The sequence below is a fragment of the Allobosea sp. OAE752 genome, from assembly GCF_050433265.1.
In the GTDB taxonomy this organism is placed as follows: Bacteria; Pseudomonadota; Alphaproteobacteria; order Rhizobiales; family Beijerinckiaceae; genus Allobosea; species Allobosea spartocytisi.
The window spans coordinates 57,672-115,011 of the sequence record NZ_JBNPXO010000008.1; the positions used below are offsets into that span (position 1 = coordinate 57,672).

45 protein-coding genes, 4 tRNA genes, 1 pseudogene and 1 riboswitch (2 of these 51 only partly in view) are annotated in these 57,340 nt (G+C 67.3%); of the genes and pseudogenes, 16 read left to right on the top strand and 34 right to left on the bottom strand.

Going from position 1 to position 57,340, the window contains the following annotated elements; all coding sequences use genetic code 11:
- The 8 genes from GGC47_RS19790 to GGC47_RS19825 all read right to left on the bottom strand — a co-directional run.
- A protein-coding gene (locus GGC47_RS19790; RefSeq protein WP_112761780.1) for an E22 family MetX-like putative esterase crosses the window boundary here: on the bottom strand, window positions 1-1,172 show its 5' portion. 7 nt of this gene lie to the left of the window's left edge; the window shows 1,172 of its 1,179 coding nt (coding positions 1-1,172); it begins with the start codon at window positions 1,170-1,172; the stop codon falls past the left edge of the window.
- 157 nt (window positions 1,173-1,329) lie between these two features.
- The gene (locus GGC47_RS19795) at window positions 1,330-3,093 is read right to left on the bottom strand and encodes an AsmA family protein (RefSeq protein WP_142020582.1); all 1,764 of its coding nucleotides are present in this window, start codon (window positions 3,091-3,093) and stop codon (window positions 1,330-1,332) included.
- Between the two features lie 95 nt (window positions 3,094-3,188).
- Window positions 3,189-4,874 carry an ABC transporter permease gene (locus GGC47_RS19800; protein WP_370954084.1) on the bottom strand — a complete coding sequence of 562 codons (1,686 nt, stop codon included), beginning with the start codon at window positions 4,872-4,874 and terminating at the stop codon, window positions 3,189-3,191.
- On the bottom strand, window positions 4,871-5,881 hold the full coding sequence (locus GGC47_RS19805) for an extracellular solute-binding protein (protein ID WP_038368487.1): 1,011 nt from the start codon (window positions 5,879-5,881) through the stop codon (window positions 4,871-4,873). The genes GGC47_RS19800 and GGC47_RS19805 overlap by 4 nt, the downstream gene beginning before the upstream one ends.
- A 222-nt stretch (window positions 5,882-6,103) precedes the next feature.
- The gene (locus tag GGC47_RS19810; protein WP_429068637.1) at window positions 6,104-7,189 is read right to left on the bottom strand and encodes a DUF2865 domain-containing protein; all 1,086 of its coding nucleotides are present in this window, start codon (window positions 7,187-7,189) and stop codon (window positions 6,104-6,106) included.
- Between the two features lie 153 nt (window positions 7,190-7,342).
- Window positions 7,343-7,753: an MAPEG family protein gene (locus tag GGC47_RS19815; protein WP_142020584.1), complete on the bottom strand. Its 411-nt coding sequence runs from the start codon at window positions 7,751-7,753 to the stop codon at window positions 7,343-7,345.
- 70 nt (window positions 7,754-7,823) lie between these two features.
- A complete protein-coding gene (gene guaB, locus GGC47_RS19820; RefSeq protein ID WP_113255041.1) occupies window positions 7,824-9,317 on the bottom strand; it encodes an IMP dehydrogenase in 1,494 nt (497 codons plus the stop codon).
- Window positions 9,318-9,502: 185 nt separating this feature from the next.
- Complete coding sequence (locus tag GGC47_RS19825) at window positions 9,503-9,829, bottom strand: hypothetical protein (protein ID WP_038368481.1); 327 nt, start codon at window positions 9,827-9,829, stop codon at window positions 9,503-9,505.
- Between the two features lie 273 nt (window positions 9,830-10,102).
- Here GGC47_RS19825 and GGC47_RS19830 point away from each other — a divergent pair, with 273 nt between their 5' ends.
- Window positions 10,103-11,542, top strand: a complete 1,440-nt coding sequence (locus GGC47_RS19830; protein WP_112761785.1) for a DHA2 family efflux MFS transporter permease subunit — start codon at window positions 10,103-10,105, stop codon at window positions 11,540-11,542.
- Between the two features lie 84 nt (window positions 11,543-11,626).
- Here GGC47_RS19830 and GGC47_RS19835 read toward each other — a convergent pair whose 3' ends face one another.
- From GGC47_RS19835 to GGC47_RS19850, 4 genes are all read right to left on the bottom strand, one after another.
- Entirely contained in the window at window positions 11,627-12,304 is a 678-nt protein-coding gene (locus tag GGC47_RS19835; protein WP_142020585.1) for a hypothetical protein, read from the bottom strand.
- Between the two features lie 65 nt (window positions 12,305-12,369).
- Window positions 12,370-13,107, bottom strand: a complete 738-nt coding sequence (locus GGC47_RS19840; protein WP_038368472.1) for an RlmE family RNA methyltransferase — start codon at window positions 13,105-13,107, stop codon at window positions 12,370-12,372.
- 12 nt (window positions 13,108-13,119) lie between these two features.
- Window positions 13,120-14,238: a Ppx/GppA phosphatase family protein gene (locus GGC47_RS19845; protein ID WP_113255043.1), complete on the bottom strand. Its 1,119-nt coding sequence runs from the start codon at window positions 14,236-14,238 to the stop codon at window positions 13,120-13,122.
- An 86-nt stretch (window positions 14,239-14,324) separates the two neighbouring features.
- A complete protein-coding gene (locus tag GGC47_RS19850) occupies window positions 14,325-14,561 on the bottom strand; it encodes a hypothetical protein (protein ID WP_142020586.1) in 237 nt (78 codons plus the stop codon).
- Between GGC47_RS19850 and glpK the strand changes: the two genes are divergently transcribed.
- Window positions 14,560-16,062 carry a glycerol kinase GlpK gene (glpK, locus tag GGC47_RS19855; protein WP_142020587.1) on the top strand — a complete coding sequence of 501 codons (1,503 nt, stop codon included), beginning with the start codon at window positions 14,560-14,562 and terminating at the stop codon, window positions 16,060-16,062. The two genes, GGC47_RS19850 and glpK, sit on opposite strands and share 2 nt — an antisense overlap.
- Before the next feature lie 197 nt (window positions 16,063-16,259).
- Here the strand turns inward: glpK and GGC47_RS19860 are convergent, their stop codons facing one another.
- A complete protein-coding gene (locus tag GGC47_RS19860) occupies window positions 16,260-16,715 on the bottom strand; it encodes a MarR family winged helix-turn-helix transcriptional regulator (protein WP_142020588.1) in 456 nt (151 codons plus the stop codon).
- Between the two features lie 158 nt (window positions 16,716-16,873).
- On the opposite strand from GGC47_RS19860, the gene hmgA reads away from it, so the two are divergent.
- Window positions 16,874-18,247 carry a homogentisate 1,2-dioxygenase gene (hmgA, locus tag GGC47_RS19865; protein ID WP_142020589.1) on the top strand — a complete coding sequence of 458 codons (1,374 nt, stop codon included), beginning with the start codon at window positions 16,874-16,876 and terminating at the stop codon, window positions 18,245-18,247.
- A gap of 246 nt (window positions 18,248-18,493) precedes the next feature.
- Window positions 18,494-18,567 (top strand) — tRNA-Gln (locus GGC47_RS19870).
- 244 nt (window positions 18,568-18,811) lie between these two features.
- Here GGC47_RS19870 and GGC47_RS19875 read toward each other — a convergent pair.
- The 3 genes from GGC47_RS19875 to GGC47_RS19885 form a co-directional block, all read right to left on the bottom strand.
- Window positions 18,812-18,887, bottom strand: a tRNA-Phe gene (locus GGC47_RS19875).
- A gap of 304 nt (window positions 18,888-19,191) precedes the next feature.
- Entirely contained in the window at window positions 19,192-19,509 is a 318-nt protein-coding gene (locus GGC47_RS19880) for a hypothetical protein (RefSeq protein ID WP_429068638.1), read from the bottom strand.
- Between the two features lie 143 nt (window positions 19,510-19,652).
- Window positions 19,653-19,913: a hypothetical protein gene (locus GGC47_RS19885; RefSeq protein WP_429068639.1), complete on the bottom strand. Its 261-nt coding sequence runs from the start codon at window positions 19,911-19,913 to the stop codon at window positions 19,653-19,655.
- 89 nt (window positions 19,914-20,002) lie between these two features.
- Between GGC47_RS19885 and GGC47_RS19890 the strand changes: the two genes are divergently transcribed.
- The 3 genes from GGC47_RS19890 to selD are packed head-to-tail and all read left to right on the top strand — an operon-like array spanning window position 20,003 to window position 22,874.
- Entirely contained in the window at window positions 20,003-20,653 is a 651-nt protein-coding gene (locus GGC47_RS19890) for a TlpA disulfide reductase family protein (RefSeq protein ID WP_429068640.1), read from the top strand.
- Window positions 20,650-21,747: a transglutaminase-like domain-containing protein gene (locus GGC47_RS19895; protein WP_429068641.1), complete on the top strand. Its 1,098-nt coding sequence runs from the start codon at window positions 20,650-20,652 to the stop codon at window positions 21,745-21,747. Before GGC47_RS19890 ends, GGC47_RS19895 begins: the two co-directional genes overlap by 4 nt.
- A 50-nt stretch (window positions 21,748-21,797) precedes the next feature.
- Entirely contained in the window at window positions 21,798-22,874 is a 1,077-nt protein-coding gene (selD, locus tag GGC47_RS19900) for a selenide, water dikinase SelD (protein ID WP_429068642.1), read from the top strand.
- Window positions 22,875-22,880: 6 nt separating this feature from the next.
- Here selD and GGC47_RS19905 read toward each other — a convergent pair whose 3' ends face one another.
- The 11 genes and pseudogenes from GGC47_RS19905 to GGC47_RS19955 all read right to left on the bottom strand — a co-directional run bounded on the left by GGC47_RS19905 (window position 22,881) and on the right by GGC47_RS19955 (window position 34,797).
- Window positions 22,881-23,261: a hypothetical protein gene (locus tag GGC47_RS19905; protein WP_429068643.1), complete on the bottom strand. Its 381-nt coding sequence runs from the start codon at window positions 23,259-23,261 to the stop codon at window positions 22,881-22,883.
- Complete coding sequence (locus tag GGC47_RS19910) at window positions 23,248-23,715, bottom strand: hypothetical protein (protein ID WP_142020646.1); 468 nt, start codon at window positions 23,713-23,715, stop codon at window positions 23,248-23,250. Before GGC47_RS19910 ends, GGC47_RS19905 begins: the two co-directional genes overlap by 14 nt.
- Before the next feature lie 113 nt (window positions 23,716-23,828).
- A tRNA-Sec gene (locus GGC47_RS19915) sits at window positions 23,829-23,924 on the bottom strand.
- Between the two features lie 108 nt (window positions 23,925-24,032).
- Window positions 24,033-25,847, bottom strand: a pseudogene (gene selB / locus GGC47_RS19920) (selenocysteine-specific translation elongation factor); the annotation flags it as partial.
- Window positions 25,844-26,590, bottom strand: a complete 747-nt coding sequence (locus GGC47_RS19925; RefSeq protein ID WP_142020648.1) for a tetratricopeptide repeat protein — start codon at window positions 26,588-26,590, stop codon at window positions 25,844-25,846. The pseudogene selB and the gene GGC47_RS19925, both read right to left, overlap by 4 nt.
- On the bottom strand, window positions 26,577-27,983 hold the full coding sequence (selA, locus tag GGC47_RS19930; RefSeq protein ID WP_142020649.1) for an L-seryl-tRNA(Sec) selenium transferase: 1,407 nt from the start codon (window positions 27,981-27,983) through the stop codon (window positions 26,577-26,579). The genes GGC47_RS19925 and selA overlap by 14 nt, the downstream gene beginning before the upstream one ends.
- Window positions 27,984-28,011: 28 nt before the next feature.
- On the bottom strand, window positions 28,012-28,932 hold the full coding sequence (gene fdhE, locus GGC47_RS19935) for a formate dehydrogenase accessory protein FdhE (RefSeq protein ID WP_142020650.1): 921 nt from the start codon (window positions 28,930-28,932) through the stop codon (window positions 28,012-28,014).
- Window positions 28,933-29,002: 70 nt separating this feature from the next.
- Window positions 29,003-29,698 (bottom strand): formate dehydrogenase subunit gamma, encoded by a 696-nt coding sequence (locus GGC47_RS19940; RefSeq protein ID WP_113255058.1) that lies wholly within the window; start codon window positions 29,696-29,698, stop codon window positions 29,003-29,005.
- On the bottom strand, window positions 29,682-30,599 hold the full coding sequence (gene fdxH, locus GGC47_RS19945; RefSeq protein ID WP_038368440.1) for a formate dehydrogenase subunit beta: 918 nt from the start codon (window positions 30,597-30,599) through the stop codon (window positions 29,682-29,684). The genes GGC47_RS19940 and fdxH overlap by 17 nt, the downstream gene beginning before the upstream one ends.
- A gap of 13 nt (window positions 30,600-30,612) precedes the next feature.
- Entirely contained in the window at window positions 30,613-33,696 is a 3,084-nt protein-coding gene (fdnG, locus tag GGC47_RS19950) for a formate dehydrogenase-N subunit alpha (protein WP_142020651.1), read from the bottom strand.
- Window positions 33,697-33,876: 180 nt separating this feature from the next.
- A complete protein-coding gene (locus tag GGC47_RS19955) occupies window positions 33,877-34,797 on the bottom strand; it encodes a helix-turn-helix domain-containing protein (protein ID WP_142020652.1) in 921 nt (306 codons plus the stop codon).
- Between the two features lie 219 nt (window positions 34,798-35,016).
- Here GGC47_RS19955 and GGC47_RS19960 point away from each other — a divergent pair, with 219 nt between their 5' ends.
- The 5 genes from GGC47_RS19960 to GGC47_RS19980 all read left to right on the top strand — a co-directional run bounded on the left by GGC47_RS19960 (window position 35,017) and on the right by GGC47_RS19980 (window position 42,319).
- A complete protein-coding gene (locus GGC47_RS19960) occupies window positions 35,017-37,242 on the top strand; it encodes a TonB-dependent siderophore receptor (protein ID WP_429068644.1) in 2,226 nt (741 codons plus the stop codon).
- Window positions 37,243-37,448: 206 nt separating this feature from the next.
- Window positions 37,449-38,309, top strand: a complete 861-nt coding sequence (locus GGC47_RS19965; RefSeq protein WP_429068645.1) for an ABC transporter substrate-binding protein — start codon at window positions 37,449-37,451, stop codon at window positions 38,307-38,309.
- Window positions 38,302-40,287, top strand: coding sequence for a Fe(3+)-hydroxamate ABC transporter permease FhuB (fhuB, locus tag GGC47_RS19970; protein ID WP_142020654.1), 1,986 nt, complete (start codon window positions 38,302-38,304; stop codon window positions 40,285-40,287). The genes GGC47_RS19965 and fhuB overlap by 8 nt, the downstream gene beginning before the upstream one ends.
- Window positions 40,280-41,359 carry a DUF2218 domain-containing protein gene (locus GGC47_RS19975; protein ID WP_142020655.1) on the top strand — a complete coding sequence of 360 codons (1,080 nt, stop codon included), beginning with the start codon at window positions 40,280-40,282 and terminating at the stop codon, window positions 41,357-41,359. The genes fhuB and GGC47_RS19975 overlap by 8 nt, the downstream gene beginning before the upstream one ends.
- Window positions 41,360-41,497: 138 nt before the next feature.
- A complete protein-coding gene (locus GGC47_RS19980; RefSeq protein ID WP_142020656.1) occupies window positions 41,498-42,319 on the top strand; it encodes an ATP-binding cassette domain-containing protein in 822 nt (273 codons plus the stop codon).
- Window positions 42,320-42,509: 190 nt separating this feature from the next.
- On the opposite strand, the gene GGC47_RS19985 is transcribed toward GGC47_RS19980, so the two are convergent.
- A complete protein-coding gene (locus GGC47_RS19985; protein ID WP_142020657.1) occupies window positions 42,510-45,647 on the bottom strand; it encodes an efflux RND transporter permease subunit in 3,138 nt (1,045 codons plus the stop codon).
- A 2-nt stretch (window positions 45,648-45,649) separates the two neighbouring features.
- Window positions 45,650-46,867: an efflux RND transporter periplasmic adaptor subunit gene (locus tag GGC47_RS19990; protein ID WP_142020658.1), complete on the bottom strand. Its 1,218-nt coding sequence runs from the start codon at window positions 46,865-46,867 to the stop codon at window positions 45,650-45,652.
- Between the two features lie 284 nt (window positions 46,868-47,151).
- Between GGC47_RS19990 and ku (GGC47_RS19995) the strand changes: the two genes are divergently transcribed.
- A complete protein-coding gene (ku, locus tag GGC47_RS19995; protein WP_142020659.1) occupies window positions 47,152-47,997 on the top strand; it encodes a non-homologous end joining protein Ku in 846 nt (281 codons plus the stop codon).
- Here ku (GGC47_RS19995) and ku (GGC47_RS20000) read toward each other — a convergent pair whose 3' ends face one another.
- Genes ku (GGC47_RS20000) through GGC47_RS20015 form a run of 4 tightly spaced genes read right to left on the bottom strand, consistent with a single transcriptional unit; the run spans window position 47,998 to window position 52,588 of the window.
- The gene (gene ku / locus GGC47_RS20000; RefSeq protein ID WP_142020660.1) at window positions 47,998-48,783 is read right to left on the bottom strand and encodes a non-homologous end joining protein Ku; all 786 of its coding nucleotides are present in this window, start codon (window positions 48,781-48,783) and stop codon (window positions 47,998-48,000) included.
- A 58-nt stretch (window positions 48,784-48,841) separates the two neighbouring features.
- Complete coding sequence (ligD, locus tag GGC47_RS20005; protein ID WP_142020661.1) at window positions 48,842-51,463, bottom strand: DNA ligase D; 2,622 nt, start codon at window positions 51,461-51,463, stop codon at window positions 48,842-48,844.
- Window positions 51,464-51,491: 28 nt separating this feature from the next.
- Window positions 51,492-52,349: an SDR family oxidoreductase gene (locus GGC47_RS20010; protein WP_142020662.1), complete on the bottom strand. Its 858-nt coding sequence runs from the start codon at window positions 52,347-52,349 to the stop codon at window positions 51,492-51,494.
- 50 nt (window positions 52,350-52,399) lie between these two features.
- The gene (locus GGC47_RS20015) at window positions 52,400-52,588 is read right to left on the bottom strand and encodes a DUF3008 family protein (protein ID WP_038368869.1); all 189 of its coding nucleotides are present in this window, start codon (window positions 52,586-52,588) and stop codon (window positions 52,400-52,402) included.
- A gap of 795 nt (window positions 52,589-53,383) precedes the next feature.
- Between GGC47_RS20015 and GGC47_RS20020 the strand changes: the two genes are divergently transcribed.
- Window positions 53,384-54,826: a hypothetical protein gene (locus GGC47_RS20020; RefSeq protein WP_429068646.1), complete on the top strand. Its 1,443-nt coding sequence runs from the start codon at window positions 53,384-53,386 to the stop codon at window positions 54,824-54,826.
- 67 nt (window positions 54,827-54,893) lie between these two features.
- Complete coding sequence (locus GGC47_RS20025) at window positions 54,894-55,664, top strand: DUF6065 family protein (protein WP_142021046.1); 771 nt, start codon at window positions 54,894-54,896, stop codon at window positions 55,662-55,664.
- Between the two features lie 588 nt (window positions 55,665-56,252).
- Here the strand turns inward: GGC47_RS20025 and GGC47_RS20030 are convergent.
- Window positions 56,253-56,343: transfer RNA gene (locus tag GGC47_RS20030), tRNA-Ser, on the bottom strand.
- A 244-nt stretch (window positions 56,344-56,587) separates the two neighbouring features.
- Window positions 56,588-56,689, top strand: a riboswitch (TPP riboswitch).
- A gap of 52 nt (window positions 56,690-56,741) precedes the next feature.
- Between GGC47_RS20030 and thiO the strand changes: the two genes are divergently transcribed.
- Window positions 56,742-57,340, top strand: the 5' portion of a protein-coding gene (gene thiO / locus GGC47_RS20035) for a glycine oxidase ThiO (RefSeq protein WP_370954103.1). Its footprint extends 427 nt past the window's final position; 599 of the gene's 1,026 nt are visible here — the first part of the coding sequence; the start codon lies at window positions 56,742-56,744; its stop codon lies beyond the right edge, outside the window.

Consider the following 57,340-nt stretch of genomic DNA (forward strand, 5'->3'; position numbering starts at 1 on the left):
TCCAGGAAGGCCCGGATCGCGCCTTCCGCCTGCTTCATCGAGATGACGCCGTCGAGATGGCCGCGAACGCCGTCGATGGTGACATGGGTGATGTCGCGCCCGGCATCCTTCGCGGCCTTCAGCGTGCGCTCCACCGCATCCGGCGTGAAGACGAGGTCCTTCGGCTGGGTGATGTAGAGCATCGGCGCCCTGATCTTGGCCATGCCGTCGGCCAGCGAGATGCCGCCGGTGGTGAAGAGCTGGTTCGCCTTGACCAGATAGAGGAAGTGGTTGGCGTCGGAGAGCTTGGCGCGGGCCATGCCGGCATTGTCGAGCACGCTCTGGACCTGGAACTTGTCGGCGAGCGTCTTGCCCGGATTCTCGCCTTCCTTGGCCGGGCGGCGGCCGAAGGTGGCGTTGGCCCAGTCCTGATGGTTGGCATGGAGCGTCACCGCCGTCAGCGCCTTGGCGAGCCCGGCGAGCGGCGGGGCCTTGCCGTAATAGTCGCCATTGTTCCAGTTGGAGTCGGCCAGGATCGGCGCCGCCCAGACGTCGAGCCAGCCGATCAGCATCGCGTCGGCCTCGGCCGCGCCGATCACCGGCATCGCCTTGGCGACCATCTCGGGATGGCTCGCCGCCCATTCGAAGGTCTGGAGCGAACCCATCGAGGGGCCGGCGACGAGGGCGAGCTTCTTGATGCCGAGGCTCTCGACCAGCGCCTTCTGGACCTCGACGAAGTCGCGGACGCCGACGATCGGGAAATCGAGGCCGTAAGGCTTGCCGGTATCCGGGTCGATGGAGGCCGGGCCGGTGGTCGTCGTCTTCGGGTCGCCGGTGTTGAGGTTGACCAGCGTGTCGGAAGCGATGACGAAATATGTGTTGGTGTCGATGGCCTTGCCGGGGCCGATGATCGCGTCCCAATAGCCCGGCGCGGCGTCCGCGGCGTCGTATTTGCCGGCGGCGTGCGAGTTGCCGGAGAAGAAGTGGCAGATCAGCACGGCGTTGGATTTGTCGGCATTGAGCGTGCCGTAGCTCTCCCAGCCGACGCGGACCTGCTTCAGCGTGCGTCCCGATTGGGTCGTGAAGCTCGGCAGCTCGAAGACCTTCTTCTCGACGATCGTCTCCTGAGCCCCGGCCATTCCCGTCACCATCATCGCTGCGAGCGCAAGCGCGCCCGTGATCCCTATCCGCATGTCGTTCCCTCCACCTCCCGCGGCCTTCGTGAGGCCACGCGGCATCAGACCGGATTTTCGCGGGAGGGGAAAGCGAGAGCCTTTTCGGGCGAAGCGGATACCGGTTCGCGTGAAGACGATGCGACGCGAGGCGGAATGGCGCGAGGCCCCGAAACGATCAGCGCCCGAGCAAGGCCGGAACCGCCGCGGTGCCGGTGCTGCCGGTCGGGCTGAGGAAGGCCTCGCTCTCCAGATCGAGATCGGGGGCGTCGACGGGGCCGGTGAGGAGGAGCGGCAGCCTGAGCGAGCCGTTGAGCGAGGCGAGCGTGGCGCGCATGTCGAGCAGGCGCGAGCGCAGCGAGGCATTGCCGGAGAGATTGAGCCGATAATTCGATCCGCTCACTTGCGCATCGGTCAGCACGAGCAGCCCGTTGGCGATGCCGGCATTGGCGGCCAGCGTGTCGAAAGGCGTCTTGCCCTGGCGCCAGTCGCGCAGGAGAAGCGACGGGTTTCGCTCCGCCCGGCGCAGGAGCTCGGAGAGGGCGACGCCGCCGATCTCGCCCTGCTTCAGGTTGATGCCGGCGCGCCCGGTCATCGAGCCGAGCAACTCGTCGAAGGTCCGGCCTGCGCCGTCCAGAGCAAGCTGGAAGCCGCCGGTGCCGGTGAGCCGCGCCAGCCGGGGCACATCCGCCGCGGCGCGGCCGAAATCGACCTTGTCGACCCCCGCCTGGACCTTCACATCCACGCCGGTCGGTGCGCTCACCGCGAGGAGGCGGCCTTTGACCGTGCCGCCATAGGCCGAGGCGCGCAGGAGGCCGGTCTCGAAGCGGCCCTTCTTGACCAGGACATAGGTCGCGACATCGGCAAGGCGGGCGCCGTTCAGCCGGGCGGCATCGACCGAGATCCGCAGGTCGATGTCGCGTCCCGTCCAGCCGTCGAGATTGAACGGGCTGGTGTCGCGGGCATCGATCGCAGGCAGCGGCAGCCGGTCGATCAGGCGCCCCAGGTCGAGGCTGGCGCCGGCCAGCGTGCCCGACAGCGCGAAGCGGCCGTCGACATCCGTCAGCTTCACGACGCCGTCGAGGCGGTCGCCGTCGAGGCTTGCCACGGCATTGTTGAACGAGGCCTCCCGCGGTTTCAATTGAAGGTCGGCATTGAGCGTCAGGGCGCCGAGCGCGGCCGACAGCCGCGACTTCTCGCCGAACCAGTCGAGCAGGCCGGGGACGGAAGGCGTGGAGAGGGCGAGCATGCCCGTCACGACCGGCTCGCCGGGGCCGGAGCGCGTGCCCTCGAAGCGCAGCTTCAGCAGGGGCGAGGCGGCGGAGAGGGCGGCCTTGGCGCTGCCGCCGACGACCGGCCAGAGAAGGCTGACATCGGTCGGCACCCCCCGCCATTTGAACGAGCCGGCGAGGCTGAAGGGCTCGTTCTGCTCGCGCTCGTCGATGACCAGGTTGACGTCGCGCACGATGCTCTGGATCGCGGTGCCGCTGCGCAGGAACACGGAGCCGGAGCGGATGACGATGCGGCCCTGGCTCCGCAGCTTCTCCAGCTCGGCCAAAGGCGGGGCCAGCCAGTCGGTCAGCCCGTCGCTCTCGGCCGCCACGGCGACGTCGATCTGCGGCGCGAGGAGATCGACGCGGTCGAAGCTGAGCCGGCCCGTGAGCAGCGGCAGCAGGCGCAAATAGCCCCTGACCCGGAGGGCCTCGCCGGCGACGGTGCCGTCACGCTGTGAGAAGACCACTTTGGACAGGCTGATGCGCGGCAGCGGCAGGAAGGCGATCTCGGCACGCTCGAGCGATCTGACGACGAAGCCGGTTCGCTCCTCGATCGCCACGATGGCGCGCCGCTCGACCCGGCCGAGCGCGAGGTTCCAGGACTGCACTCCGAGCAGGCCGATCGCGACAACGAGGCTGAAGGCGAGAAACGCGGCGCGTCTGGTCATGGACTTCCGAATCGGTACGGGCCGAAAGTCAGCCAGCCCCCTGGCGGCACAGGGTTTAGGCCGATCGATGCCGCTTGTCGAGCCGGCAGAGCCGGCTATCCCCTTTGATTTGCACCGGTTCTCGCCAGAATCATGGCGGGATAGAGGCCGGCGAGGATGATGAGCAAAGCCGCGAGCGCGCCTTCCTCGAAGACGCCGCGGGAGGCGTGCCCATAGACGACCGTCGCCAGCGTGTCGAGGTTGAGCGGCCGCAGCAGCAGCGTCGCGGGGAGTTCCTTGAGCCCGTCGACGAAGACGAGCAGGGCGGCCGCGGCAATGGCGGGGCGGGCGAGGGGCCAGTGCAGGCGCTGCAGGATTTCCGCACCGCCGGCACCGAGTCCGCGCGCCGCATCGTCGATGCGCGGCGAGACGCGGGCGAGCCCGCTCTCCACGCCGGAGATGCCGATGGCGAGGAAGCGCACGACATAGGCGATGACGAGCGCCGCGCCCGAGCCGATCAGGATCAGCCCGGGATTCAGCCCGAGAAACTGCCGCGACGCGTTGGCGATGGCATTGTCGAAGCCGGCGAGCGGCACCAGCAGGCCGAGCGCCAGCACCGTGCCCGGCACCGCATAGCCCAGGGCGGCAAGGCGCGCGAGCGGCTTCAGCCAGGCTTCGCGGCCACGCCGCCCGGCCGTGACGATCCCGATCCCGAGCCCGACGACCAGCAGCGCCGCGGTGCCCGCAAGCAGCAGCGCGTTGCCGAGCAGGCGCAGGAGGCCGGTGTCGAGCTGGCTCGACAGGTCACGCTGCAGCACCTCGACCAGCAGATATCCGATCGGCAGCGCCGCGCCGAACAGCACCGGCAGCGCGCAGGCCAGCACGGCCAATAGGGCGTCGCGGCCATGCAGCCGCTTGCGGGCAAGCGCGCGCGGCTGGCGCGCGGAGAGGGCGAAGCGACGCTGGCCGCGCAGCTTCGCCTCGACGGCGATCAGGGCGAAGACGACGAGCAGCATGACGCAGGCGATCTGGGCGGCGCCCGCCAGCGAGCCGCGATTGAGCCAGGTCGTGTAGATCGAGAGCGTCAGCGAGCGGACGCCGAGATATTCGGTCGCGCCGATGTCGTTCAGCGTCTCGAGCAGGACGAGGGTGAGCCCGGCCGCCAGCGCCGGCCGCGCAAGCGGCAGGCCGATGCGCCAGAACAGCCTCGCCCGGCCGGCGCCGAGCGTGCGGGCGGCCTCGACGATGGAGGCGCCCTGGATGCCGAAGAGCGCGCGGGTGCTCAGATAGACATAAGGGTAGAGCACGAGCGCCATGATGACGACCGCGCCGGCCAGGTTGCGCGGGTCCGGAAACCAGTAGTCGCGCAGCGAGCGCCAGCCCGTCAGGGCGCGCAGCGCGGCTTGCAGCGGGCCGTTGAAGCCGAGGAATTCGACGTAGATATAGGCGGTGATGTAGGTCGGCAGCGCCAGCGGCAAGGCGAGCAGCCATTCGAGCGAGCGCCGGCCGGGGAACTCGTACTGGGTCACCAGCCAGGCGGTGCCCGTGCCGATCACGGCGCACAGGATCCCGACGCCGGCGAGCAGCAGCGCGGTCTGGCCGAGCGCGGCCGGCAGCACATTGGCGGCAAGATGCGGCCAGATCTCCGCCGCCTCGCGCGAGGACAGGGCGGTCGCGACCAGCGCCGCCAGCGGCATCAGCACGAGCGCCGCGCCGAGAAGCGAGACGAAGGCAAAACGCGTCGACGGCCGCCAAGCGAATGGCGGCCGCCGCGAAAGCGCGAGCGTCGTGCCCGGGCTCAACTGTCGAAACCGACCTTGTCGACGAGATCGGCCGCGGATTTGCGCTGCTTGGCGACCTCCGAGAGCGGCAGCTTGTCCGGCGTGACCGGGCCGAGCAGCTTCACGGCGGCGCTGTCGGTGACGGCGGCGTTGACCGGGAACTCGAAATTGCCGTTGGCATAGAGGGCCTGGGCCTTCTCGCCGAGCATGTAGTCGACGAGCTTCACGGCGTTGTCCTTGTTCGGCGCGTTCTTCGCCAGAGCGACGGCCGAGACGTTCACATGCGTGCCGCCATTGGCGAAGGTGGTCTTGAGCGGCTTGATCGCGTCGAACCAGCCCTTCTGCTCGTTCTTCGCCTGGCTCATCAGGCCGATATAGTAGGTGTTGATGATGGCGACGTCGCAGAGGCCGGACTGGATGTCGCGGGCGACGTCGCGGTCGCCGCCGCCGGGCTTGCGGGCCGCGTTGGCGCGCAGGGCCTTCAGATAGCCCTCGGCCTTGTCCGGGCCGTTATGGGCGACATAGGCGGCGAAGAAGGCGTTGTTGTAGGGGTGCTGGCCGGCGCGGATGCAGAACTTGCCCTTCCACTTCGGATCCGCCAGCTCCTCATAGGTGATGGCGTCCTGCGCCACGCGCTCCTTCGAGGCGACGACGATGCGCGCGCGCTTGGTCAGCGTGACCCAGTTGTCGTCGGGGCGAAGCTGCGCCGGCACGACCTTCTCGATGGTCGTCGATTTGAGCGGCTGGGTGATGCCGGCATCGACGGCGGCGTTGATCTCGCCGACATCGACGAGGAGCATCAGATCGGCCGGGCTGTTGGCGCCCTCGGCGCGGATGCGCTCCTGCAAGCCGTCCTTCAGGAAGACCGCGTTGACCTTGATGCCGGTATCGGCGGTGAAGGCTTCCAGCACCGGGTTGAGGAGGGCGGGCTCGCGCGTCGTGTAGAGATTGACGCTCTGGGCGAAGGCCGGCGCCCCGAGCAGGCAGGACGACAGGGCCAGCAGGCCAAGATGCTTCTTTCCGATCATTCTTGTGTTCCCTCGGTTGGGCAAGTCGCTGCGTTGGGCGAGGGATAAAGGCCCCGCGACGTCTCCGTCAACAGGATAGTCTTTTAAAATCAATGTCTTATACGGTTTCTAGAGTGGTTCTTATTTTGACTGGTTCTAAGAAGGCGAGCATCGCACGGAAAAGCTTCGCGAATTTCCGGCGCTGCTAGTCGTACGGCTTTCGTCGAACGAGCCGCGCTGCCGTTATTGTGAAATTGGAATCATCCGCACCGCGCCGCGCGTGTCGGAATCGAGCGATCCGCGCAGGACGGCGTCGCTCATCACCGTATCGCCCTCGAGGCTGGCTTCGCGAACCCGCATCTGCCGGCGCAGGCTGCGCGCCTCCGCCTCCATCCGCGAGATGCCGACCTGCTCGTCGATCTGGCGGCGCTGGGCCTTGGTGAGTTCGGAGGCCGAGCGGAAATCGCGGAAATCGCGGCGGCTATAGGGCCAGCTCGATCCGCCCGTGAAGGTCGAGACCTTGCCGTCCAGCACGACACTGTCGCCGGGCCGCAAGGTGATATCGCGCAGCAGCGAGACGCGCTGCTCGCCAGCCTGCACGATCGCGGGGCGGCAGGCGGGGTTGGCGGATGTCTCGTGCCTGTAGGCGGTCGGCAGGGCGCCGTAGCGCTGGCCATCGGCCGCGACGGCATTGTCGATGGAGGCGGCCCCGGCAGCGACGGTGAAGACCTTGACCGGCAGGCCGGGGTTCATCGCCTCGCAGAGCGCCTGATGCGCCTTCAGGTCGGACGAGGCGCGCAGATGGCCGATCGGCGCGTGGAAGCCGTCGCAAAGCCGGACGCAGATCGTCTGGGCGGTCCTCGCCGTGGCCGACAGCGTGTCGGTCCGGGTGATTTTGGGGGCGGGTTTGTTCGGCCGCTGCGCGACCTTGCGGGCATTGCGGCGAAACGGATTGAGGTCGAGCACGGGCTGCGCGAGCCGTCCATCCGCGCCACTCCGGAACAGGGGCAGGCGCCAGCCATTGCCGGTCGGCGCATAGGCGTTCGCCTGCGGCGAGGCATCGGCCTGGCGCTGGGCCTTGCGGGCGGCTTCCTCGATGAAGAAAGAGCGGATGCCGGCATCGTCCTCGGCCTGGACCAGGGACGCCGTCAGGATCGCGCCGCCGGCGCCGAGCGCGAGGCCGGCGGCGGTCATCGCGATGAGACGCCGGCTCCGCGACGGCTTGTGCGCGGGCAGGGGGGCGGCGGGATGCGACTGGCGGAATGCCGCGACAACAGCTTGCCCGCCGCAGGCGGAAGCCTGCTCGAACCCATCACGGACACGCAACATGCGCCACTCCAAACCACGCTTGTTTCACCGTCCGCCGCGCGATTTGTGTAGTTTACCTTTTGTTAAGACTCAACGTCGCCGTCTGAAGAATTCATGGTAAATCGCGGGAATGCTTAACGGATCGGCCGCGACAGCACGGCCGGGCGCCGCCTCTCAGAGCACCGCCACCAGCACGCCGGCCCACATGCACAGCAGCGCGATGGCGCCCACGCCATAGACCGCGCCGCGCAGCGGCAGCTGGTTCGGGCCGATATGGATGAGGGTGTGGACGACGCGGGAGGCGACGAACAGCCAGGCCAGCGCCGCCATGACATAGCTCGTCGCCGCGACCTGAATCGCCAGCATGATCAGCGCGAAGAAGACGACCGGCAGCTCGAACTGGTTCGAGAAGTTTGCCGAGGCGAGGCGGGCCGGGACGGGGTAGCGCTCGGTCGAAACCGAGACCTCGTCGGGCCGGACCTCGCCCGAGGTGAAGGCGTTCTTGCGGCGAATGCACAGGATGACGCCGACCACGAAGATCCAGAAGATCATCGCGAGCGCCGGGTAGACCAGCTTCAGGGCCATGTGTTGCTCTCCGCCTTCGTCACAGTCCGGCTCGTCCGGGCGAGCCAGACTGCACGAAGGCGCGAAAGGCTCAAGAGCGGGTCGGGTAGTTCGGGCTCTCGCGCACGATCGTCACGTCGTGGACATGGCTCTCGCGCAGGCCGGCGCTGGTGATGCGGATGAAGCGCGCCTTGGCCTGGTAATCCGCCAGATCCTTGCCGCCGACATAGCCCATCGCGGCGCGCAGGCCCCCGGCGAGCTGATGCAGAACGCCCGAGACCGGGCCCTTATAGGCGACCTGGCCCTCGATGCCCTCGGGCACCAGCTTCAGCGAATCCTTGATGTCCTGCTGGAAGTAGCGATCCGCCGAGCCGCGCGCCATGGCGCCGACCGAGCCCATGCCGCGATAGGATTTGTAGGAGCGGCCCTGGTAGAGGAAGGTGTCGCCCGGCGTCTCGTCGGTGCCGGCGAGCAGCGAGCCGACCATGGCGCAGGAGGCGCCGGCCGCGAGCGCCTTGGCGAGGTCGCCCGAATATTTGATGCCGCCATCGGCGATGATCGGAACGCCGGCCTTCACCCCTGCCGAGGCCGCGTCCATGATCGCGGTGAGCTGGGGCACGCCGACGCCCGCGACGATGCGGGTGGTGCAGATCGAGCCCGGCCCGATGCCGACCTTGATCGCGTCGGCGCCGGCGTCGATCAGCGCCTGGGCGCCGCCGGCGGTGGCGACGTTGCCGGCGATGACCTGCACGGCGTTGGAGAGCTTCTTCACGCGGCTGACCGCGTCGAGCACCTTGGCCGAATGGCCGTGGGCGGTGTCGACGACGATGAGGTCGACGCCGGCGTCGATCAGCATCTCCGAGCGCTCGAAGCCCTGCTCGCCGGTCGTGGTCGCGGCGGCGACGAGCAGGCGGCCCTGCGAATCCTTCGCGGCGTGGGGATGGGCGACCTGCTTCTCCATGTCCTTGACGGTGATCAGGCCGATGCAGCGAAAGTGATCGTCGACGACGAGCAGCTTCTCGATGCGGAACTGGTGGAGCAGGCGGCGCGCCTCTTCCTGGTTCACGCCTTCGCGGACGGTGATGAGCCGCTCCTTGGTCATCAGCTCTGAGACCGGCTGGTCCGGGTTGGCGGCGAAGCGGACGTCGCGGTTGGTCAGGATGCCGACGAGCTTGCCCTTATGGCCCTGCGGGCCGCGCTCGACGACCGGGATGCCGGAGATGCCGTTCTGCTTCATCAGCGCCAGCGCGTCGGCCAGCGTCTCGTCGGGGTGGATCGTGATCGGGTTCGCGATCATGCCCGATTCGAACTTCTTGACGAGGCGGACCTGCGCGGCCTGCTGGTCGGCCTCGAGATTGCGGTGGATGACGCCAAGCCCGCCGGCCTGCGCCATGGCGATCGCCATGCGGGCCTCGGTGACCGTGTCCATCGCCGAGGCGATGATCGGCAGGTTCAGCGAGATCGAGCGGGTGAGCTGCGTGCGGATGTCGACATCGGCCGGCATGACCTCCGACGGACCCGGCTCCAGGAGCACGTCGTCGAAGGTGAGGCCGTCACGAATCAGACCGTCGAGGGAAAGCGTCATCGTCAACTCCGACGCCGGCCGAGCCGGCTTTTCTAAGGGGCCGGGCAGATGCGCCCATGGCCGAGTTGACGAGGCCCGTTAGCACGCGTCCGGCTGGTCCGCTAGAGCGCGTGCCAATTTATTTTGCAGTGCAGAAGCGGCACCGGCGCATGGCCGTGCCGCTTTGCCGTTTGCCGGGGCCGGATTCAGCGTGCCGGCCGGCGGAAATCGGACGCCACCGGCGCCTCGGGCGAGACCCAGAAACAACCGGCCGCGAAGACCGTGGTGCCCGTCGCATTGGCGAGTTGCTGGCAGTCCCTCTGCCTCACGCAGTTGTTATACCTGATCATCTCGCCATAGCCCTGCGGTGCAGCCTTGTCCTGGCAGCCGCCGCGCCAGTCCGAGGGGGCTGCGGAAGCGGGCGCGGGCACCGCCATGCCATAGGCCAGGCCAGCCAGGGCGCCGAGAGCTGCGAGGCGCAGGCTCGAGCGGTTACGACGGAGAACGGGGGAAATTCTTGAAATATCGAACATGTCAGCCTCCAAGGTCAGCGGCGCGCGCCCCTCGCGACGGTTCGGCTCAACCGAACGAATCTTGAGGTGGGGCGGTGCCGGGTCTTGTTGCAGGGCGAAAAACGCATGGCGGCATTGTGTTCGGTGCCGGGTTATAATCCCAGGGCATAGCGGAGGCGCGCAAGGGGCGACCAAAACCGTGATTTCGACCTCGTCACGGGCGAATTGTCGCGTTAATAGCCGAGCTTATGATTTCAAGCGCGCCGGTTTCGTGCCGGCGCGGAGGTTCGGACCTTGCAACGCGCCAAACTGCTTCCCCTGATCGTCGCCTGCGCCCTGTTCATGGAGAACACCGACTCCACCGTCATCGCCACCTCGCTGCCGATGATCGCGAAGTCGCTGGGGGAGGATCCGATCGCGCTGAAGCTGGCGCTGACCTCCTATCTCGTCAGTCTCGCGGTCTTCATCCCGATCTCCGGCTGGATGGCGGACAAGTTCGGCGCCCGCAGCGTGTTCCGCGCGGCGCTCTGCATCTTCATGCTCGGCTCGGTGCTGTGCGCGGTGTCGAATTCGCTCGCCGCCTTCGTCGGAGCGCGCTTCATCCAGGGCATGGGCGGGGCGATGATGGTGCCGGTCGGGCGCCTCGTGATCCTGCGCAGCGTCAGCAAGGCCGAGATGGTCAGCGCGCTCGCCTATCTCACCGTCCCGGCGCTGGTCGGGCCCGTGGTCGGCCCGCCGCTCGGCGGCTTCATCACCACCTATTTCGACTGGCGCTGGATCTTCTTCATCAACATCCCGATCGGCCTCATCGGCATCGTGCTGTCGAGCATCTTCTTCGAGGACATCCGGGAGGAGGACGTGGCGCCGCTCGATGTGCGCGGCTTCGTCCTCTCGGCTTTCGGCTTCGCCGCGCTGATGCTCGGGCTGGCGACCGGCGGCCGGCACATGGTGCCGGAATATATTTCCTATGGCTGCGTGCTGGGCGGGGCGGCGGCGCTCGTCGCCTACTGGTTCCATGCGCGCCGCGTGCCTTACCCGGTCCTCGACCTCGCGCTCTTCCGCATCCCGACCTTCCGCATCGGCGTCGTCGGCGGCTCGATCTTCCGCACCGGCATCGGCGCGATCCCCTTCCTGCTGCCGCTGATGCTGCAGCTCGGCTTCGGGCTCGATCCGCTGCAATCGGGCCTGATCACCTTCGCTTCGGCCGCCGGCGCGATGATCATGAAGACGCTGGCGCGGACCATCCTGGCGCAATACGGCTTCCGGCGCGTGCTGATCTTCAACGCGCTCGTCGGCTCCGCCTTCCTCGCGGCCTCCGGCCTCTTCACCCCGACGACGCCGCACGCGATCATGCTGTCGGTCCTGCTGATCGGCGGCTGCTTCCGCTCGCTGCAGTTCACCGGCATCAACGCGCTGAGCTATTCCGACGTCTCCAACCGTGAGATGTCGAGCGCGACCAGCCTGTCCAGCGTCGCGCAGCAATTGTCGCTCAGCATGGGCGTGACGATCGGCGCTTTCGCGCTGGAGGCGGCCAACGCCTTCAACGGCGGCAAGGCGCTCGCGGCCGGCGATTTCTGGCCAGCCTTCGTCATCGTCGGGCTGATTTCGGCCTCCTCGGCGCTCTGGATGGCGCAGCTCGCGCCCGATGCCGGCGCCGAGGTCTCCGGCCACGCGCCGGTCAGCAAGCGCAAGCTGACGGCCGAGGCGATCGCCGAGCAGAAGCCGCTGGATTGAGCGGCTGCGATCTCGCTAAAGCCGCGATCATATCCCGTCTTGGGGTGGTTTTCCGGGCGCGAGGCTTGGCTCGGAACGTGCGGTCTACGGGCCGAGGCCGGCTTCCCCGATCTGGCGCGCGATGGCGCCGGTCACCTGATCCATGCCGCTGCGGCTCGTATCCGGCATCCAGCGTTGTTTCGCCGACCCCGCGGTCACATCCATCTCCGTCGAAACCCGGCGTGTCAGCGGAGCTCTCTCGAAGGCCTCGATGACGCCCTTCAGCAGGCGCGGGGAGGGATTGACCATGTTCGACCGCCCTTGCTCGTGCTCCTTCGTCTGGCGCAAACCCGCCACGGCATCCGGCACGGCGCATTCAAGCTTGACGGTCGCGCGAAAGCGCTCGCCCGCAGGCTGGGCACCGATTTCGCTGCCGACGGCCCGGCAGCGGACGCGTTTGCTTCCGGCGATGATGAATGTCGCCATCAGCCGTCTGATCTCGGGGGCCGACGGGTCTCCCCGAGCGCTCAAGCTTGCGATTCGCCTGAGTTGCCATGCGACGGGATCGGCGATCATCCCGAGATCGACGAGATCCCGTCCGCCGGTTTCCGGGCGCAGCGCCGTGTTGAGCTGAACGGCAGCGGCGCGGTCGTAGTTGAGCCAGGCACGGTAATAGAGCTCCGCCACTTGCTCGGGTGTCCGGTCGGAGGCCTGTGCAGGCAAGGATCCGAGGACGAGAACGGCAAGGGTTGAAAGAATCGAAACCAGACGCGTCTTGGTCATCTCGGAGATCTCGGCGCTCGGATGCGGCGATGCTGGGTTGCGGCCAGGGACATCTCTGCCGATTCTCAAACGGCCGTCTCGGCCGCATCCGGCTTGCGCCTGTACCCCGTCGCCAGCACGTAGAGCTCCGAGGAATCGGCGCGGCTGGCCGCCGGCTTGACGTTGCGCACGAGCGTGAAGTCGCGCTTCAGGCCCGCGAGCAGTTCGGCGCTGTCGCCACCCTGGAACAGCTTGGCGAGGAAGAAGCCGCCCGGTGCCAGCACGTCATGCGCGAATTCGAGCGCAGCCTCGGCCAGCGCGATGATCTTGAGGTGGTCGGTCTTCTTGTGGCCGGTGGTGTTGGCGGCCATGTCCGACATCACGCCGTCGGCCCGTCCGCCAAGCCGTTCGGTCAGCAGGGCCGGGGCCTCCTCGGCCATGAAATCCATCTGGATCAGGTCGACGGCCGGGATCGGGTCGACCGGCAGCAGGTCGATGCCGACGATATAGCCCTTGCCCTGTTCCAGCCCGATGCGCTTGGCCGCGATCTGGCACCAGCCGCCCGGCGCGCAGCCGAGATCGACCAGGCGCTGGCCGGTTTTGAGGAATTTGTAGCGGTCGTCCATCTCCTCGAGCTTGAAGGCCGCGCGTGAGCGATAGCCCAGCTCTCTCGCCCGCTTCACATAAGGGTCGTTGAGCTGGCGCTCGAGCCAGAGCTGCGAGGAATGCTTGAGCTTGCCGGCCTTCTTGACCTTGACGCGCATGTCGCGCGCACCTGCCGACGCCTTGCCACCGGCGCCGCCTCCCGATTTTCCGCTGCTCATCGCCGTCCAAGCCTATCTGCGCCGCCACCAGGCGCGATCCTCATGCATCATCCGCAGCAGGATGCCTTCGCGCAGGCCGCGATCGGCGATCCGGACCCGCTCGCTCGGAAAGGCGCGGCGGATCGCCTCGAAGATCGCACAGCCGGCCAGCACGAGATCGGCGCGCTCGCGGCCGATGCAGGCATTCGCTGCTCGTGCGGCATAGTCCATCGCGATCAGCCGGTCGATGACCGCGAGGATATCGTCCTGGCGCATCCACAGCCCGTCGACCTCGCGCCGGTCGTAGCGGAGCAGGCCGAGATGGATGCCGGCGACGGTGGTGACCGTGCCGGAGGTGCCGAGCAGATGGAAGGCGCGCGCCTGACGGGCGGGCGCGGCCCGCTTCACGAAGGGCTCGAGCGCCTGCGCGCAATCATCGACCATGCGCTCGAACAGCTCGCGGCTGACCTCGACGCCGCCATAGCGTTCCGCCACCGTGACGACGCCGATCGGCAGCGAGGCCCATTCGCGGATTCGGGCGGCGGGGTCGCGCGCCTCGCTGCGATTGCCGAGCCAGACGATCTCGGTGGAGCCGCCGCCGATGTCGAAGACGATGACCCCTTCGGCCGCCGGGTCCGCCAGCGCGGCGCAGCCCGAGACGGCCAGGGAGGCCTCGGTACGCTGGTCGATGATCTCCAGCGCCAATTCGGCCTCGGCCGCGACGCGGCGGACGAAGTCGAGCCCGTTCGTGGCGGCGCGGCAGGCTTCCGTGGTGACGAGCCGGGCGCGGGTGACGCCGCGATTCGCCATCTTGCCCCGGCAGATCTTCAGCGCCTCGACGGCCCGGTCCATGGCGGCATCGCCGAGGCGGCTGCTCGCCGCCAGCCCTTCGCCCAGGCGCACGATCCGCGAGAAGGCATCGACGACCCGGAAACCGTGCTGGGCCGGGCGGGCGATCAGCAGCCGGCAATTGTTCGTGCCGAGATCGAGGGCCGCATAGGTCGCGGGCGCGGGAAAGAGCCGATGTCCGTTATGGGGACGGGCGGTGGCACCAACGGCGGCGCCGCCGGCCCTGAGCGGATCGGCGTCATGTCGATGTGGCGGCGCCGCGGATGCGACGCCTCCCTGCTGCCGGTCCTCGACCGCCGCCATTCCAATCCCCCGACCTGCCGCACCCGCATGAAGCGATCCGGCAGGGGCCGCGCAAGGCGCAGCCATCTGCTTCGTCAGCAAGCTAACTACAGCGCAAGCCGCGTGCCAAGCAGAACCTTGCCATGGGGACAGGCAAACGGGCCCTCGCGCGGCAGGCCGGGAGCCGAAATCAGGGCCATGCCCTTGCGCGGAAGCCGCGGCTTCGGCAAGTCTCCGCCCGCTGCGCCGCAGAGCGCGGGATGGGTTATCGCATCGGCTTCTTCCGGAAAGGGGATTCCGCTTTTCGGTCCGATGCTCATGGGACAGGGCAGGAAGCAGAGCATGGCCGCCAGACATCTCCTCGCGATCGACCAGGGCACGACCTCTTCGCGGGCGATCCTGTTCGATGCTTCGCTCGCTCCGGTGGCCAGCGCGCAAAGGGAGTTCCCGCAGCATTTTCCAGCCTCCGGCTGGGTCGAGCACGAGCCGGAGGATATCTGGGACACCGTGCTTGAGACGGCGCGCGAGGCTCTCGCCAAGGCGGGGCTCGGCGCGCGGGACATCGCCGGAATCGGCATCACCAACCAGCGCGAGACCACGCTGATCTGGGACCGCCAGACGGGCAGGGCGATCCACCGCGCCATCGTCTGGCAGGACAGGCGCACCGCCGATGCCTGCGCGCAGCTCGTCGCCGCCGGCCACGAGGAGCTCGTCGCCAGCCGCACCGGCCTGCGCATCGACCCCTATTTCTCCGGCACCAAGATCGCCTGGCTGCTCGATAATGTTCCCGGTGCCCGCCGCCGTGCGGAAGCGGGCGAGCTCGCCTTCGGCACCGTCGATTCCTTCCTGCTCTGGCGGCTGACGGGCGGTGCGGTGCATGCGACCGACGCGACCAATGCGGCACGCACCATGCTGTTCGATATCGGCCGTGGCGTCTGGGACAAGGACCTGCTCGCGCTGCTCGACATTCCCGAGGCGATCCTGCCGGAGGTCCGCGATTGCGCGGCCTATTTCGGCGACACCGCGCCGGAGCTGTTCGGCGGGCCGATTGCGGTGCGTGGCATCGCCGGCGACCAGCAGGCCGCGACGATCGGGCAGGCCTGCTTCGATCCGGGCATGGTCAAGTCGACCTACGGCACGGGCTGCTTCGCGCTGCTCAACACCGGCGACACGCCGGTCCGCTCCAGGAACCGGCTGCTCGGCACCATCGCCTATCAGCTTGGCGGCAAGCGCTCCTACGCGCTGGAAGGCTCGATCTTCATCGCGGGCGCCGCGGTGCAATGGCTGCGCGACGGTCTCGGCATCATCGAGAAGGCGAGCGATACCGGCCCGCTCGCGGAAGCGGCCGATCCGGCGCAGGACGTCTATCTCGTGCCGGCCTTCGTCGGGCTCGGCGCCCCGCATTGGGATGCCAATGCGCGCGGCGCCCTGTTCGGGCTGACGCGCGGCACGGGCCCGCGCGAATTCGCCCGGGCCACGCTGGAAAGCGTCTGCTACCAGACGCTCGACCTGATCGAGGCCATGCATGCCGACTGGCCCGAAGCCGGGCAGGGCGGCCGCTCGGTCCTGCGCGTCGATGGCGGCATGGTCGCCTCCGACTGGACGATGCAGCGTCTCGCCGACATTCTCGACCTGCCCGTTGACCGCCCGACCGTGCTTGAGACGACGGCGCTGGGCGCGGCCTATCTCGCCGGGCTCGATGCCGGGCTGCTGCCCGAGCCCGACCGCTTCGCTGATCTCTGGCGGCTGGAACGACGCTTCCTGCCGGCGATGGCGGCGAGCCAGCGCACGCGCAAGGTCGCCGGCTGGCGCGACGCCGTGCGGCGGACGCTGAGCGACGCATAGAGCCTGCCGATTTCGCACGGAACAACCTCGGTCATCCCGGGCTGGACCCGGGATCCATGCCGGAGCGCTTGCAAAGAAGGTTCAGGCATGGATCCCGGATCTTCGCTTCGCCGTGTCCGGGATGACCTGCGTTTCCGTGGAAATGCAGCAAACTTTCGAAGAGCCTTCGATGGGGCTTCGGAAGGCAAGCGCCGCCGTCACCGTCGCTCGGGACGTGGCGTGTCATCGACGAGACCGGCCTCCATCCGTTCGAGAGCCGCGAGCAGGGGCGCGGCATGCGGGCCAAGCTCGGCCAGAAGAGCAGCCTCGAAGGCGAGTGCGCGCGGCACGATCTCGGCATAGCTGCGCAGGCCTGCGGCCGTGAGCGTGAGGCCCTCTTCCCGCCGGTCGAGTTCGCTCCGGCTACGCACCAGCCAGCGCCGCTCCTCCAGCGCCCGCACGGCCCGGCTGACCTTGGTCTTGTGCATGGCCGAATGGGCACCGATGGCCTTCGCGGTCATCGTTCCGAATTGCGCGAGCGTCGCCAGCACGCGCCATTCCGGCACGGTCAGATCGTGATGCGGGCCGTAGACCGCGCGGAATTTCAACGAAACCACCGAAGCGAGCCGGTTGAGGCGATAGGGCAGGAAGCTTTCGAGGGCGAGAGTGGCCATGCCTTGTTAGTTACAAAATGGACAGTTACCAAAGCAACTATCCTGTGGCGCGTCCGCGTCCCCTGGCGCGCCGCGTGTTTCGACCGGCTTGCGGGGGGCAGGGCAGTTTGGTGTGCGGCCGGCGCGGGCCGGGCGCGGCCGCGGAAAGGTTCCAGATCATGAACGTTCAGAAACCGGGCGGCGCCAAGACAGACGACGGCAAGACGAATGACGGCAAGCTCCGGAGCGCGATCGCGGCCGGTTACATGTCCGGCTTCGGCAACGGCTTCGAGACCGAGGCGCTGCCGGGCGCCCTGCCGCTCGGGCGCAATTCGCCGCAGAAATGCGCCTATGGCCTCTATGCCGAGCAGCTCTCCGGCTCGCCCTTCACCGCGCCGCGCACCACCAATGAGCGCTCCTGGCTCTACCGCATTCGGCCGACCGTGGCGCATTGGAATACGTTCCGGAAGGTCGATGCCGGGCTCTGGCGCACGGCGCCGGCCCGCGAGGTCGACATGCCGATCGCGCCGCTGCGCTGGAGCCCGCTCCCGATTCCGGCGGAGCCTCTTTCCTTCATCGAGGGCATCCGCAGCATGACCACGGCCGGCGATGCCGGCAGCCTGGGCGGCATGGGCGCGCATGTCTATCTGATCACCCGCTCGATGGTGGACGAATACTTCTACAACGCCGATGGCGAGATGCTGTTCGTGCCGCAGCAGGGCGCCTTACGCCTCTGGACCGAATTCGGCATCATCGACATCGAGCCGGGCGAGATCGCGGTGATCCCGCGCGGCGTGAAGATCCGCGTCGAGCTCCGCGACAGCCCGGCCCGCGGCTATATCTGCGAGAACTATGGCGGCGCCTTCACCTTGCCGGAACGCGGGCCGATCGGCGCGAACTGCCTCGCCAATCCCCGCGATTTCCTCACCCCCGTCGCGGCCTATGAGGACCGCGACGCGCCCTCGAAGATGTATGTGAAATGGGGCGGCAACCTCTGGGTTGCCGATATCGCGCATTCGCCGCTCGACGTCGTCGCCTGGCACGGCAATTACGCGCCGTACAAATACGACCTCAGGCGCTTCTCGCCGGTCGGCCCGGTGCTCTACGACCACGCCGACCCCTCGATCTTCACGGTGCTGACCTCGCCTTCGGAGACGCCCGGCACCGCCAATGTCGACTTCGTCGTCTTCTCCGATCGCTGGCTGGTGGCGGAGAACACCTTCCGTCCCCCCTGGTACCACATGAACGTGATGAGCGAGTTCATGGGGCTGGTCTACGGCGTCTATGATGCCAAGACGGGCGGTGGCTTCGTGCCCGGCGGCATCTCGCTGCACAACTCCATGCTGCCGCACGGCCCGGATGTCGATGCTTTCGAGCGGGCCTCCACTGTCGAGCTGAAGCCGCACAAGCTCGAGGGCACGCTCGCCTTCATGTTCGAGACGCGCTTTCCTCAAGCCGTCACGGCCTTCGCCGCGCGGACGGAGGCGCTGCAGAGCGACTATGGCGGCTATGGCCACAAGCTGACGAAGCATTTCGATCCGACCAGGCCCTGATCTCTCGCGGCCAGTTCCTGCTGCTTGCGGGTTCCGGCGGCGAGGGCTCGAGCGATAGGCGGGCGGCGGGCGTGCCGAAGGCGTTGCGTCCGAGCGCGCAGGGGGGAGCTGGACGACGGCGCCGCGACATGGCGGCGTCATCACATCATGAGAGCTTCCACCGCTCTTGCGCATTTCTGCTCTTGCCAAGGCGAGAAGCATTGATTAGACCGCCGCTCACCAACGCGAACGCACAGGCCGCGCCGTTGGGGGATCGTCTAACGGTAGGACCCCAGACTCTGACTCTGGTTGTCTAGGTTCGAATCCTAGTCCCCCAGCCACTCTTCAGTGGCTCCGCAAAACAAGCTCAATCATTGACAGAGAGTAGAGGTCGCTCCGGTAGCCCGGCGGCGGCGCATTTTGGTGTCCATCCTCTGGGAAGGAAACCGATAGGCGCCTGTCTTGGGATGCTTGAACGGACGCGCCGTCGAAGGGACGAAACGGATCACCCGTGGCATCGCACGGGAGCCTTAAGACCTTTGATTTTGCTGATTTCTCTAGCTGATCGACCGCTTAGCGGAAGAATGGTGCCCAGGGGCGGAATCGAACCACCGACACTGCGATTTTCAGTCGCATGCTCTACCAACTGAGCTACCTGGGCGCCCCGGTGGCGCGCGGCGCCTTCCGTGTTGGTCGGGGCGATATAGAGGCTGGCGCCAAGCCTGTCCAGTCACTTCAGCCGGCTTTCTACAACTCGCCTCGTCATGTCCCGCGATAGGTCGCCAAGAGGCGACTTTATGGGCCTACGGCGCCGCTGCCATCGCTCGATCGCCACCCGTCCTGCCGGACGCGACGATGGTGATCGATGGATGTCGCATCGCATCGGAGGGTTCCGAAGAGGGGATTCCGCTGTCGGGCCGATGCTGGAGAGGCGGGTGCGATCCGGCTGATTCGACCCGATCGGGTCAGGCGTGCTCCGGCCTCGCCCGGGCGACGAGCTGCGCCAGCCGGTCGATGCTTGCCAGGGCCTGCCGCCGGGCCGCTTCCAATTCGGCGATCGGGGCCTGGCCATAGAGCGACCGCGCGAAGGCGATGATGCTGGTGAGCGTCTGAAACGAGGCCCCGTCGAGCTCCGGCGAGGGCGGCAGGACGCAGCCGAGATTCGCGACATGGTTCTCGGCGCTTGCCTGCAGCGCCTTGGCGTTCAGCACGCCGGCCTTCAGGACGTCGCTTCGCAGCGTTTCGATGTCGTCGAAAGGCCGGAATTCTGCCGATTCAACCATGTTCTTCTCGGGGGTGAGGCGAGGTCTCCGATCTGAGAAAGACTATCTCCGAACAGGATCGAAGGCAGCATGGTCATCGCATCGTGGTTACGCAGGCGTCTACGTGAGGGAGTCCTACATGTCTCAGCGGAAGGCGGCGGTTCTCACTCCTCCGTATCCTGCTCGATCGGTGTATCGGCAGGCCGGAATTGCTGGCCGCTGAGAGAACGCACCAAGGTCCTGACCAGAGCCGCGACGACCACGACCAGCGGCAAGGCCATCACGGCATTGCCATCCAGCGCCATCCAGATCGCCAGGCCGCAGCTGACGGCGATCCCCAGGACGAGCAGCAGCTTCATGCCGCGATGCTGACGCCGACGGGCGCTTTCGGCAAGGGTCGGCTGCTGATGCGGCTGATCTTTCATCGCCGGCTTTCCTGGCCGGCTGCGTGTTGCTCACAAAAACGCGCATTGACGGCAGGAGGGCGGCGGGAAAGGATGCGGATGTGCTCGCCATGGTTGCTCCCGAGTTTCGGGGCGCATCAGGATCGGTTCGGGGGCCGAAGCATCGTCTTCGGGCGCTGGCGGTCGGGCTGGTTCTCGCTCTCCTGCCGGGCGCCGGCAAGGCCGGTGACCTCCAGCCCTGGTCCAGCCCCGCTCCGCCGGAGCTGGCGCTCACGCGCCTCGATGCGGCAGCGCTCGATCTTGCCGATATGCGCGGCAAGCCCGTCATCGTCCACTTCTTCGCGACCTGGTGCGGCCCCTGCATCGAGGAGATGGCCTCGCTGAACGCGCTGGCGCAGCGTCGCGACCCGGCCGTCGCGATCCTCGCGGTCAATGTCGGCGAGGTTCCGGCGCGGCTGCGCAGCTTCTTCAAGGCGCGTCCCGTCGATTTCCCGGTGCTGCTCGACGAGGACCGTGCGGCGATGAAGCGCTGGCAGGTGCTCGGCCTGCCGACGAGCTTCGTGCTCGACGGGCAACTGCGCCCGGCGTTCAAGACGGAGGAGCCGCTCGACTGGACGAGCCCGGCCGTTCTGCGCGCCCTCGCCGCCGTCGCGAAACCGGGTGGAGAGAACCCTTCGGAAGAACGTCCCGAGGAAGAACGACCCAAGCAAGACCTGTCCAGGACAATCGCTGACAAAAACGAGGGAGGAGCCATCCGATGATCAATCGCCGCGACATGCTCAAGACAGGGGCCGCCGCTGCCGGCGCGGCCCTGCTGATGCCGCATCAGGCTCTCGCGCAGGCTCCGGCCTTCGCGCCGAGGCCCGGCAAATGGCGGGATTTCGAAGTGGTGACGCGGCTCGACCTGGCCGGGCAGGGCAAGGCGCAGGCCTGGATTCCGCTGCCCTCCGTCGATCAGCCGGAGTGGATCAGGCCCGGCAAGAGCGACTGGACGACCAATGCCGCCTCAGTGGAGGTGGTGCGCGATTCGAAATATGGCGCGCAGATGCTGCATGTCGTCTTCAAGGAGGGTGAGGCCGCGCCTTCGGTCGAGCTCCGCAGCCGCTTTTCGTTGCGCGACCGAGCGGAGGATTTCGCGGTGGGCGGCAAGCCCGTCCTCAGTGAGGCCGAGCGCAAGCTCTATCTCGAGGCGACCGAATTGATGCCGACCGATGGCATCGTCCGGGAGACCGCCGAGAAGGCGGCGGCCGGCAAGACCGGCGACGTCGAGAAGGCTCGCGCCATCTATGAATGGGTGGTGGCCAACACCTTCCGCGATGCGAAAACGCGCGGCTGCGGCACCGGCGATGTCGCCTCGATGCTGCGCACCGGCAATCTCGGCGGCAAATGCGCCGATCTCAATGCCCTCTATGTCGCGCTGGTGCGCTCCGTCGGCATTCCCGCGCGCGACATCTACGGCATCCGCGTGGCGCCCTCGCAATTCGGCTATGCCAGCCTCGGCGCCGGCTCGGCGACGATCACCAAGTCGCAGCATTGTCGCGCCGAGGTCTGGCTCGAAGGCCATGGCTGGGTCGCGACCGACCCCGCGGATGTCCGCAAGGTCGTGCTGGAGGAGCCGCCCGGCAACAATGCCATCGACAACCCCAAGGTGGTCGCGGCGCGCGAGACGCTGTTCGGCGCCTGGGAAGGCAACTGGCTCGGCTACAACATGGCGCATGACCTCGAATTGCCGGGCTCGCGGCACAAGGTCGGCTTCCTGATGTATCCGCAGGCCGAGGTCGCCGGCGCGCTGCTCGACTGCCTCGACCCGGACACGTTCCGATACATGATCAGGTCCGCCGAGATCACGGCCTGATCCAGATGGCCGGGCAGGGAGCCCGGCCGCCGCTTTCCGGAGATGAGACGATGAGCGAGACAATCGAGCGCGAGGCCCCGGCGCGGGCGGCCGCTCCGCGCCTGACCAGCCTCGCCCATGGCGGCGGCTGCGGCTGCAAGCTTGCCCCTTCGGTGCTCCAGCAATTGCTGGCCGAGCACCCGGCGGCGGGGCCGTACAAACAATTGCTGGTGGGAACCGAAACCGGCGACGACGCCGCCGTCTGGCAGATCGACGATGAGACCTGCGTCGTCGCCACGACCGATTTCTTCATGCCGATGGTCGATGATCCCCGTGATTTCGGCCGCATCGCCGCGACCAACGCGATCTCCGACGTCTACGCCATGGGCGGCAGGCCGATCATGGCGCTCGCCATCCTCGGCATGCCGCTCGACAAGCTGCCGGTGGAGATGACCCGCGAGATCCTGAAGGGCGGCGCCTCGATCTGTGCGGAGGCCGGCATTCCCGTCGCCGGCGGCCATTCCATCGACGCGCCCGAGCCGATCTACGGGCTTGCCGTCATCGGCCTGCTCAATCCGAAGACCCTGCGGCGCAACAGCGGCGCGCGGCCGGGCGACGCGCTGATCCTGACCAAGGCGCTCGGCGTCGGCATCTATTCGGCCGCCTTCAAGAAGGGCGAGCTTTCGCCGGCCGCCTATGACGAGATGATCGCCTCGGTGACGCTGCTCAACCGCGTCGGTGCCGAATTGGCGAAGGACGAGGACGTGCACGCCATCACCGACGTCACCGGCTTCGGCATCCTCGGCCACGGGTTGGAGATGGCGCGCGGCTCCGGCGCGACGCTGAAGCTTCGCCTTGCCGACCTGCCGTTCCTGTCGCAGGCGGAAAGGCTGGTGCAGCAAGGCCGGGTGACCGGAGCCTCCCATCGCAACTGGGCGAGCTATGGCGAGGGCGTCGTTCTGCCGGCCGGCCTGCCGGAGTGGCGCCGGCACCTGCTCACCGATCCGCAGACCTCCGGCGGGTTGCTGGTCTCCTGCAAGGCGGAACGGGCAGGAGATGTGCTCGCGCAGATCAAGGCGGCGGGCTGCCCGGCCGCGCGGATCATCGGCGCCGTGGAGGCAGGGCCGGGGCGGGTGGCAGTGGTTTGATGCGCCTCACGCCGCCTCGACCTTGAGGTTGCGGCCCCAGACGTCGAAGAAAGCGCCTTCGTTCAGCATCAGCCGGTTCTCCCTGAGCGCGCCTTCCAGCTCCCGCAGGCGGGCGCGGGCGGTTTCGTCGGGCACGAGCCCGCCATCCGCGTCGCGGGTGGGGAAGAAGGCGGCGCCGTCCCAGCTCGTGCCCGCCCCGCGCAGCATCAGCACGATGTCGCCCCAGTCGATCTCGTCGCCGACGACATGGACGAAGGTCGAGCGCAGCGGCTCCACCTTCGGCGGGGCGATCCTGACCAGCACGATCAGCGCCGTGAACGGGCCCTTGCGGAAGAGCTTGCCGAGCCAGCGATCGAAATCGGTGCCGAGCCCTCTAGAAGTCGACACGCGGCGTATCCGGCATGTAGCGCTCGAACAGCGCGTAGAAGTCGCTGCCGGTCTCGGCGCGATACCAGTCCTCGAAGCCGCGCAGCGCCTCCGCGGCGCTTTCGGTGGTGGAGGCGGCTTCCGTCGACAATTCGGTCCGTAGCGCCTCGAGGAAGGGCGTCAATCGATCGAGGACGAGCTCCTCCCGGGGCCCGATCTCCTCCCAGCCGAGCGTCTGCGCGATGACGAAGCGGGCGCGTGCAACGGCTTTTTCGGGCTCGTCGGCTTCGCTGATGGCCCTGACGGCGCCGCGCACGAGATTGAGCCGCCGGAAGGCCGTGGCGCGTTCGAGAGCGAGCGCGGCGATCCGTGCCGCCGCCTCCTTGCGATAGGCGTCCTCAGCCTCCCCAGCGGCTTCGGCGGCGCGCTCGAAACCGGCGATCAGATCGAGGGCGGGGGCTTCGCTGTCGGTCATGCGGCCTCTCGAGCTTTGCCCGGACAATGACGTTCGATACTCAGAAAATCTAATAAAAACAAATCATTGCGGCGTCGGTTTGAATCAGGAACTCAGTTCGACGCCGTAGAAACTGGCGGAAGAGAATGGGAGTCGAACCCACCAGAGACCGTCTGACGGCCCCTCCCGGATTTGAAGTCCGGACGCCCCACCGGGGACGTTTCTCCTCCATCGGGTACCCCCAGTGGCGGGCCGAACAGGTCGAGCCGCTGCCGGTTGATGCGCCGGAGATCGCCGCGGCGGATGGTGACGCCGTGGCGGTCGAAGAATTCGAGAATCTGGATAGCGACCTTTCGGCCGTTGTCGAGCCTGTCGCGGAATTGCGCGGCGTTGAAGCCGGCCGGATGCTGTGCGGCAAGCGCGCTCGCGATGCCGACGATCTCGACCAGCGTGTCGCGCTGGAAGAAGTGGTCGAGCGCGATTTCGTGCACGTCGCCGCGCCGTCCGATCAGCCGGAACAGCCGACGGATTTCCTCCTCGCGACGGCCGAGCATCTGGCCGATGTCGCGCACGCGCGGCGGGCGGAAGCGCTCATCGCCGCCGATCAGCGGTGCGATGCGGGTCCACAGGGCCTCGTCCTCCGGCGAGAGCCGGACTTCATGGCAGGGCCGCCTGATCCAGGAGCCGGAGGCGGCGACCACGCCGTCCTCCGTGAGCCGCGCCAGCGCCTGGCGAAACAAGGGCGCCGGCTGGCGCGGCGCCACAGCGAGCCGCAAACGTTCCAGCCCCATGCCGGGCAGGTCGGGATGTTCAGCGTGATAGGCGTCGAGCGTGTCGGCCACGGCTTTAGCCAGCGCCTGCCAATGCTCGGGCAGCATCGCAAGGGCGCCGATCCTGACGAGGTGGAGCCGTGCGGTCAGTTGCTCCGCGGCGTCAGCGCCCAGCGCGCGGTCGCGGACGAAGCTGTCGATCTCGACATGGTAGGGCGCGACCCCCAGCAGCGCACGCAAAGCCTCGGCCGGATCGGCGAGGCCGAGGGCGGCAAGCTGCGCCAGCCGCTCCGGGCTGCGGCGCCTGCGCTCCGGAGCGCGCAGGTCGAGGAAGCGGCCGCCGCCGATGCTGCGCGAGGCCGAGATGTCGCGCAGCACGAAGCGGTCGAGCGCCGCTGCGGCGAGCGGGCTGTCGAGAACGAGCTGGACCGGGGCGGTCGCGCCCGGCGCGATCTCCTCGCCCAGCAGCACGATGCGGGCGCCGACTTCCGCCGCGGCGTGATGGAGCCGCACCGGCTGCCACATGGCGAGGGGCCTGGTTTCGGAGGCGAGCAGCGTGATCTCGGCGTCGATCCGGCTTGCCGGTGCGTGCAGGGCCGGCGCCAGCACCATGTCGCCGTGCCGGATCGCCTCCTTCGCGATGCCGGGTCCGGCAAGGTTGAGCGCGCAGCGGTCGCCGGCATGGCCGGTCTCGGCCGGACGGTTCTGGGCATGGATCGAGCGGATGCGTGCCGGCAGGCCGGTAGGCGAGACGACGACGCTGTCGCCGACGCGGACGGAGCCCGACAGCACCGTGCCCGTCACCACCGTGCCTGTGCCCTGCAAGGTGAAGCAGCGATCGACAGCGAGGCGGAAAGCGCCGTCACCCCGCCTGCCTTGCGCCTGACGCGCCTTGGCCGCGAGCAATTCGCTCAATTCCGGGAGCCCGTCGCCGGTTACGGTCGAGGCCGGCAGCGTCGGTGCGTCGGCGAAGGGCGTATCCGCGAGCAGGTTGGCGACCTCGTTGCGCACGGTGGCGATCCGCTCCGCATCGACGAGGTCGGTCTTGGTGAGCGCGACCACGGCGTCGCGGATGCCGAGCAGGCGGGCGATGGCGACATGCTCGCGCGTCTGCGGCATCACCCCGTCATCGGCCGCGACGACGAGCAGGATGAGGTCGATGCCGGAAGCCCCGGCCAGCATCGTATGGACCAGCTTCTCATGGCCGGGAACGTCGATGAAGCCGATCACGGAGCCATAGGCCTGCGGCCAATAGGCGAAGCCGAGCGCGATCGAGATGCCGCGCGCCTTCTCCTCCTTCAGCCGGTCGGTATCGACGCCGGTGAGGCGCTTCACCAGCGAGGTCTTGCCATGGTCGATATGTCCGGCCGTGCCGATGATCATGGCGCGGCCTCGATCGGGGAGGCGGCGCGCGCGGCCTTGATGAAGGGCGCGGCGAGGCGGCTGCCCTTGGCCTCGGCCGAGAGCAGCAGGGAAAGCGCGCGCTCGGAATCCTGAGCCACGCCCTGGCCGAGCAGGGTCGCGGCGCCGAGCATGGCTTCGGAATCGGGATCGCCGGCCGCCATGCCGCGCTGCCACCATTCGGCCGCCACGGCGGGATCGCGCTCCACGCCAAGAGCGTCATGGAACATCATGCCGAGCCGGGTCATGCTGGTCGCGATGCCGGCCTCGGCGGCGGCCTGCGCCCAGCGCAAGGCTTCCGCCCGCGCCTCGGGCAGGCCGCTTTCGAGCAGCATCCAGGACAGCATGTCCTGCGCCGGGGCGTCGCCCTGCTCGGCGGCGAGCCGATAGAGCCGCATCGCTTCTTCGTCGCTCTGCGCGACGCCGTCGCCCCTGAAATGGAGCGCTGCGAGATTGCGCTGCCCGACCGGATCACCGCTATTCGCGGCCAGCGTCAGCCAGCGCAGGGCAAGCGTGAGATCGCGCTCCACGCCGAGCCCTTCGGCGAAACAGGCGCCGATATTGTTCTGGGCTCGCGCGATACCGGCATGGGCGAGCGGCCCCCAGAGCGCCAGCGCGGCGCGATGGTCGCCGCGCTCGACCGCATCAGTGGCGCGCGCCATGGCGGCAGCCACATCCTCCGCGCCGGAGTTGTCCTTGCGGCGCAGCCGGTCAAGCCAGCCCATCGCCGCCTCCGGGTTTCAGCCTCGCGAGCTGCGCGGCGAAGAGCGTCTCGTCTTCGAGGCAGCGCAGGTCGAAGATCAGCGCGCCTTGTGCGATGCGCCCGATCACCGGCACCGGCACGGCCCGGAAAGCGGCGGCCAAGGCCTCGACGGCGCCGCCGCTGGCCTTGCCGGCCGGCGCGATCGCCAGCCCCGCGCTCGGCAGCGTCTCGAGCGGCAGTGCGCCGGAGCCGATCTGGCTGGCGCAGTCGATCGTCTCGACCTCCCAGCCGGCACCGAGTGCGGCCGCTACCTGTGGCCGCAGCCGCTCGGCCAGCGCGCGCAGCTCCGCGGCCTTCCGTGTGAACAGGCGCAGCGTCGGCAGGCGCTCGGCCAGCCGGTCGGGGTCGCGATAGAGCCTGAGCGTCGCCTCCAGCGCCGCGAGGCGGAGCTTGTCGAGCCGCAGCGCGCGCTTCAGCGGATTCCTGGCGAGCCTGGCGATCAGATCCTTCCGCCCGGCGACGATGCCGGCCTGCGGCCCGCCGAGCAGCTTGTCGCCGGAGAAGGTGACGAGATCGGCGCCGCCCTTCAGCGCGTCCTGCACGGTCTTTTCGTGCCGCAGCCCCCAGCGGGCGAGATCGATCAGCGTGCCCGAGCCGAGATCGTCGACGAAAGGCAGGTCGTGCGTACGGGCGAGCTTCGCCAGCTCTGCCGGCTCCACCTCCGCCGTGAAGCCCTGCACGACATAGTTCGAGGTGTGCACCTTCAGCAGCAATCCGGTCTCAGGGCCGATGGCCTCGGCATAGTCCTTGAGATGCGTGCGATTGGTGGTGCCGACCTCGCGCAGGATCGCGCCGGCGCGGCCCATGATATCCGGCATGCGGAAGGCGCCGCCGATCTCGATCAGTTCGCCGCGCGAGACGATGGCCTCGCGATCCCGGGCGAGGGTGTTGAGCACGAGCAGAACCGCCGAGGCATTGTTGTTGACCAGCACCGCATCCTCGGCGCCGGTCAATTCCCGGATCAGGCCGCGCACATGCGCGTCGCGCTCGCCGCGTTGTCCAGCCTCGATCTCATATTCGAGATTGGTCGGCGCACGCATCGCGGTGACGACGGCTTCGATCGCCTCTTCGGCCAGCAGCGCGCGGCCGAGATTGGTGTGCAGCACCGTGCCGGTGAGGTTGATGACGGGGCGCTGCGACGGCCGCCCGCGCTCCTCCAGCACATCGAGCGCCATGTGCGCGATGGCATCGGCCGAGGCGGAGTGGGAGGTCTCGCTCTGCCGCATCCGCTCCAGAACCTGCCGCACGGCCTGCGTCGTCTCGCTGCGGCCATGGCGGGCGATGGCGAGGGCGCCTTCGCCGCTGCGCAGGATCTCGTCGACCGAAGGGGGGCGGAAGCGTTCGGGTCTGTTCATCAGGCTCCCTCCGGGAGACGCATGACCGTCAATAGCCGAGCAGGAACGGATTCACCCCCGCCCGTTTCCAGCCGGCCTCCGTCACCAGCAGATCGAGGCCGAGGCTCGCGATATCGTCGGCGACGGGTTCCAGCTCCGTATCCTTGCGGCGGTTCAGGATCTTCACATAGGTCCGGCATTCGTCGCAGGTCTCGGCCTTGATCGTGTCGGCGATGCCCTCGATCGCCTGATAGGCGATGCCCTTGGTCGAGCCGCAGGTGACGCATTTCACCCGGACATGGTTCCATTGCGCCGCGCAGAGCGAGCACTGGACATAGCGCACGCCCTCGACATTGACGTCGGCGACGATCGAACTCGTCACCGGCGGCCCGCCGCAACAGGGGCAGACGCCATCCGCGACCGGCTGCGGCAGCAGCGGGTCGAGCTGCGCCACGCAGCGGGCCGCGACGACCTGCAAGGCCGCGGCGGCGAAGATGTGCTCGGCCACCGCCTCGACCGGGATCGCATCGGCCAGCACCGCGGCGAACATCGCGCGGCGGCCTTCGTCATCCACCGCCATGGCCCGTTCGAGGGCCGCGCGGGCGAGGTCCGGCATGGCGACGCCTTCCAGCAGCTTCGCCAGCCCGTCGAGCGCGGCCGAGGCGGCCGGATCGTCGGCAAGATCTTCGCGGGGCAGGAGCGGCATGGCGTTGGCGGCCCGCATCCGAAGCTCGCCCAAGGCGGGCAGGGCAGGGGGCGGCAAGGCGCGCGCGAGCTCGTCCTGCGCCTTCGACAAGGCCGCCAGGAAGCTCAGATAGGGCTCGAGCTGGTGGCCGGGCGCGAGCGCTGCGAAGCGCATGGCGCGCAGCCCGAACAGCGTTTCCGGCAAGGGCAGGCGGATGAAGGGCGGCTTGTCGCGCTCGGCGATGCCGACTTCCTCGAAGGGCGCGAAGCCCGGAGCATCACTCATTCTGGTCCTCTCGAACCGCACGGGTCACGGGAGGCGGAGCGGCCCGGCCGCCCCGCATGCAAGGATATTGCTACTCGGCCGGGCCGACAGTGTGGCGGCGCGGTGGTGTCTGGCGTTCGTCGACGACGCCCTCGCGCGCCTCCTGGCGCAGCCAGAGCCGATGATGGCGGAAAGCCCAGCCGCCCGTCACCTTGCCCTCCGTCATCGCGTTCATCGTGCCGCGCACATAGAAGCCGGCATAGATATGGACGATGACGACCAGCAGCATCGCGATCGCCGCCAGCGCATGCAGGATATGGCCGAAGCGCTGCTGCTCGATGGTGAAGCTCGCGCCGAAATATTCGTACCAGATCATGATCCCCGTGCCGAACAGGACGAGGATCAGCAGCGTCATCAGCCAGAAGACGATCTTCTGGGCGCCGTTGTACTTGCCGATCTCGGGCAGGTTCTCCTCATGGCCCGACATCACCTCGCCGATATGGCGCATCCATTGCGTGTCGACCTTCTGCCAGAAATTGTATCTGACCATCTGGACGAAGAGGATGGCGAAGCTCGCCAGCAGCACGACGCCGATCCAGGGATGCAGGGCGCGGGTGTTCGCGCCGCCGCCGAACAGGCCCGACAGGAAGAACAGCGAGGGGTGGAACAGCGCCGCCCCGCTGAGAGCGAGCAGGATCAGCGAGATCGCGGTGACCCAGTGATTGACGCGCACGCGGCCGGGATAACGGTCGACGGTCGTGCGCTCCTCTTCACGCCTGACGACCACGGGCTGCCTCCTCGTCGATCACATGCTCGGCCTCGCGGTCCTCGGCGCGGCTGACATCGTTGCGCCGCGCCACGATGCCATGGACGAAGGCGAAGGCGGCGGCGAAGCCGATCGCCGCCATGCCGGCATATTTGGTCAGGCCCTTCCACAATTCGACGACCTGGCTGATCCGCGGATTGTTGGGCAGCCCGGCATAGAGTTGCGGCTGGTCGGCATGGTGGAGCACATACATCACATGCGTGCCGCCGACGCCCGGCGGGTCGTAGATGCCGGCATTCTGGAAGCCGCGCGACTTGAGATCCGCGACGCGTGTCTGCGCGAAGGTGAGCTGCGCCTGCTTGGTGCCGAAGGTGATCGCCCCCGTCGGGCAGGCCTTGGCGCAGGCCGGCGCCTGGCCGACCGAGACCCGATCCGAGCAGAGCGTGCACTTATAGGCCTTGTGATCGGTCTGGCTGATGCGCGGGATGTTGAAGGGGCAGCCCTTCACGCAATAGCCGCAGCCGATGCAGTTCTCCGAGACGAAATCGACGATGCCGTTGTTGTACTGCACGATGGCGCCCGGCGAGGGGCAGGCCTTGAGGCAGCCCGGATCGGCGCAATGCATGCAGCCATCCTTGCGGATCAGCCATTCGAGATTGCCGCTCTGCGGGTTCTCCCATTCGGTGAACCGCATCAGCGTCCAGCTGTTCGGCGTCAGATCGTGCGGATTGTCATAGGAGCCGGTGTTGAAGCCGACCTCCTCGCGCAGATTGTTCCATTCCAGGCAGGCCGACTGGCATGCCTTGCAGCCGATGCATTTCGAGACGTCGATGAGCTTCGCCACCTCGAAATCGTGGCGGACATCCGGCGGCCGCATATTGGTCGCCGAGATGCGGGCGAAGTCCTGGCTCTGCAATCCCATGGTCTTCGCCTCCCTAGCTCGTCGCCGGCCCGTTGGACGGCTCGACATTCACGAGGAACGCCTTGAACTCGGGCGTCTCGATATTGGCGTCGCCGACGAACGGGGTGAGGCTGTTCGGGCCGAAGCCCTTGCGCGCCGCACCGGTGAAGCCCCAATGGAGCGGGATGCCGACGATATGGACGGTCTTGCCGTCGCAGATCAGCGGCTTGATGCGCTTGGTCACCATCGCCTTGGCATAGACCGAGCCGCGGTTGGACGAGACCTTCACCCAGCCGCCCTTCTGGATGTTCTTCTCCGCGGCGAGTTGCTCGCTGATCTCGACGAAGAACTCCGGCTGCAGCACCGCATTGACCCAGACATGCTTGGTCCAGAAGTGGAAATGCTCGGTCAGGCGGTAGGAGGTCGCGGCATAGGGGAACTTGTCCGAGGTTCCGAGCGCCGCGAGATCGTCCTTGAAGATGCGCGCGGCCGGGTTGCCGCGGATCTTCGGGGCGAGCACGTTGGCGACCGGGCTCTCGAAGGGCTCGTAATGGGCCGGGAAGGGGCCGTCCTTCATCATCGCCCGGGCGAAGAGCCGTGCGGTCCCCTCCGGATTCATGATGAAGGGGCCGACATCCTGCGGCTTGGCGCCGGGCGCGATGTCCGGCACGTCGAAGCCCGCCCAGGCCGTGCCGTTCCACTCGATCAGCTTGCGCTTCGGATCCCAGGCCTTGCCGTCGAGATCGGCCGAGGCGCGGTTGTAGAGGATCCGGCGGTTCGCCGGCCAGGAGAAGGCCCAGTTCGAATAGGCACCGGTATTGCCGGGGTCGCTGGTGTCCCGGCGGGCCATCATATTGCCCTTCTCGGTCCAGCAGCCGGAATAGATCCAGCAGCCGCAGGCGGTCGAGCCGTCGTCGCGCAATTGCCCGAAGGTGTCGATCTGCTTGCCCTTCTCCAGGATGACCTTGCTCGGGTCGACCGGGTCGGTCACCGTCGAGACGACATAGCCGTTCATCTCCTTGGCCATCTCGTCCGGCTCGGGCTCGCCCGGATCGCGATAGGGCCAGTGGAGATTGACGATCGGATCGGGGAAGGCCCCGCCCTCCTTCTGGTAGAGCGCGCGCAGGCGCATATGGAGCTGCGCCATGATCCAGTTGTCGTGCTTGGCCTCGCCCGGAGGCTCGGCGCCCGGCCAGTGCCATTGCAGCCAGCGGCCGGAATTGACCAGCGAGCCCTCGTCCTCGGCGAAGCAGCTCGTCGGCAGCTCGAAGACCTCGGTCTTGATGTCCTCGGGCTTGACGTCGTTATGGACGCCCTCGTCCTTCCAGAACCGTGCCGTCTCGGTCTGCAGCGGGTCCATCACCACGAGGAACTTCAGCTTCGACAGCGAGGCCGTGACCTTGCCCCGATTGGGGAAGGAGAGCAGCGGGTTGAAGCCCTGGCAGAAATAGCCGTTGACCTTGCCCTGGCTCATCAGCTCGAAAGTGCGCAGCACGTCGTAGCCGGGCACGTCTAGCTTCGGCAGCCATTGATAGGCGAAGTCGTTCTCCGCCGTCGCCGCCGGCCCCCACATCGACTTCAGGAAGCTCACCATGAACTTCTTGTAGTTCTGCCAGTAGCTCATCTGGTTGGGCCTGAGCGGCTTGAAGCCGCGCGTCGACATATAGGTCGAAAAATCGACCTCCTTGTCGGTCCCGAGCGTGAGATAGCCCGGGATCAGGTTCGACATCAGGCCGATGTCGGTGAGCCCCTGGATGTTGGAGTGCCCGCGCAGCGCATTCATGCCGCCGCCGCGCATGCCGATATTGCCGAGCATGAGCTGCAGCATCGCCATGGAGCGGATGTTCTGCGAGCCCTTGGAGTGCTGCGTCCAGCCGAGCGCGTACATCGAGGTCATGACCTTGTCGCGCGCCGAGGTCTCCGCGATCATCTTGCAGATCGTGAGATACTTGTCCTTTGGCGTGCCGCAGATGCGCTCGACCATCTCCGGCGTGTAGACCGCGATATGCTTCTTCAGGAGCTGGTAGACGCAGCGCGGATGCTGCAGCGTCTCGTCGATCTGGACATAGCCGTCCGGCCCGAGCTCGTATTCCCAGCTCGAGCGGTCATAGTCGCGCTTGGCCTCGTCGTAGCCGGTGAACAAACCGTCCTGATAGCCGAAGCCCTCCTTCACGATATAGGGCGCGTTGGTGAAGGCGCGCACATAGTCGTGTTGGATCTTGTCGTTATCGATGCAGTACTTGATCACCCCGAGCAGGAAAGCGATGTCGGTGCCTTGCCGGATCGGCGCGTAGAAATCCGCGACCGAGGCCGTGCGCGTGAAGCGCGGATCGACGACGATCAGCTTGGCGCCGCGCTGGGCCTTCGCCTCAGTGACCCATTTGAAGCCGCAAGGGTGCGCTTCGGCGGCGTTGCCGCCCATGACGACGATGAGGTCGGTGTTCTTGATGTCCGTCCAGGAGTTGGTCATCGCACCGCGACCGAATGTTGGGGCCAGACTGGCCACCGTCGGTCCGTGTCAAACGCGCGCCTGGTTGTCGAACGCCAATATCCCGAGACTTCGGACGACCTTGTAGGTCAGGAACGCCGTTTCGTTGGTGGTCGCCGATGCCGCGAGGAAGCCCGTCGTCAGCCAGCGATTGACCGTGACGCCGTCCTGATTGGTCTTGATGAAGTTCTTGTCGCGATCGTCCTTCATCAGCCGCGCGATGCGGTCGAGCGCCTCGCCCCAGCTGATCTGCCGGAATTCGCGCTCGCCCGGCCCGCGATATTGCGGGACCGTGGTGCGCGTCTCGGAATGGACGAAGTCGAGAAGGGCGGAACCCTTCGGGCAGAGCGTGCCGCGATTGGTCGGATGGTCGGGGTCGCCCTCGATATGGATGATCGCGGGATGGGCGTTCTTCGACCCGTCGCCGAGGCCGTACATGATGACGCCGCAGGCGACGGAGCAGTACGGGCAGGTGTTTCGGGTTTCAGTCGTGCCCGTCAGCTTGAAAGGTCGCACGGCCTGGGCGAGGGCTTCCTCAGCCCCGCCGAATCCGAGCGCGGCGACGGCAGACCCGCCGATCCCCGCCCCTGCGGCTTTCATGAACTGGCGGCGCGAGAGCTCATGCAGCATCTCAACCTCCCAGGCGAACAATCACGTATCGTTCAATTTGGAATAGTGAAACTCTGGCCAGGGGGCGTCAAGCTGCCTCTTGCTTGGGCATTGCGTCGCATGGCTAGACTTTTGTCGTAGTCCGTTGCCGGCGAAACCCGCGGTTCGCGCTCGCGGTGAAGGCCCGTCGCGACGGGCGCGTTATGCCGATTCCCTGCGTTTGGCCGGCTGCATGGTCGCGCTGCTGCGCCGCGCCCGCTGCCAGGCGGCGGGCGTCTCGCCGGCGATGCGGCGGAAGACGCGGGTGAAATGCGCCTGATCGGAAAAGCCGATCTCGGCCGCGATCTCCGTCAGGGTGCGGTCGCCGGCAGCCAGCATCTCCTGGCCCTTCCGCACGCGCGCCTGCAATTGCCATTGATGCGGCGGCAGGCCGGTTGCCGCCTTGAAGGCATGGCTGAAATGCGACTGCGAGAGATCGACCAGCGCAGCCAGCTCCTGCAGGCGGATATTGTCGCCGCAATGATCGGCGATGAAATCGGTGACGCGCCGCAATTGCTCGCCCGTCAGCGACGAGCGCCGGCGCGGCTCGCGGCGCCGGACCTGGAAGAGATCGATCAGCAGGGCGAGCACGAGCCCGTCGCCATAGAGGTCGTGCCGCCGCTCCGGCTCCGCGCATTCGGCCGCGATCATCCGCGCCAGCGCCATGATGCGCTCGTCGCTGAACATGATGCGGGGTTGCGCGAGGATGGCCCGGTCGAGCGGCTCGGCGAGCCGTTCCGCGATCTCCTGCGCGTCGAAATGCAGGTCGAGATGCTTCAGCCGCAGCCGCTCGTCGATGCGCGTCCAGACCGGCATCCCGGCCGGCATGTAGCTGATCGATGATCCCCCGGGTGCGCTCGCAATGCCGGGCCCGCCGGGCGAGAGCCGCGTCTCGAACGATCCGCCTTCCGTCTCGAGCACGATGAACAGCCGCGGATGCTGCGAGACATATTCGCCGCGCGCGCCCTTTTCGCAGCGCGCCTGCCAGAGATCGGCGATCACGCCGTTGAAGGCGCGCCATTTCAGCGTGCCGATGACGCTGATGCCCTCCCGGACGGAATTCATGCGCGGCTGGAACGACATCGACTTCTTCCGTCGGTGGCGATGGAAAGGTGGCGAGAATGCAACACCGTGGCCGCATGATACGGGGCAGAACAAAAACGTTCAATGCATAGCAGAAACGATCAATCCGGTTGTTGGCGTGAATGTTAGGGAGAATTGTCCCGAGATAAGCGTCGTTTTGAATTATTCTAAATATCGAATATTCGAACGCGACATCACTCATTCTGGTAGAAGCGAATTATGCGCTATACTGATCGCATGAAGATTAGATTTATTCTTGGATCGGCCGCTTCGCTTCTGGCGATCGCTGGCCCGGCCTTTGCCCAGGGTCAGCAGGCCCAGGCTCAGCCGGCAACGGTGCAGCTCGACACGATCACGGTCGAAGGCCAGGCCGAGACCGCGACCGGCCCGGTCAACGGCTACGTACCGCAGCGCACGGGGACGGGCTCGAAGACCAATACGCCGATCACGGCGATCCCGCAGGCCGTCTCGGTGATCGGCCGGCGGGAGCTCGAGGACCGCAACGTCCAGAAGGTCGACGAAGCCCTGCGCTACACCGCCGGCGTCACGGCCCAGCCCTTCGGCCCGGATCCGGACACCGACTGGGTCTTCATCCGCGGTTTCCAGGCGACGCAGACCGGCATGTATCTCGACGGGCTGTCGAACTACGCCTTCGGCTTCGGCGGCTTCCAGATCGACCCGTTCCAGCTCGAGCGCGTCGAGGTGCTGAAAGGTCCGGCCTCTGTCCTCTACGGCGGCGGCAATCCCGGCGGCATCGTCAACATGATCAGCAAGCGCCCGACGGGGACGAATTTCGGCCTGGTCGAGACCGGCATCAACAATTTCGGCAACGCCTATACGAATATCGACATCGGGGTCAGCGACAAGCAGGGCATCTGGAGCACGCGCCTCACGGGGCGCATCTCCGGCGGCGACCAGTACACCGACGTCGCCAAGGATTTCCGCGGCTTCATCCTGCCGCAGATCACCTACAAGCCGAACGGGGCGACCAGCTTCACGGCCTATGGCTATTATTCGGCGCTCGACCAGATCCATATCGGCGGCGGCTTCCTGCCCTATGTCGGCACGGTGGTGAACGCGCCCTTCGGCCGCATCCCGCGCAAGGCCTTCCTCGGCGAGCCGGAGATCGACAGCCAGAAGCGCGTCCAGACCATGCTGGGCTGGGAGTTCAGGCATGAGTTCGACAATGGCTGGACCTTCAGCCAGAACGCCCGCTACGGCCATATGCGCGGCTCGCAGCTCGGCCCCTATGGCTACGGCTATTACGGCGCGGACGCGCTGTTCGGGAACCGCTTCCAGCCGCTGGCGCCCGATTACCAGCTCTACCGCATCGGCTTCCAGGAACGCACGCAGGTCAACACCTTCCTGCTCGACAACCGGCTGGAGCGGACCTTCCGCACCGGGCCGGTCGAGCATTCGCTGCTGCTCGGCGCCGACTACAAATACTTCAACATCGACCAGACGCAGGCATCGGGCGGCGCCACGCCGATCAGCGTGACCAACCCGGTCTACGGCGCGCCGCAGGGCATGCCCTCGGTCTATCTGAACCAGGAGCTGGATCATCACCAGTTCGGGCTCTACCTCCAGGACCAGCTCCGCTTCGGCGATGGCTGGCTCGTCACGCTGAACGGCCGCTACGACTACACCAAGAAGAAATCCGTCAGCGCGCCCGGCCTGCTGTTCTCGCCGAGCTACAGCAAGAACGAGGCGGCCTTCTCCGGCCGCGCCGGCCTGGCCTATGAGTTCGCCAACGGCTTGACGCCCTATGTCAGCGCCGCGACCTTCTTCAACCCGGTCTTCGATGCCGTGCCCAACCTGACGGGCGGTCCGGCGACGCCGTTCCAGCCGGAGAAGGGCCACCAATACGAGGCCGGGGTGAAGTACAAGCCGGGCTTCATGGACGCGCTGATCACGGCCTCGGTCTTCCGGCTGGTGAAGCAGAACGTCGTCACCCCGTCGCCGACGGCACTCAACCCCTTCGCCTCGACCCAGCTCGGCGAGGTCACCTCGACCGGCTTCGAGCTCGAGGCCAAGGCCAATCTCGACGAGAACTGGAAGGTGCTGGCGAGCTTCACCGCCTTCGACCTCAAGACGACGAAGGACACCCGCGCTGCCTATATCGGCAAGACGCCCTTCATCGTGCCGGAGGTGACCGCCTCGGGCTGGCTCGACTACACCGTCACCGAAGGGCCGCTGAGGGGCCTCGGCCTCGGCGCCGGCCTGCGCTATGTCGGCAAGTCCTGGGCCGACAACGAGAACACGCTGAAGGTGCCGGCCGTGACGCTGGTCGATGCCGCGATCCGCTACAAGATCGACGACTGGTCCTTCGCGGTGAACGTCACCAATCTCCTCGACAAGGTCTATGTGAAGAGCTGCCAGGGCTATTCCGGCTGCGGCTATGGCGATGCCCGCACCGTCACGGTCTCCGCCAGCTACAAATGGTAGGTCGCGCGCGGCGAGAGCATCGGCCCGAAAAGTGGAATGCGGTTTTCGGAAAAAGCCGATGCAATGAACCAAATACCGCATGATGCGAGGCCGGGGCAAAAGCCGCGGCCTCTTCGCCGTTCCCGAACACTGGACCACGTATCGTTTTGCCGCCGACCCTATCCAGAGAACAGGCCATTCGAGCCGCCGGCATGACCCGGCGAGCGATGCTTGCTCTGCCCGCGCTGCTCGGAATGGCATCGCCGGGGGGGGGGCAGGCGCCGCTGCGTGTCGCGACGATCGACTGGGCGGTGCTGGAGACGTTGCTGGCGCTCGGCCGCCCGCCGGTGGCTGCGACCGAGCTCGTCCAGTTCCGCGAGGTCGCGGTCGAGCCGCCGGTGCCGGAGAGCGTTGCCGATCTCGGCCTGCGCGGCACGGTCAATTTCGAGGTGCTGCAGCTCGCCCGGCCGGAGCTGATCTACATCTCGCATTTCTATGAATCCTCAGTGCCGCGCCTGCGCCTGATCGCGCCGGTGGAGAGCTTCACGCTCTATGCACCGCGCGTCGATCCATTCCCGGCGGCGGAGGCGATGATGCGCGCGATCGGCGAGCGCCTCGGCATCGCCGAACGGGCCGGGCGCTATATCGCCGAGACCCATGCCGAGCTCGATGCCTGCCGGCAGCGGCTCCAGGCGCTCGACGGCCTGCCGGTCATCCCGATCAATCTCGGCGATGCCCGCCATTTCCGCGTCTTCGGCGCCGACAGCATGTTCGGCGCGGTGCTGGCCCGGCTCGGCATCGCCAATGCCTGGACCGAGCCGACCAATTATTCCGCCATGGCGCCGGTGGGGCTGGAGGAACTGGCGCGAGTGCCCGAGGCCTGGATCGTGATGATCCCGCCCGTGCCGGCCGATGCCTCGCGCCTGCTCGGCCGCAGCGCCTTCTGGAACGCCCTGCCGAATGTCCGGGCCGGGCGCGTCCTGACGCTGGGCTCGATCGACCCCTATGGCGGTCTGCCGGCGGCGCGTCGCTTCGCCCGCCTGCTGACGGCGGCCCTCGAACAGGCGGGAGCGGCGAAGCGTGATTAGGCCGCTCTTCCTGCATCGGCCCTTCGCGGCCGCGCTGGCGGCGCTCGCGCTCGTCGCACTGCCCTTCGCCGCCGTGCTCGCCACCCGCGCGCCGCTGCCGGGCGATCCGGCCATCGTCGCGCCGCTGGAGCAGATCCTGCTCTGGCACAGCTTGCTGCCGCGCTTCGTCACGGCGCTGCTTTGCGGCGCGGCGCTGGGCCTTGCCGGCCTGCTCCTGCAGCAGGTGCTGCGCAACCCCATCGCCGATCCCTCGACACTCGGCCTCGCCGCGGGCGCCCAGCTCGCGCTCACCATGGCCACGGCCTTCGCGCCGGCGCTGATCGCCTTCTCGCGCGAGGCGACGGCCTTCGCGGGCGGGGCGGCGGCCGTGGCGCTCGTGCTGGCGCTGAGCTGGCGGCGCAAGCTCGACCCGGTCACCGTCATCCTCTCCGGCATGGTGGTTTCGCTGGTGGCGGCGGCGCTGGGCGCGGCCGTGGTGCTGGCCAAGGGCGATTATCTCTTCTCCCTCTTCATCTGGGGCGCGGGCTCGCTCAACCAGCAGAGCTGGGACGTCCCGCTCGCGCTGGCTCCGCGTCTCCTCCTCGGCTTTGCCGCTTCCTTCGCCTTGCTGCGGCCCCTAACCCTGCTCGCGCTCGACGACGCCAGCGCCCGCAGTCTCGGCGTCGCGCTGCTGGCGGCGCGGCTGGCCGTCCTCGTCGTCGCGGTCTGGCTCGCGGCGACGGTGGTCGCGCAAATCGGCATCATCGGTTTCGTCGGACTCGCCGCCCCGATCCTGGCGCGGGCGCTCGGGGCGCGGCGCCTGCGCGATCGCCTGATCGCGGCGCCATTGGCCGGCGCCGTCCTGGTCTCCTTCACCGACAGCGCCGTGCAGATCCTCGGTTCGGCCACGGCCGATCTCGCCCCGACCGGTGCGGCAACAGCGCTGCTCGGCGGGCCGCTGCTGCTCTGGATGCTCCGGCGCATCCCGCCGACCGTGCCGCCGCAGATGACATCCGGCTGGCGCGAGACGAGCCGCGTCCGCCGGCCCGTGCTGGCCGTGTCCGCCCTCATGGCCGTGGCGGCCATCGTCGCCCTCGGCGCGCTCGTGCTCGGGCGCGGTCCGAATGGCTGGAGCCTCGCGACCGGCACGCTCTTCACCGATCTTTTGCCCTTCAGGGGCCCGCGCATCGTCGCCGCGGGTTTCGCCGGCGCGATGCTGGCGGCGGCCGGCACGCTGATGCAGCGCCTCACCGCCAATCCGCTCGCCGGGCCGGACGTGCTCGGCGTCAGCGCGGGCGGCGGCGTCGGTCTGGCGCTGGTGCTGTTTCTGAGCAGCACCGTCACGCCATGGACGATGGCGCTCGGAGCCGGCGGCGGCTCGCTCGCCGTGCTCCTCGCCATGCTGCTGATCGCCGGCCGGGCCGGGACGGGGCCGTCGCGCCTGCTGCTGGCCGGTATCGCGCTGGGCGCGCTGTCGATGGCGGTCGTCTCGACGGTGCTCGCCCAGGGCGATAGGCGCGGCTACCTGCTGCTGGTCTGGATGTCCGGCTCGACCAACCGGGTCGGCGCCGCCGAGGCCTGGATCGCGGTCGCGAGCTGCGTCGCCCTCTGCCTGCCGCTGTTCCTGTTCTCGCGCTGGCTCGACATCCTGCCGCTGGGGGAGGGGGTGAGCCTTGCGGTCGGCCTGCCGCGCCGCCTTGGAAGGCTGACGCTGGCGACCTTCGCCGCCTTGCTCACCGGCATCGCCTCGCTGCTGATCGGACCCTTGAGCCTGATCGGCCTCGTCGCTCCGCATCTGGCGCGGCTCTCCGGCTTCGCCCAGGGCCGTCATCAGCTTGCCGCGGCGATGGCGCTGGGCGCAGGCGTCATGGTGCTGGCCGACTGGCTGTCGCGCGTCGTCATCTACCCCTACCAGATCCCGGTCGGGCTCTTCGCCGCCCTGATCGGCGGCCCCTACCTGATCTGGCTGTTGAGCCGCGGAGCGGAAAGCCATGACTGAGACGATCCTTTTCACCGCATCGACCTCGATCGCGCTGCCCGATCCGCATGCGCTGCTGGATCGTCTCTGCGAGCGTCTCACGGAGCGCGGAACCGTGACGCGGGACGGACCCCGCGGCCGCTTCGAGAGCCGGATGGGCGCCGTCGAGATGGAGGCCGGGGCGCAGGCGCTGCACCTGCATGCCGCGTCGGATCAGCTGAATTACCTGTTCATCGCCCGCTCCTTGCTGGCCGAACACATCGCCGAATGCTCTGAGGGTTCGGCACCCGCTTTCCTCTGGAGCGGCGATGGCTGCGACCTCACCGCGATTCCGTATTTCCATCAGGCGACCGTGCGTGCGAGCCGCCCGGTCACCCCACGCATGCGGCGCGTCACGCTTGCGGTCGCGGATGTCGGCCAGCTCGAGACGGGTGGCCTGCATGTCCGGGTGCTGATCCCGCCGCAGGGCAGGGCGCCCGTCTGGCCGTCGCTGGCGCCCGATGGCCGCGTGCTCTGGCCGAAGGGCGAGGACGAGCTGACGACGCGCGTCTACACCATCCGCAGCCTCGACCATGCCCGCGGCGAGGTCGATATCGATGTCGTGCTGCATGAGGACACGCCCGGCTCCGTCTGGGCGCGTACGGCCGGGCCGGGCGACACCGTCGGCCTGATGGGGCCGGGCGGCGGCGAGATCGTCCCGGCCGATTGCTACCTGCTCGGCGGCGACGAAACTGCGCTTCCGGTGATCGCGCGTTTCGCGGAAAGCCTGCCGGCTGGTGCGAAGGCGATCTTGCGTATCGAGGTCGCCGACGCGCGGGAGGAGCAACCGATCGCTTCCGCTGCCACGCTCGACCTGCGCTGGCTGCATCGCAACGGCGCCGAAGCCGGCTCGACCGATCTGCTCGAACGGGCCATCCGGGCGGTGGAATGGCCGCAAGGCGGGGCGCATTATGCCCTGATCGGCAGCGAGCAGGCCTCCGCCCGTGCGATCCGGACCTATCTGCGCAAGGAGCGCGGCATGGCCAGGGACCGCCACCTCGTCGCGGCGTATTGGCGCCGGGGCCACGCCGCGGTCGAGCGCGAGCGCGACTGAACCGGGTTCGACCGCCTACGGCATCGGACCGAATATCGTATTCAGTCCGATGCTGTAGCTCTTTGTTTTTGCATCGGCTTTTTCCGAAAACCGCATGCCACTTTTCGGGCCGATGCTCCAGAAGGAACGATGACGCACATGCTCGAGACAGCCTCTCCTTCCGCCGCGCTCCAGCCGGCCGTGCCGCAGCCGCTCTTTGCGCTGGACGCGGCGAGCTTCGCGATCCCCGGCCGCGTGCTGCTGGAGCCGCTGAGCCTGACCTTGCCCGGCCACCGCGTCGTCGGGCTCATCGGTCACAACGGCTCGGGCAAATCGACCCTGCTCAAGCTTCTGGCCCGCCAGCAGCCGGTGTCCGGCGGAACCATCCGCTTCGAGGGCAGGGCGCTGCCGGAATGGGGCGACCGCGCCTTCGCCCGCAAGGTCGCCTATCTGCCGCAGCAGACGCCGCCGGCCTCCGGCATGCTGGTAAAGGAGCTCGTCGCGCTCGGCCGCTATCCCTGGCACGGCGCGCTCGGCCGGTTCGGCGAGCGGGACCGCGAGAAGGTCAGGGAGGCGATGGCGCTGACCGATGTCGCGCGTTTCGCCGACCGGCTCGTCGACACCTTGTCGGGCGGCGAGCGCCAGCGCGTCTGGCTCGCCATGCTGGTGGCGCAGGATGCGGAATATCTCCTGCTCGACGAGCCGATCTCGGCGCTCGATGTCGCGCATCAGATCGAGGTGCTCGCGCTGGTGCGGCGCCTCTCGCAGGAGCGCAATATCGGCGTGGTCGTCGTGCTGCACGACGTCAACATGGCGGCGAATTATTGCGACGAGATCGTCGCCCTGCATTCGGGGCGCATGATCGCGCGCGGAGCGCCCGACGCGATCATGCGTCCCGCCGAGCTCGAGGCGATCTACGGCGTGCGGATGACCGTGCTGCAGCATCCGCAGACGGGCCGCCCGCTCGCCTTCGCGCCCTGAGAGCGCTGTCGGCGGCGCGAGCTGGCGTGAGTGACCGCAGGATGATTTCAGATGGAATCACAAGTGTTTCCATCTGAAATCTGAATCCGTCTCTCATCAAAAAGTGAGGGCAGGATGCACGCTGTCATTCCAGACAAGCCGCGAGAGCGGCGCCCGGAATGACAGCGTGGTTTCGGCCAAGGGCAGAGCCTCAGGCCGCCGTCTCGGCTTCCTTGGTATCCTTGCCCTGACCGCGCATCCACCGGACGAGGCGGACCACGGCGACATAGAGCAACGGCACGAAGAAGACGCCGATGGCGGTGGCCGCGATCATGCCGCCCATCACGCCGATGCCGATCGCGTTCTGGCTGCCGGAGCCGGCGCCGGTCGCAACCGCGAGCGGCAGCACGCCGAGGATGAAGGCGAAGGAGGTCATCAGGATCGGGCGCAGGCGCTGGCGTGCCGCTTCGAGCGTCGCCTCGATCAGTCCCTTGCCGGACGCCTCCTGCTCGATCGCGAACTCGACGATCAGGATGGCGTTCTTCGCCGCCAGCCCGATCGTGGTGAGCAGGCCGACCTTGAAGTAGACGTCGTTGCTCTGGCCGAACAGCGTCGCCGCCGCGAGCGCGCCGAAGATGCCGATCGGCACGCACAGCATCACCGCGAAGGGAATCGACCAGCTCTCATAGAGCGCGGCGAGGCACAGGAAGACGACGAGCATCGACAGCGCGTAGAGCGCGACGGCCTGGCTGCCCGACAGCCGCTCCTGATAGGACAACCCCGTCCATTCATGCCCGAAGCCGGTCGGAAGCTGGCTCGCGATCCGGTCGATCTCGTCCATCGCCGCGCCCGAGCTGACGCCGGCCGCGGCCGCCCCCTGGATCTCGACCGCCGAGGCGCCGTTATAGCGTTCGAGGCGTGGCGAGCCGTAGCTCCATTGGCCGGAGGCGAAGGCCGAGAACGGCACCATGCCTCCCTCCTGGTTGCGGACATACCAGCGCCCGACATCCAGAGGCTGCATGCGGAAGGGCGCATCCGACTGGACATAGACCGATTTCACGCGGCCGCGATCGATGAAGTCGTTGACATAGGCCGAACCCCAGGCGGCCGAGAGCGTCGTGTTGACGTCCGCGAGCGACAGGGTCAGCGCGCTTGCCTTCTCCTGGTCGATGGTGACGGAGTATTGCGGCTGGTCCTCCTGCCCGTTCGGCCGGGTGCCGGTGAGCAGCTTGCTCTGCCCGGCGAGGCCGAGGAGCTGGTTGCGGACCTGCATCAGCCGCTCATGGCCGGCCCCGGCGACGTCCTGCAGGTAGAAATCGAAGCCCGACGTGTTGCCGAAGCCCTGCAGGGCGGGCGGTGCCAGCGCGAAGGCGAAGCCGTCCTTCAGCGTGCGGAACGCGCCCATCGCGCGCCCGGCGATGGCCTGCGCCGTCGCCTGCTTGCCGGGCCGCTGCTCGAAGGGCTTGAGCCGCACGAAGGCGAGGCCGACATTCTGCCCCTGGCCGCTGAAGCTGAAGCCGCCGACCGTCAGGACGCCCTCGACCAGATCCTTCTCCTTGGTCAGGTAGTGCTCGCGCACCTCGTCGAGCACCTTGAGCGTCCGGTCCTGTGTCGCTCCGACCGGAAGCTGCACGAGCGTGAACAGCACGCCCTGGTCTTCGTCGGGGAGGAAGGAGCTGGGCAGCCGCGCGAAAAGATAGCCCATGCCGCCGCCGATCAGCAGGAAGACGAGCAGGAAGCGCATCGGGCGCTTGATCATCCCGCCGACACCGTTGCGGTAGCCGTTGGTGGTGCGGTCGAAATTGCGGTTGAACCAGGCGAAGGGAGCCCATGTCTTGCTGTGCTCGCCGGGTGCCTTGAGGAGCGTGGCGCAGAGCGCCGGCGTCAGGATCATCGCGACGAGGACCGACAGGATCATGGCGGTGACGATCGTCACCGAGAACTGCCGGTAGATCACGCCGACCGACCCGCCGAAGAAGGCCATCGGCACGAACACCGCCGAGAGCACCGTGGCGATGCCGACGAGCGCGCCGGTGATCTCGCCCATCGAGCGGATCGTCGCTTCCTTGGGGCCGAGCTTTTCCTCGTGCATCACGCGCTCGACGTTCTCGACCACGACGATCGCGTCGTCGACGAGCAGGCCGATCGCCAGCACCATGGCGAACATGGTGAGGGTGTTCACCGAATAGCCGGCGACGGCGAGCACGCCGAAGGTGCCGAGCAGGACGACCGGCACGGCGAGCATCGGGATCACCGTCGCGCGCAGGCTCTGAAGGAAGACGAACATCACCACGAAGACGAGCAGGATCGCCTCGAACAGCGTGTGCACCACCTTCTCGATGGAGAGCTGGACGAAGGGCGTGGTGTCGTAGGGATAGACGACCTCGACCCCCTCCGGCAGCGTCGGCGCCAGCCGCTCGATGGTGGCCTTGACCTTGGCCGCCGTGTCGAGCGCGTTCGCGCCGGTGGCGAGGCTGATCGCGAGGCCGGTCGTCGGCTTGCCGTTGTAGAAGCTGACCGTGTCGTAGCTCTTGGCGCCGAGCTCGACGCGCGCGACGTCGTTGATCCGGACGATCGAGCCCGAGGTGCCGCTCTTGAGGATGATGTTCTCGAACTGCTGCGGCGTCTGCAGGCGGCTGAGCGCGGTCACGGTCGCGTTGAGCTGCTGGCCCTTGACCTGCGGCAGCCCGCCGAGCTGGCCGGCCGAGATCTGCACGTTCTGGGCCTGGATCGCGTTGATCACGTCGCCCGGCATCAGCGCGTATTTCTGCAGCTTGTCGGGGTCGAGCCAGATGCGCATCGCGTAGCCGGCGCCGAAGAGCTGGGTCGTGCCGACGCCTTCGACGCGCTTCAGCGTGTCGTTGAGCGTCGAGTCGACATAGTCGGCGAGGTCCGTGGTCGAGAGCCGCCCGTCGCTGGAGACGAAGGCCGCGACCATGAGGAAGCCGGTCGCGGCCTTGGCGACGGTGACGCCGGTGCTCTGCACGACCTGGGGCAACTGGCGCGTCACGAGCGCGAGCTTGTTCTGCACCTGCATCTGCGCCACGTCCGGATCGGCCGCGTTCGTGAAGGTCAGCGTGATCGTGGCGTTGCCGGTCGAGGTCGAGGTCGCCGTCATGTATTGCAGGTTGTCGACGCCGGTCATGCCTTGCTCGATGACCTTGGTCACCGAGTTCTCGACGGTCTGGGCGTCGGCGCCCGGATAATTGGCACTGATCTGCACGGTCGTCGGCGCGATCTGCGGATATTGCGAGACCGGCAGGGTCCGCAGGGCGAGCACGCCCGCCAGCATGATCACGATGGCGACGACCCAGGCGAAGATCGGCCTCTCGATGAAGAAGCGCGACATGGTCAGTTCTTGACCGTGCTGGGGCTGGCTTCCGCCCGCCGGTTGGCCGATTTGAGCTCACCCGTCGCTTCGTCGATGGAGACCTCGCTGACGGTCACGGTCTGGCCCGACCGGACGAGCTGGCCGCCCTCGACGATGAGCTGCTCGCCGTCCTTGACGCCGCTGTCCACCAGCCAGTTGTTGCCGATGTTGCGGCGGGTGGCCAGCACGCGCTCCTCGACCTTGCCGTCCGGCCCGACGAACTTGCCCGTCGCCTCGCCCTTGGTGTTGCGGCCCACGCCGCGCTGCGGCAGCAGGAAGCTGTTCTCGGCGACGCCTTCCTGGATCACGGCCCGCACGAACATGCCCGGCAGCAGGATGCGGTCGGGATTGGGGAACTCGGCGCGCACCGAGAACGTCCCGGTCGTCGGGTCGATATTGGCCTCGGCGAATTCGAGCTTGCCGGACTGGTTGTATTCGGTGCCGGTATCGAGCTTCAGCTTCACCGCCACGTTGAGGCCCGTGAAGCGCAGCTTCCCCGAAGCGATGTCGTCGCGGAAGCGCAGCAGGTTGGTGCTCGACTGCGTAACGTCGACATTGATCGGCTCGAGCTTCCGGATCGTCGTCAATGCGGTGGCCTGGTTTGCGGTGACGAGCGCGCCGGGCGTCAGCGCCGACTTGTCGATGCGTCCGTCGATCGGCGCCGTGACCTTCGTGTAGGCGAGATTGATCCGGGCGGTCTCCACATTCGCCTTGGCGGAGGCGACATCGGCCTGGGCCTGAGCCAGCGTGGCGTTGGCGTCGTCCATGTCCTGGCGGCTGCCGGCGTTGCGCTGGAACAGCTCCTGATAGCGGTTGGCCCGGATCTGGGCGTTGGCGACGGCCGCTTCCGCCTTCTGCTGGGCCGCGATCGCGCTGTCGAGGGTGGCCTGGTAGGGCGCGGGGTCGATCTCGTAGAGGACGTCCCCGGTCTTGACCTCGCTACCCTCCTTGAAGAGGCGCGATTTGATGATGCCGTTGACCTGCGGCCTGACCTCGGCGACGAGATTGGCCGAGACGCGTCCGGGCAGCTCCGCGGTGATCGCGACCGGCTGCGGATGCAGCACGACGACGCTGACCTGGACCTGAGGCTGCACCGGAGGCGCCGCCTTTTCCTGATTGCAGCCGGCCAGGGCCGTGGCGCACAGCAGAAGACCGGGCAGGGCGAAACGCGACGGGGAGCGGGCGCGCTGGGCCGACATGGACAGTCCTTCTTGCAGGCGGTCGATAACGTTCAATTCCCGATTGCGCCTATCGCGTCAATAAGGCGGAATACGGGTGAGACGATACGACCCGCCCCTTGCGGAGAGGCCAGCGCCTCACGCAAAGCGAGCCTGGAGCGCGACAGAACGCGCACGGTGCCGCTGGCGCAAGGGGCCCGAGGCAAGCCGATCGTGATGGATCGACTCGTTCCGGCATCGGAACCATCGCCCGGACTGGGCCGTTCCTTCCTCGCAATCATTGCTCTGATGCCGAGGCTGGAGACATGGCGCCGCGCGCAATCTGGAAGGGCGTCTTCAAAGTCGCCGAAATCACCTGCCCGGTGGCGCTCTACACGGCGGCCTCGACCAGCGAGCGCATCTCCTTCCATATGTTGAACCGCAAGACCGGGAACAGGGTCCACCGCCAGTTCGTCGACGAGGTCACGGGAAAGCCGGTCGAGAAGGAAGACCAGGTCAAGGGCTATGACCGCGGCGACGGCGACTACATCGTCCTGGAGCCGCAGGAGATCGCCGAGGCCATTCCCGACAGCGACAAGGTTCTCGACGTCGCGACCTTCCTGCCTTGCGACGAGATCGACGATTTGTACCTCGATCGGCCCTATTACGTGACGCCGAGCACGCCGGTCGCCGCCGAAGCCTTCGGCCTGATCCGCGACGCCATGGCGCGCCGGGATGCGGCGGCCCTGGCGCGCACCGTGATCTTCAGGCGCATGCGATCGATCCTCATCCGGCCGCATGAGGCCGGCATGGTCGCGACGACACTTCATTTCGACTATGAGGTCCGACCGGCGCAGAGCGCCTTCGACGACATTCCGAAGCTGAAGATCGAGGGCGAGATGCTGGAACTCGCCGAGCACATCATCCGCACCAAGGCAGGTCGCTTCGACCCCAAGGCCTTCGACGATCGCTACGAAAGCGCGCTGGCCGAGCTGGTCAAGGCGAAGATCGAGGGGCGGACAATCAAGCCGGCGAAGCGCCCCGAGCCGGCGAAGGTCGTCAACCTGCTCGACGCCCTCCGGCAGAGCGCCAAGGCCGGCCAGACATCCGGCGTCAAATCGACCGCGAAACGCAAACCCGCCAAGGCCGAGCCGCGGCGCAAGGCAAGCTGATCACTTCCGTGGTTCGAGGCTGCGCTTGAGCGCATCCATGATGCTGACGACGTTGCCCTCGCTGGCCACCGGCGCGGCTTTCCGGGCCGGCCTGCGGCCCTTCTGCTTGGCCTTGATGATGCTCAACAATTCGTCCTGGACAGGATCCTGCACCAGATCGGGCGACCAGTCCCTGGTGCGAGACGTGATCAGCTTTTCCATGAGCGCGCGCATGTCGGGCTCGGGCTTGGCTGTCTTCACATCGGCGAAATAGTCCTTCTCGTCGCGGACCTCGTCGCCATAGCGCAGCGTCCACAGCACGATGCCTTTGTCGCGCGGCTCCAGCAGCACGGCCCGCTCGCGCCGATAGAGCACGACGCGGGAGATGCCGACGGTCTTGGTCGCCTTCATCGCCTCGCGGATGACCGAGAAAGCCTCATCGCCGATCTTGCCGTCGGGCACGAGGTAATGCGGCGTGTCGTACCAGATCCAGCCGACGGAAGAGCGCGGCGCGAAAACCTCGATATCGATGGTGCGCGTGCTCTCCAGCGCGACGGCGTCGAGCTCGTCATCCTCCAGCATGACATAGTCGTCATCGCCCTTGGGATAGCCCTTGACCTCGTCGTCCTCGGCAACCGGCTTGCCGGTGACGGCGTCGACGAAGCGGCTCTGGATGCGATGCCCGGTCTTGCGGTTGAGCGTGTGAAAGCGGACCTTCTCGCTCTCCGAATGCGCCGGCATCATCGCGACCGGGCAGGTCACGAGCGAGAGCTTGAGATAGCCTTTCCAGAATGTCCGCTGGGCCATGTTTGCTCACTCCAGTCCGACGCGAAACGCATCGTCTCCCGATCCGTTCCGCCCGGCATCAGGAGCGACCGAGCTTCCTGATCGCCTCGGCGAGAGGCCGCTCGGATTCGTCGTAATCGTCCCAGGCCTTGCTCGTGGTCAGGAGCTTCGGAACCGTGCGGATCGTGTAGCGGGCGGGGGCGAGCCCCGCCTTCACTTGCGTCCAGGTCAGCGGCATCGAGACATGGGCGCCGGGCCTTGCGCGCGGCGAGAGCGGCGCCACCGCCGTCGCCATGCGATCGTTGCGGAGATAATCGAGGAAGATCCGCCCCTTGCGCAGGCGCTTGGCCATGTTGACGACATAGCGCTCGGGCTCATCGGCAGCGATCGCAGCGCAGAGGCGGCGGGCGAAGTCCTTGGCGGCCGGCCAGTCCAGGCCGCCGCGACCGGGCTTCGCCAGCGGTGTCACGACATGGAGGCCCTTGCCGCCGGTGGTCTTGCAGAAGCTGACGAGGCCGAGCGCTTCGAGCCGTTCCTTCATGGTCCTGGCCGCCGCGATCACCGCATCGAAGGAAACGCCCGGCCCCGGGTCGAGATCGAAGACCAGCCGCCCCGGCACCTCCGGCTCGCCCGGCCGGCAATTCCAGGGATGCAGTTCGATTCCGCCGATCTGGGCGGTCGCGATCAAGGCCTCGATCCGGTCGATCTGGAGATAGGATTTCTTGTCTCCGAAGATCTTCACCAGCTCGAACAGGTTCGATGTGCCGAGCCCCGCATGGCGCTGGAAGAAGACCTCGCCCTCGATCCCGTCAGGTGCCCTGAGCAGCGAGCACGGCCGGCCCTGGATATGCGGCAGCAGCCAGGCGCCGACGGCCTCGAAATAACGGGCGAGGTCGAGCTTCGTGACGGGCTTGCCGTCCTCGGCATCCGGCCAGAGCGGCTTTTCGGGCTTGGACAGGGGCACGCCGAGAACATCGACCCGCCCGCCGCGTCCCGATACGGGCTTCGGCGGCGCGGTTTCCGTGGGCGGCGCCGGCAATTCGGTCTCGACCTCCGCCGCCGGCTTGTCCTCGCGCAGCCCCTTGAAGGCGGCTTGCCGGACCATGCCGTCGCCGGTCCAGCCCGCGAATTCGATCTCGGCGACGAGGACCGGCTCGACCCAATGCACGCCGGGAGCTCGTCGCGGTGCGCCCTTGCCGGTGAAGGGCGAGGCCTTGGCTGCGTGCTCCTTCAGCCGCGGCAGCAGCGCGTCGACCTTGGCCGCGCCATAGCCGGTGCCAACCCGGCCGATATAGATGAAATGCGGACCGCGATGGACGCCGACGAGCAGCGAACGGAATTGACCAGCCGTCGTCGCCCAGCCGCCGATGACGACCTCGTGGCCGGCCCGGCACTTCGCCTTGGCCCAGCTGTCGCTGCGGCCGGAGGCGTAAGGCGCGTCGCCCCGCTTCGAGACGATGCCCTCCAGTGAAAGCCGGCAGGCTGATTTCAGCACCGCCTCGCCGCCGGTCTCGAAATGCTCGACATAGCGCAGGGTGACGCCATCGGCGCCCTCGCGCAGGAGCGCCTGCAGCCGCTGCTTGCGGGCGAGAAGCGGCTGCTCGCGCCAATCCTCGCCATCCAGAAAGAGCAGGTCAAAGGCGAAGAAAACGAGATTCTCGGTCTTCTCTTCGGAGAGGGCTGCCTGGAGCGCCGCGAAATCAGGCGCGCCATGGTCATCGAGCGCGACGACCTCGCCATCGATGATGCCGTCCGGCAGGTCCTTGAAGGCCTTGGCCACGGCGCCGAACTTCTTCGTCCAGTCGAGGCCCTTGCGCGTCTTCAGCGTGACCTTGCCCCCGGTGACGCGCGCCTGGATGCGATAGCCGTCGAACTTGATCTCATGGACCCAGCCGCTCCCCGCCGGCGGCCGCTCGACGCTCTGGCAGAGCTGCGGCGGAACGAAATCGGGCAGGGCGGCCGGAGCGGTGCGCCCCGCTTTTGGAGTTCGGCTCGCCGGCTCGGCCCGTGCCGGCTTGCCCGCGCGCGCATCCGCCGCCGATCCCTCGGTGCTGTCCCAGACGGCGTCGGCATCGACGGTCTGTTCGGCCAGCAGGAAAGGCTCGGGCGAGCGCCCGCGTCCGGCCGTGATGGCGGCCATCGTGCGGCCCGAGGCGACCGAGGTCTCGGCCTTCAGGACGGCATCGCCATTCGCATCGACCGCATGTGCGTCGCGGTGCTTGATCAGCAACCAGTTGGTACGCTTGCCGCCATCGCGGTCATGCTTCATCCGCACCAGAACAAAGCTGCCCTTCAGCCGCTTGCCGTCGAGCGTGAATTTGAGGTCGCCCTTTTCGAGCTGGCGCTGCGGACTCAGCTTGCCTTCCGGCTCCCAGTAGCCGCGATCCCAGAGCTGGACCGTGCCGCCGCCATATTGCCCTTTCGGGATCGTCCCCTCGAAATCGCCATAGGCGAGCGGGTGATCCTCGACCTCGACGGCGAGGCGCTTATCGGCGGGGTCGAGCGACGGGCCCCGGGTCACCGCCCAGGACTTGAACACCCCGTCCAGCTCCAGCCGGAGATCGTAATGGAGCCGCGTCGCGTCGTGCTTCTGGATGACGAAGCGCAGGCGGTTAGAGGGAGCCACCGCGCTCGCATCGCTCGGCTCCTTCGTCTTCCGGAAATCGCGCTTGGCGCGATAGGCTTGCAGCTTTCCGGCCAAGGCTTCGCCCTCGTCTTTCGGATGTACCTCAGATGATCGGATGGCCGCCGGTCACGGCGATGGTCGCGCCCGAGACGTAGCTGGAGAGCGGATCGGCCAGCATGACATAGGCCGTCGCGAGTTCGGCCGGCTGGCCGGGGCGCTGCATCGGCACCTGCTTGCCGAATTGGCTCACGCTCTCCGCCGGCAGCGTCGAGGGGATGAGCGGCGTCCAGATCGGCCCCGGCGCCACCGCATTGGCGCGGATGCCCTTCCCTGCGAGCATTTGCGCCAGGCCTCCGGTGAAATTCTGGATGGCGCCCTTGGTCGCCGCATAGGCGAGCAGGCTCGGATTCGGCTTGTCCGCATTCACCGAGGCCGTGTTGATGATCGAGGAGCCCGGCCTCATGTGAGGCACGGCGGCCTTGGTCAGGTAGAACATCGCGTGGATGTTCACGGCGAAGGTGAGCTGCCATTCCTCGTCGGAAATCTCCTCGATCGCATCGAAGCTCGCCTGATGCGCGGCGTTGTTGACGAGGATGTCGAGCCCGCCGAGCTCATCTGCCGCCCGCTCGACGATGGCCCGGCAATGGGCGGGGTGCTGGATATCTCCGGGCATCAGCACCGCCTTCTGCCCGGCCTCCTCGATCCAGCGGGCGGTCTCGGCCGCATCATCGTCCTCGCTGAGATAGCAGATCAGGAGATCGGCTCCTTCCCGCGCGAAGGCGATGGCGACGGCCCGGCCGATGCCGCTGTCGCCGCCGGTGATGATGGCCCGCTTGCCCTTGAGGCGCCCCGAGCCGACATAACTCGTTTCGCCATGGTCGGGCCGCGGCGTCATCGCGTCGGTTCGGCCCGGCATCGGTTGCTTCTGCTCTGGAAAGGGCGGTTCGAAACGGATGGTCATCGCGGCTCTCCTGCTTGGCGGAGCCCGGCTCGGCCTCCGCGCCTAGGCGGTCAGTGCTTGGAAGCGTGTTCCTTCTTCCCCTTGCGCTTGGTCGAGGCCATCTTTTCCAGCTCGGCCTCGCTCATCGATGCCTCCATCGATTTCGATGCGCCCTTGAGCCCGCTCTTCTTCATGGCGCCGCGCTTGGCCGCCAAAGCGGCGCCGGCGGCTTTCTGCTGCGCAGCCGATTTTGCCGGCATGATCTCCTCCTTCACAGGGGCGTCGATTGCCATTCCGACTGGTCAAAGCGCCCGAATTGGCGAATCACATCCGGATATGGCTGATGTGAAGACGAACACGCCGGGGGGCTGCAGGTTCCCGCTGCACTCGACTCTGGCGCACACCCTGCGCCGTGCTGTTCGCAATGGGGAAGTTCGAGGAATTCGAGCGGGCGGGGCGGCGAGCCATAGCCCCGAACCCGGGATCCGCCGGGCAATCGCCTCTACGTCATGGAGCGCTATGAAGAGGGCGTCGAACTCGTCCAGCGTGCGAATGCTGCCGTCCTGCAATGGCATATGGCGTCCCGATTCTGGAATAGTATCGCAAGTGTGATTACGAGGATGATTTTAAGATTTATATAAATATAAGCATTGATGAGAAGCGCTATTTCGTACGCGTTATGATTACGGGCGTCTGAGGGTATCTCGGTGTCAGAGCCAGAGCGGAGACGAATATCCCAATTATGCGCCATTTGAGGTCAATATACGCCATTGAAATCTATGTCGATTGGCGCTGGCGCACGTTCCAGGAAGATTAGATCGCCCATATCGTGGAGGGCCTGGACAAGGCCGGGTTCGCGCTGACCGATACTCGTACCGATCTTTGAAAGAGCCGGAAAGCCGCGAATCTTTCCGTGCCCGACGCACGGCTTAAAATAGACATCCCGTCAAGAGGAGTCAGGAGCAGATACTGTCGCTGCTCTGGTCAGACGCCCGAAATGTGTTCCGCTCCGGCAGAGGTCGCGGTGTGACTACTGCGATCAGGGGGGGGCGAACATGCTCGATCACGGCATCAAGGGTAAGACGGCTCTCATCGCCGGTAGCGAGAAGAATTTGCGAGCCGGGTGCTCTGCGCTGGCTATTGCCTGTGCCGTCTGGTCGATCACACCAGCGCAGGCGCAGGGCGTCTCCAATGAGCAATTGTTCAGGCTCGTCACCGAGCTTCAGGCCAAGCAGAGGTCGCTTGAAATCAAGCTGAAGGCCGCCGATGCCGAAATCTCGCGGCTGAAGGGTCCGTCTGGCGGTAGAGGTGCTCCTCAGCCGCGGCACCTCGTCACGAAAGGCGACGGCGTTATGCCGGGCGCCCAGCGCGGAACCGGCCCCCAGGCCGTCAGCGCCACCAATGTCCGGCTCGAAGCGGGCGGCGGCTACAACGGCCGTTCCGGATTTGGCGAGATCAGTGGCCTGCTCGCATTGCCGCTTGGCTCCGCCTTCGGGTTTCAGGTCGACACCATAGGCGGCATGGCCTCCAACACAGCCCTGGGCGGCGCTGCGGCGCATCTGTTCTGGCGCGACCCTGGGGTCGGCGCGCTTGGGCTTTACGGCAGCTATCTGTATGGCACCGGGAGCTGGGGAGCGAATATCTCCGGCGCTGGCAATACCGGCATGTACAACGCCAAGGGCGGCATCGAAGGCCAGCTCTATTTCGGCCGCTTCACTCTGGAGGGCCTCGCGGGCGTCGAGTGGAACAATTATAGCGGCGTCGGCAATAGCTTCCTGGTGGCCAGCAACGACAAAACCAGATTCTTCGATGATGTGCGCCTTGCCTGGTACGTGACCGATAACCTCAAATTGAACATCGGCCACCGCTACACCAGCGGCCGCAACCAGCTCGTGGGTGGCGCGGAGTATCTCGCCAATTTCAGCAATACCGCCGCCTCGCTGTTCGCAGACGCCGCCTATGGCAAGAAGTCGGATGGCGGCTTCGGCCGTTCCTCCGGAAACGAGTTCAGCTTCCTAGCGGGCTTGCGCGTCTATTTCGGCTCCAGTGGCACCAACGACGTGTCGCCGTGGCTCGGCGAGAAGACTCTCATCCGGCGCGATCGCGAAGACTATATGCCGACCTATATCGGCCGCGATGCGGGCGACCTGCCGAGGGCGCGCAAGAACACGGCAACTGGGCAGCCCGGTGCTCCTGGCGCTCCCGGTGCTCCTGGCGCTCCCGGTGCTCCTGGCGCTGCCGGTACTCCTGGCGCTCCCGGTGCTCCTGGCACTGCCGGTACTCCTGGCCCTGCCGGCCCTGTCGGCCCTGTCGGCCCTGCTGGCCCTTCCGGCCCTGTCGGCCCTGTCGGCCCTGCTGGCCCTGTCGGCCCTGAAGGCCCTTCCGGCCCTGCTGGCCCTTCCGGCCCCGTCGGCCCTGCTGGCCCTGTCGGCCCTGAAGGCCCTTCCGGCCCTGAAGGCCCTACCGGTCCTGTCGGCCCTGTCGGTCCTTCCGGCTGAGATCTCGAAGGGGCCGGAGCTCGGCAACGAGGTCCCCGATGACGCAGTTCGTTCCGAAAGCCCAATGATGACAGGACCGAGACTTGACTGTTACGTGTTGATCGATCGGGCACCACAGCTCGTCGCGGCTCCGACCGGCCGCGATTGGATGGATGCCACGAGCGAGCACTTCGCAAATCGGTGCACGCCGCTTTTAATTGCCAACGCCAATGGTTGGGAGTTGCTCAACCCGGCTGGCTTCTCTGCCACCTGGAACGGCTGGAATGGCAAGGAGGACATCACCCTTCGTCCTCACGAGCCAGGTACCCATTTGCACCAAGCCGGGGTGTTCTTCGGACACGGCATCCTGAGTTTCCATCCGGGCTACCTGTTCAGGACAGATCCGGATTGGATGATGTCGGTCCGCGGCTCGCCCAACCGCATCAAAGACGGCATCCACCCGCTCGACGGGCTGGTGGAGACCGGCTGGCTACCCTTCAGCTTTACCATGAACTGGAAATTCACCCGGCCTGGCACAGTGCATTTCGAAAAGGATGAGCCGTTCTGCTTCGTCACCATGGTGCCAGCTGTCACCATCGAGAGCGTACAGCCGGTAATTCGACCCATTACCGAGGATCCAGCCCTGCACCGGGAATATAAATCCTGGAACAGCGAGCGGGTTAGATTCAACGCTGCTATCGGTCTCGGCGACCCCCTTACGGTGGAGCAGAAATGGCAGAAGAACTACCTCGTGGGCAAATCACCGACCGGGCAGTCCGTCGCAGGCGAGAATCACCGGGTGAAGCGAAGTCTCAAGGCGCCGACTTGGTCCGACGCACCGCCGATATCGAAGATATGAGGTGTTTGCGGTGTCCGGTGGAGACTGAATTGACCACCCGTCGGGTTTGAGGCGTCTGAAGGTCGGGTCTCTCGCGCCATGGGGCCGCTGCATCGGCTGGCCGGGACATGCCGCTCAAGGTTGAACTCGTAGAACAGTGCCTCCTGCGCAACCGTCCGCTCGCCCATCATCACGCCGCCCTCCGCAAGGACGACGGAAACAGAACCTCAAGCCCACAGCAACACCGACTTCTTCAACACAAACCACCCTTGCTGACATCAGGAAGGTCTGCGTCCGGGCCGTGCGAAGAAGTCGGCGGCCTCCAGCCGGAGATGACGGCAACCCTGTGAGGCGCTCCTTCTTCAACTCCCTGAACCAGCTCTCGGCGATACCGGCGAGTCGGCGGGCATAACGCGACGCGTCCCGATGATCGTCACAGGGCAGGGGCACCCGAACAGGAGTGCTCCCGAACGCCCCTCGGAGATCGGAATGGCGATCTGGAACCAGAATCGGGCTCCGCGCTGCCAGAGGCAGCCTGCCATGTGTAGGCCGCCGTCTATCGTGCTCGGCAGCGCTTAGAACTGTCTTTACTAATCAACGGGGTAGGAGTGGCGGAGACGGAGGGATTCGAACCCTCGATACCCTTGTGGGGTATGCTCATTTAGCAAACGAGTGCCTTCAGCCTCTCGGCCACGTCTCCAGCGCAAGGCTCTATGCCCGATCGTGACGCCGTTTGACAAGCCTCGCCGGCCACTTTGCACCAAGGATAATTCTCCTGGTCGACAGGGGCGGGCGATCACTCCCTTCACACGGGAGGGGATATGGCTGCGCAGGAGCGACGGAAGCACTCCCTTGGTAAGGGAGACGTCAAGCCGGGCGATCTCCCGGAAAGGCCGGTATGCATCGGCTCGCCTTGCTCTCTGGGGCCCAGCTCACTAGATTGAGCGCGTCCGTTGGGGTGCCGAGAGGCTGAGAGGCGTGGCTCACGCCAACCCATCGTACCTGATCCGGGTAATGCCGGCGAAGGGAACGGTCCTCGGCTCGCAGTTCTCTGCATCGCGCCTCCGGCCGTTGCCTCCCCGGGAGCATGGGAAGCGCATGGCACAGTTGCCGCATCGGCCAAGCCAGACCACCGTCGCGATCGTCGGCGCCGGCGTCGTCGGCCTCGCCTGCGCCGTCGAGTTGCTCGACAGGGGCGCGGCCGTCGTCATCCATGAGCGCGGTCCGCGCATCGGCGCCGAGGCCTGCTCCTGGTATGCCGGCGGCATGCTGGCGCCCTGGTGCGAGGGCGAGAGCGCCGAGGAGCCGGTGGTGCGGCTCGGGCAGGAGGCGGCCGGCTGGTGGGAGCGGCATACGGGTGAGGTCGCGCGACAGGGCACGCTCGTCGTCGCGCCGAGCCGGGATCGTTCGGAGCTGCGCCGCTTCGGCCAGCGCACCAGCCATTTCGAGGAGATCGACGGCGAGGCGATCGCGCGGCTGGAGCCCGATCTCGTCGGGCGCTTCGGGCGCGGGCTGTTCTTCGCAGCGGAGGCGCATCTCGATCCGCGCCGGGCGATCAAGGCCCTGGGCGACAAGATTCTCGCGCAAGGCGGGACGATCCATTTCGAGAGCCCGGTCGAGCCGGCCGAGCTCGACGCCGATATCGTGCTCGATTGCCGCGGGCTTGCGGCCCGCGACGTCCTGCCCGATCTGCGCGG

Excerpts from the sequence above, each read along its gene's own strand:
- GGC47_RS19910 (WP_142020646.1), bottom strand. The coding sequence starts at position 23,715 with ATGACCGACAGCGAAGCCCCCGCCCTCGATCTGATCGCCGGTTTCGAG.
- selD (WP_429068642.1), top strand. The coding sequence starts at position 21,798 with ATGAGCGAGACAATCGAGCGCGAGGCCCCGGCGCGGGCGGCCGCTCCG.
- GGC47_RS19885 (WP_429068639.1), bottom strand. The coding sequence starts at position 19,913 with ATGAAAGATCAGCCGCATCAGCAGCCGACCCTTGCCGAAAGCGCCCGT.
- GGC47_RS19840 (WP_038368472.1), bottom strand. The coding sequence starts at position 13,107 with ATGAGCAGCGGAAAATCGGGAGGCGGCGCCGGTGGCAAGGCGTCGGCA.
- GGC47_RS19890 (WP_429068640.1), top strand. The coding sequence starts at position 20,003 with ATGGTTGCTCCCGAGTTTCGGGGCGCATCAGGATCGGTTCGGGGGCCG.
- GGC47_RS19960 (WP_429068644.1), top strand. The coding sequence starts at position 35,017 with ATGCGCTATACTGATCGCATGAAGATTAGATTTATTCTTGGATCGGCC.
- GGC47_RS20015 (WP_038368869.1), bottom strand. The coding sequence starts at position 52,588 with ATGCCGGCAAAATCGGCTGCGCAGCAGAAAGCCGCCGGCGCCGCTTTG.
- ku (WP_142020660.1), bottom strand. The coding sequence starts at position 48,783 with ATGGCCCAGCGGACATTCTGGAAAGGCTATCTCAAGCTCTCGCTCGTG.
- GGC47_RS20025 (WP_142021046.1), top strand. The coding sequence starts at position 54,894 with ATGACAGGACCGAGACTTGACTGTTACGTGTTGATCGATCGGGCACCA.
- GGC47_RS19965 (WP_429068645.1), top strand. The coding sequence starts at position 37,449 with ATGCTTGCTCTGCCCGCGCTGCTCGGAATGGCATCGCCGGGGGGGGGG.
- GGC47_RS19955 (WP_142020652.1), bottom strand. The coding sequence starts at position 34,797 with ATGTCGTTCCAGCCGCGCATGAATTCCGTCCGGGAGGGCATCAGCGTC.
- GGC47_RS19825 (WP_038368481.1), bottom strand. The coding sequence starts at position 9,829 with ATGTTCGATATTTCAAGAATTTCCCCCGTTCTCCGTCGTAACCGCTCG.
- GGC47_RS19835 (WP_142020585.1), bottom strand. The coding sequence starts at position 12,304 with ATGACCAAGACGCGTCTGGTTTCGATTCTTTCAACCCTTGCCGTTCTC.
- GGC47_RS19795 (WP_142020582.1), bottom strand. The coding sequence starts at position 3,093 with ATGACCAGACGCGCCGCGTTTCTCGCCTTCAGCCTCGTTGTCGCGATC.
- GGC47_RS19810 (WP_429068637.1), bottom strand. The coding sequence starts at position 7,189 with ATGTTGCGTGTCCGTGATGGGTTCGAGCAGGCTTCCGCCTGCGGCGGG.
- fdxH (WP_038368440.1), bottom strand. The coding sequence starts at position 30,599 with ATGGGATTGCAGAGCCAGGACTTCGCCCGCATCTCGGCGACCAATATG.
- GGC47_RS19895 (WP_429068641.1), top strand. The coding sequence starts at position 20,650 with ATGATCAATCGCCGCGACATGCTCAAGACAGGGGCCGCCGCTGCCGGC.
- GGC47_RS19990 (WP_142020658.1), bottom strand. The coding sequence starts at position 46,867 with ATGTCGGCCCAGCGCGCCCGCTCCCCGTCGCGTTTCGCCCTGCCCGGT.
- hmgA (WP_142020589.1), top strand. The coding sequence starts at position 16,874 with ATGAACGTTCAGAAACCGGGCGGCGCCAAGACAGACGACGGCAAGACG.
- GGC47_RS20020 (WP_429068646.1), top strand. The coding sequence starts at position 53,384 with ATGCTCGATCACGGCATCAAGGGTAAGACGGCTCTCATCGCCGGTAGC.
- selA (WP_142020649.1), bottom strand. The coding sequence starts at position 27,983 with ATGAACAGACCCGAACGCTTCCGCCCCCCTTCGGTCGACGAGATCCTG.
- GGC47_RS19805 (WP_038368487.1), bottom strand. The coding sequence starts at position 5,881 with ATGATCGGAAAGAAGCATCTTGGCCTGCTGGCCCTGTCGTCCTGCCTG.
- GGC47_RS19845 (WP_113255043.1), bottom strand. The coding sequence starts at position 14,238 with ATGGCGGCGGTCGAGGACCGGCAGCAGGGAGGCGTCGCATCCGCGGCG.
- fdhE (WP_142020650.1), bottom strand. The coding sequence starts at position 28,932 with ATGAGTGATGCTCCGGGCTTCGCGCCCTTCGAGGAAGTCGGCATCGCC.
- GGC47_RS19850 (WP_142020586.1), bottom strand. The coding sequence starts at position 14,561 with ATGCTCTGCTTCCTGCCCTGTCCCATGAGCATCGGACCGAAAAGCGGA.
- glpK (WP_142020587.1), top strand. The coding sequence starts at position 14,560 with ATGGCCGCCAGACATCTCCTCGCGATCGACCAGGGCACGACCTCTTCG.
- GGC47_RS19975 (WP_142020655.1), top strand. The coding sequence starts at position 40,280 with ATGACTGAGACGATCCTTTTCACCGCATCGACCTCGATCGCGCTGCCC.
- GGC47_RS20010 (WP_142020662.1), bottom strand. The coding sequence starts at position 52,349 with ATGACCATCCGTTTCGAACCGCCCTTTCCAGAGCAGAAGCAACCGATG.
- GGC47_RS19860 (WP_142020588.1), bottom strand. The coding sequence starts at position 16,715 with ATGGCCACTCTCGCCCTCGAAAGCTTCCTGCCCTATCGCCTCAACCGG.
- GGC47_RS19985 (WP_142020657.1), bottom strand. The coding sequence starts at position 45,647 with ATGTCGCGCTTCTTCATCGAGAGGCCGATCTTCGCCTGGGTCGTCGCC.
- GGC47_RS19980 (WP_142020656.1), top strand. The coding sequence starts at position 41,498 with ATGCTCGAGACAGCCTCTCCTTCCGCCGCGCTCCAGCCGGCCGTGCCG.
- GGC47_RS19880 (WP_429068638.1), bottom strand. The coding sequence starts at position 19,509 with ATGGTTGAATCGGCAGAATTCCGGCCTTTCGACGACATCGAAACGCTG.
- guaB (WP_113255041.1), bottom strand. The coding sequence starts at position 9,317 with ATGACGCTTTCCCTCGACGGTCTGATTCGTGACGGCCTCACCTTCGAC.
- ku (WP_142020659.1), top strand. The coding sequence starts at position 47,152 with ATGGCGCCGCGCGCAATCTGGAAGGGCGTCTTCAAAGTCGCCGAAATC.
- GGC47_RS19815 (WP_142020584.1), bottom strand. The coding sequence starts at position 7,753 with ATGGCCCTGAAGCTGGTCTACCCGGCGCTCGCGATGATCTTCTGGATC.
- GGC47_RS19925 (WP_142020648.1), bottom strand. The coding sequence starts at position 26,590 with ATGGGCTGGCTTGACCGGCTGCGCCGCAAGGACAACTCCGGCGCGGAG.